The sequence below is a fragment of the Flavobacterium zepuense genome, assembly GCF_007097145.1.
GTDB lineage: Bacteria > Bacteroidota > Bacteroidia > Flavobacteriales > Flavobacteriaceae > Flavobacterium > Flavobacterium zepuense.
The window spans coordinates 461372-519042 of the sequence record NZ_VJVZ01000001.1 but is presented as its reverse complement, the minus strand read 5'-3'; the positions used below and the strand labels follow the sequence as shown (position 1 = coordinate 519042).

The window sequence follows — 57671 nt, the reverse complement described above, 5'->3', positions numbered from 1 at the left end:
GCCGCATTAAAAAGCCCTGGTTTACGTTCTCAAAATGGGCAATAAAGTCTTCCCATTCGTTATCGCTGCGCAGGTGGTTTTTTAGCGATTGTATGTGAGTTGACAAAACAGGGTCTTTAGAAAATTTTGGTTTTTTAGAAAGGTATTCCAAAATGTCTTCTATAAGCTCGTTCCTGCTGGAAAGGTACAATGCCTTGGATGACAGTTTCCTGTTGCCCGATTCTACCTCACCCTGAAGCTGTTCTTTTTCAAACCGGGAGGCTGTTATTTGTTTTTCTAAAAGCAGTTTATCACTTTTTTCCTTTTCCAGTTGCAACACCGCTATATGCTGGTTCTTTTCGGCAATAGCCTTCTTTTGCCTTAGCATTAATATTACAATTATTACTATGGCTATAACAATAAGCAGTACCGATAGAAATATTTTACGCTCTGCACTTATTTTCTCCTGGTTATGGGCAATCTGGTTTTGGTAATTAAGTATTTCAAACTTTACTTTGCTGTTCTCAAAAATGCGGGTATTCCTTATTTTAGTCAGGGTGCTGTCTAACGTTATTACCAAGTCTTTGTACCTGATAGCCGTTTCATAAGATTGTTGTTTGTAGTATATTTTAGAAAGCAGGCGGTAAAGATCGGCCTTGGTTTCTACATCCGGGTTAAGGTTAAATACCTTCTGCACCGTAGTTATGGCCTCATTATAGTTTTGTTCTTTAGTATAGGTTTTTGCAATAAGCACTAACAGCCACATACGGTCATTTTTAAACTCAGGTTTATCCAGTTGTTTATATATATCCTGGGCTTCGCTGCGCGCCTGTACTGTTTTACCCAACAATAAGTCATTTTCTGCAAGCGATATGTTTGCCTGCATTAAAAAATGTGTTTCTTTATTATCTTTTAAGTATCCTATCCCCTCTAAAATATATTTCCTTGCTTTTACGGGGTCATTGGTTTGGTTAGCAACATTACCCAGATTAAGCGCGTATAACCCTAAATTTTTATAGTCCTTAATTTCTTTTGCGGTATTGTAGGCTTTTTCAAAATACATTTTTGCCTTATCATAATTCTTTTCTTCAGAATATAATACGGCTATATTGTTAAGCACCAACATTTCGTATTTAGGCTCAAGGTTTTTTACTGCATTTTTATAGCCCTCCATGTAATAATTAAGGGCCTCGCCATAATCATGCATGGCGTAATAATTAGAGCCAATATTAATGGTAGCCTTATACAATTCTTTGTGCCAATGGTTCTTTTCAGCCTTGGTGCGGGCCTGGGTAAGCAGCTCTAACGATTTTGCATGCTCTTTTTTCCACAGGGCATCTATGCCTTTCTCAATTATGGTATCGCATTGCGACCTTGTTTGAGAAATAGCCTTGCTGCTTATTGCTACTAATGCAATAAGCAACACACCAACATTAAAAAAGCGTAGTTTTTTAGCAAGCATGGTATTTCAGGAATGTTTAATGGGAGATAATGCAAAGCAAATGTAAGATTTTTATTGTATAATAATAGATACTACTGAATATGTATAATTTAAGATGAAAATAGTTTATAAACACTTTATTAAATAACATACTGTATACACAGGTATAAAAATATAAGTGATACGTATTGAGCATTTTACAAATTTATTTAGATATAATTCTTAATTCAAAATTTTATATCTTTGTCAACATGATTTATTTTTTGCATTTAAATTGCAACAATCATAATTTAACCTATCAAAAATACAGGATAAATAAAAATGTCGGATATAAAGAGTTTTGATGAATCCCTTCTTATCAGTGAACTAAAAAATCACAATGAGAAAGCATTCCGTAAACTTTTTGATAATTATTATCAGGATATCTATGGTTATAGCCTTAGCCTTTTAAAATCTAAAGACTTTGCCGAAGAGAATGTTCAGGATGTTTTTTTAAAGGTATGGCTTAACCGAGAAAATTTAGACGCCAGTAAGTCATTCAAATCCTATTTAACAACCATTGCCAGGAACCAGGCTTTTAACACGCTTAATGTTGCCGCAAATGATGTACTTCTTAAAGAGGAAATTTTTAAAAGCAGCGCTACATCTCACGAGCAGGGAGACTATCATATTCGTGAGGACGATTGCAAAAAACTAAAAAAACTTGCCATAAAAGAATTGCCTCCCAAACGCAAGAAGATATTTAAAATGTCCCGTAAGGGTAAAACATACGAAGAAATTAGTGCAGAACTTGGCATATCCGTAAATACGGTAAAAAGCCAAATGAGTAAAGCACTGGAGTCTATGCGGCTATTTTTTCAAGCTCACGACGAGATTTTGCTACTACTATTATCCTTACTTCTGCAAATCACTCTTTAGAGTGATTTTTTTTTATTTAATTTATGTTTTTAAATTGCTTAAAATCAATATTTTAAATTTTATTTTAAAAAAATATTAAAAAATTATATCGTTTGAGTAGTAGTCTAAGGGCTTTCAACTGTATAATAGGTATACAGATACTAAAACAATTGCGTAATGAGCAACAGCCCTTATATAAAGATATTATTACAGAAGTTTATTTTAAACCAGTGCAACGCTGAAGAAATTAAGGAAGTTGCCGAATACTTTAAAAAAAATCAACTTACTGATGATTTTCCTACGGTAGATGAAGTAAAAGAATTGCTTGGTAATATGCCCCTTATGGATACTGCAACTGCCCACAGCATATTTACAAATATAACTGTACAAAATAAACGTCCAATTTCAATTAACAGGAAAAGGGGTAGCTATAAAAAATACATTAGTATAGCAGCCTCTGTTGTTGTATTGCTTACAGTTGGGCTGGTTTACCAAATACGATCTAACAATCATAAAGAAAGCCTGCCACTCTTAAAAGGCAATGAAATTACAATACAATTAGAAAACGGCGACATACAGGTGTTAACCGAAACCGGGCAGGCAGCACTAACCGATGCCAATGGCAATGTGGTAGGCAACCAAAAGGGAAGTAAAATTAAGTACGATACCAACACATCTATAGAAAACCTTGTATACAATACAATTAAAATACCTTACGGTAAACGTTTTCAGCTACAGCTTTCAGATGGTACTATCGTGCACTTAAATGCGGGAACTACACTACGCTATCCTGTTCGTTTTATTGCCGGGCAGGAAAGGCTGGTGTTTTTAGATGGTGAAGCCTATTTTGATGTGGCAAAAGATAAAAAACACCCTTTTGTGGTAAATGCCGGTAATTTAAATGTACGCGCCTTAGGTACTCATTTTAATGTGAGCAGCTATGATGATGATGACCTTACCGATGTAGTGCTGGAAGAAGGATCTGTAGCGCTTTACACAAAAAACCAAAAATTTGATGCTTTAAAAAATACAGTACTTAAACCAGGTTACAAAGGCAGTTTTGCAAAAAAAGACAGTAGTATAGATGTTAAATCGGTAAGTACAGATGTATATACATCATGGATATATGGCGAACTATATTTTAGGAACATGAGCTTTAAAAATATAGCAAAAAAACTGGAGCGCCATTACAATGTTACTATTCATAACCAAAACCAAAAGTTAGCTAACGAGAAATTTAATGCCTCGTTTAAACAGCAGCCTATAGGTGTTGTTTTAAGCTACTTTAACGACATTCAGCGAATTAATTATACTATTAAAGATGATACTATAACCATTAAATAACCTTAAATCCCAGTAAAATGAATGTATGAAAATTACGATGTAAAAAAAAATCGGAAAAAGCCTGAGAACAATTTCCGATTAGATAATTGATTATAACCCAAGGTAGAATTACAACCATTAACAAATTTATGAAAATAAACCCAAAAAGCATAGGGTTAAAATACCCGTTGCTTAAAATTAACCTGAAAGTGAAACTAACCACCCTACTTCTGTTGGTCGTTATGTTTAGTGGCAGGGCTAATACTTATGCCCAAACTAAAGTTAGCCTTAAATTAAACAATAAAACTGTTGAGAAGGTTATAGAGACGATTGAACGGCAAACCGACTTCCGTTTTATTTATAATATTGATGATATAGACGTTAACCGCCTTGTATCTATCCGTGTAAAAGATGAAAGTATCGATGCGGTTTTAAACACCCTGTTTAAGGATACCGGTACTTCTTTTAAGGTAAGGGATACACAGATAATCTTAAAAAAAGCTCCAGTAACAATTCCTAAATCTGTCAACATTCAGCAAACTGTTAAGGGAAAAGTTGTAGACGAGAATGGCATGCCACTTCCGGGCGCCTCTATAGTTGAAGAAAATACTACAAATGGTGTATCAACAGATGTTGACGGAAATTTCTCAATTTCTGTTTCCGGCCCCAATGCTGTACTGGTTGTAACTTACATAGGCTATCAGGCAAAAAAAATAAGTGCAGCACAGGATAACAGTACTATACAAATGGCACCTGAAGTGAGCGAACTACAGGAAGTTGTCGTGGTAGGTTACGGTACTACTACAAGGCGGGATGTAACGGGTGCCGTAGGCTCTGTTTTGGAAAAAGACATGAACCAGGGCGCACTTGTTAACCCTTTACAGCTTATATCTGGTAAACTTGCGGGTGTAAACATTGCACAAACAGGCAGTGAGCCCGGCTCAGCGCCTTATGTAAGGATACGAGGTATATCGTCGCTTATTGGCGGTAACGATCCTTTGGTAGTTGTAGATGGTATACAAGGTAATATGGACCTCTTAAACCAGATACCGCCCAGCGAAGTTGCCAGTGTAGACGTGCTGAAAGATGCATCGGCTACAGCAATATACGGTACAAGGGGTGCTGCAGGTGTAATTATTGTAACAACTAAAAGAAATAAAGCGGGGAGTACATCCATAGAGTTTTCATCATCTACATCATACGATTACATACCTAAAAAATTAGATATGCTAAGTGCCGATGAATGGTGGGCGGAAGCTCAGAAAATTGGCGTACCGGCATCGGCTAACCATGGTGCCAATACCGACTGGTATGATATCCTTACCAAAAGCGGCGCTACACAAAACTACACACTTTCCTTTGGCGGAGGTACAGATACGTTTACGTACAGGGCATCTCTTGCAGCTGTTTTGCAGGAAGGTGTGGTACAAAACTCGGATAATAAAAAATACATTGGCCGTGTACAGGCAACCCAAACTGCGCTTGATGGAAAATTAAAACTGAACTTTAACCTTAACAGCGGTATAAACAATACTCAAAGTATGGTGCAAAGTATAGGCAGGGAGTCGTTTACGTCTAACCTTATTAGTAATGCGTACCTAATGCGGCCAACTGACCCGGTGTTTAATACAGATGGTACCTATTTTACAGACCCTAATATCTTTAAATACCTAAACCCATATGCAGTTAGCCAGACGGTAACTAATGAATCGCAAAATGATAATCTTTTTGGGAGCCTGAAAGCTGATCTTGATGTTTATGACGGAATTTCGATAGGAGGTTTTGGAAGCTGGAGAAAGACAAGTGCCATGACAGGCTTTTATATTCCTGTAGCCTCTACCGATGCGAATGCCATTAACCAAAATGGATTTGCAAACATTAACAACAACAGGCAAAACGAAAAGCTTTTAAACATAAGCCTTAGCTACAAAAAAATATTTGGCGACCATAGCGTTAATGCACTAGCCCTATACGAATGGCAAAACCAGGAGTACCAGGGCAACTACGCCCAGGCAAGGGGCTTTATTAATGATAAGACCACCTACAACGCCCTACAGTTAGGAGACATATCAAAAGTACTTTCCGGAGATTTTTCATCATACAAAAACGACCGTACCCTGGTTTCATTCCTTGGTCGTGTAAACTACTCATATTTAGGTAAATATTTGCTAACCGCCAGTTTAAGGCGAGATGGTTCATCAGTATTTGGGGCCAACAACAAATGGGGTAACTTCCCATCGGCATCGGTTGCATGGCAAGTAGACCAGGAAGGTTTTATGGCAAACCAGGCAGTAGTAAGCGCTTTAAAACTACGCGTAGGTTATGGTGTTACAGGTAATCAGGGCTTATCTCCTTACAACTCAATATCGTTAGTAGGAGCAAGCGGTGTAACATATTTTGGCGGCCAGCAAATTACAAATTATGCTATTACCCAAAATGCTAATGCCGATCTTAAATGGGAAACTAAAAAGCAAACTAACGTAGGTATTGATTTTGCACTCCTTAAAAACAGGCTGCGTGGTACATTTGATATTTTTACTGCAAAAACCGATAACCTTCTTTTTGATTATACAGTACCACAGCCACCCTTCCCGTTCTCTACGATCAGGGCTAATGTGGGCAACATAAGGAACGAGGGTATAGAGGCATCACTAAGCTATGACCTTATAGATACTAACGACCTAACATTAACGCTTAACGGTAACGCCACATTTTTAAGGAATGAAGTGCTAAACCTTAGTGGGAGCATTAACGGCGTACCGCTTAACACCGATTATGTATCGTGGGGGCCAAATAATTTCTTAATTAAGGGCCAGCCAATTGGCACATTCAATATACTTCACCATACCGGTAAAAACGATGCTAATGCAGAAACGGTGCAGGATGTTAACGGCGACGGAGTAATAGACCAGGGCAACAGGAGTGAAGACCGTATTCAGCGAGGATCTGCATTGCCTAAATATACTTTTGCGTTTAATCCTACTTTAAGGTATAAAAACCTTGATGCTTCTATGTTGTGGAAAGGATCTGGCGGAAACAAGATTTACAACAGTATAAAATCAAGCCTTAGTTATGAGGAGAACATTGGTAAATCAAACCTGTTAGCGAGTGCTGTTCCGCTTGGTTTATATACAAGCCAGTATGGCTCTGACCTTTGGCTGGAAAAAGGCGATTTTATAAGGCTTGAAAATGCAACCGTAGGCTACAGCTTTAATTTTAAAGAAGTTAAGTACATTGAGTCTTTAAGGGTTTCATTTACAGGTACTAACCTGCTGCTGATTACAGATTATAGCGGACTCGACCCTGAATTGAATTTTTCGGGTGGTAACGGAGCCGGTGGAGACAACGGTATCTATCCGCGTACAAGGACTTTCACTGTTGGACTTAATGTAAAATTTAAATAAAAATGCAAACGGGAATGAAAACGAAATTAAAAAATTTAGTCATATTATTTAGCTTTAGCTTTGTACTGCTTGCCGCATGTACCGATGTAGACGAAACAGTATATGATCGATACACAACAGATGATTTCTACGGATCGGCCGAAGGGTCTGATGTTGCCCTTGCCGGTGTTTATGCACAGGTAAGCGGTAACTGGAATGGTGTAGGTTATGCCGGTGCCGATATGGGCTGGTACGACCTAAACTCTATGAGTGCCGATGAGCAGGTAATACCACACCGTACCGATGGAAACTGGTCTATAGAATTTGCACGCATTTACAAACATGAGTGGCTGCCTACAGACACTATGATAGACAATACCTGGAACTGGCTGTATAAATCGATCTTTAATGCCAACTTAGCGGTATCACTGCTTGAAACTTCTAACGCAGACCCTTCTAAAATTGCCGAGGCAAAAGTACTCAGGGCGTTCTTTTATTACCTGCTTATTGATGATTTTGGTGATGTACCGTTTTACACCGAAAATAATATAACGGTAGACCAGATACCACAAAAAAGCCGCGAAGAAGTTTATAACTTTATAGTAACAGAACTTACCCAAAATGTAGAGAATTTATCGGCTACTAAAGGTGGTAACTACTATGGCAGGTTTAATAAATGGGCAGGCTATACGCTTTTGGCTAAAGTATATTTAAATGCTGAAGTATATACAGGAATCCCTAAATGGAGTGAGTGCCTTGCAGCCTGCCAAAAGGTTAGTGAGGGTGGTTTTTCACTGCATCCTGGCGGAGTGAATGCAGCGAGCCCGCTTGGCTACCATTTTTACGAGCTATTTGGCGATACAAATCCGGAGGATGAAACCATATTATCTATGTTTGCTACCGCAAATGTGGTGTCAAGAAATGTATATGGCATCCGAAGCCTTTATGGCGTTCACGCACTTTCACTAATAGGATTTAGCGGCTGGAATGGTACCATTGTACCAAGGGATTTCTTTGAGAAATTTGATGATAACGACATAAGGAAAAAACAATTTTTATTTGGCGACCAGGGCGGTGGTGTAAACTATACTCTTGATGTAGCTTCCCTTGATAATCCGGGTGCTGCACCACTGGCAGGTATCCGCGGGCTTAAATTTTATCCCGCCGGTACAATGGATGGGGGTGGAGCATCTAATGATTTCCCTATTTACAGGTATGCCGATGTATTGTTAATGATGGCTGAATGTAATGTACACCTTGGCGATGCCGGGGTAGCAAAACAATATGTAGATATGACAAGACAGCGTGCCGGGCTTAACGCATTGTCTGGCAATCCAAGCCTGGATGATATTTATGATGAGCGTGGTTTTGAGTTAAACTGGGAAGGCCACAGGAGGCAGGACATGATACGTTTTGGCAAATTCCTGTTACCTAAAACTTTAAAAAGCGGCACATCGCCAGAATTCAGGAAATTATACCCTATCCCAACATCAGCTTTAAATGCTAACGCCGGGCTTGTACAAAATCCGGGTTACTAAAAATTTAGAAAATCATGAAAAAACATATAAATAAACTGTTTGCTGTTTTTGCCGTTGCCCTGCTTGGCGCATCGTGTACCGATGATGGCGACCTTACTACTTTAAGTACAGTAAATTTTGCGGGCGGCATCGAAGCGTCTTCAACTACCATTGTAATTGATGCCGATAACAATTTTCAAACGGTAACTACGCTGTCATGGCAGGATGTGGCATTTCCTGTAAATGCTCCGGTTACCTATGCTTTAGAAATCGACATCCCAACAGATACCCTTGGCGCTAACGCATGGGCTAATGCCCAACGCATTGAGGTAGGCGAGGCTGTTCTAAGTAAATCATTTTTAGGCAAAGACCTTAATACTATAGCATTAGCATTAGGCTTGCAATACGATACACCGGGCCAACTGGCGGTTCGTGCAATAGCAACGCTTGATCGTGCTGTGTATTCTAAATCAATTGTTTTAAATGTAACACCTTTTGAACTGATGATGTATATGCCGGGCCAGTACCAGGGTTGGAACCCCGAAACTGCTGCAAGGCTAAGGGGTATAGAGGAAGGTATTTTTCAGGGGTATGCCACTTTTCCTGAAGGGCAGCTTGAATTTAAGTTTACCCCTAAGAAAAATTGGGATACATTTTATGGTTCTACCGGCGGCGACGGCATTGCAGAGAATGATGATGATAATTTATCAGTCCCTGCTGCGGGAACCTACCAAATAACAGTAAACCTAAATACATTAACCTACAGTGCAGTACCTTACGCTTACGGCATAATTGGTACAGCTACCCCGGGTGGTTGGGATGCCGATACCAATATGAGCTACGACCATGTTGCAGAACGATGGACGTATACCGGAGACTTAACACCGGGAGCATTAAAATTCAGGCTAAACGATGCATGGACAATTAACTACGGCTCTGCTAATGGAGAAAGTGGGGAACTTGCTAACGGTACAGTTGTACTGGACAATTCCGGAGCGCATACGATAGAAGAAAGTGGTAACTATACCGTAACCTTTGCAGTTGACACTCCTCCTGCAACCGCAACATATACTGTTATTAAAAATTAAGTATTAAGAATAAATTTGGTTCAGTTGATTATTTCTGGTAAGCATTTCTCCTGCTTTCATACTGGCAGGAGGATGCATTACTTAATCATACCCATATTAAGATCAAAAAACATGAAATTAAAAATGAATATACTACATGCAGTTGTGTTTGCACTTGCATTACTATCCTGCAGCAATGATGATGACAAGGCCGCTGCCCCTTATGAGCAATACGGCAGTACTTTTACAGCTATGCCTAAAGCCGAAGATGCCATAATATACCAGGTAAACATCCGCGCGTTTAGTCAGGAGGGTACGCTTAACGGAGTACGCGCTAAACTTGACGACATTAAAGCCTTGGGCGCTAATGTGGTTTACCTTATGCCCATTTACCCTGTTGGGCAATTAAATTCTGCCGGTGGTCAGGGTTCTCCCTATGCTGTAAAAGATTACAAGGCTGTAAATCCCGATTTTGGTTCGCTGGAAGACCTTCGTACCCTTGTAAATGAAGCACATTCAAAAAATATGGCTGTGATTTTAGACTGGGTGGCTAACCATACCGCATGGGATAATGCATGGATTACTGATCATCCTGACTGGTACCAAAAAGATGAAGAGGGCAATATTATTATACCTCCGGGAACTAATTATAATGATGTAGCACAGTTAGACTTTGACAATAAAGAAATGAGGGCTGCCATGATAGATGCTATGCAATATTGGGTTTATACTGCCAATATAGATGGTTTTAGATGTGATTACGCTGATTTTGTTGGGCAGGGTTTCTGGACGGAAGCTATTGCCAAAGTACGTTCGGTTAAAAGCCAGGAACTGTTAATGCTTGCCGAGGGTACAAGGGTAAACCATTTTCAGGCGGGCTTTAATTTTACCTTTGGCTTCAACTTTTTTAGCGCTTTAGAGCAGGTGTTCAACGGCAGCAAACCTGCCACTTACCTTCAGGATTCAAATGCTACTGAGTATGCTAATAACTATACTGAGTCGCAACGTGTGGTTAGATATACAACCAACCATGATGTAAACCTATCTGATGGTACTCCTTACGAGTTATTTAACGGCCGTGATGGCTCTCTTGCAGCATTTGTAGTTGCCGCGTATATGAAATCGGTACCGATGATATATAACGGACAGGAAATTGGCTATAATCAGCGTATAGACTATTTTAACCAAACACCTATAGACTGGAACACTGCCGATGCAGGTGTTTTGGCTGAATATAAAAAGATAATTGCTTTCAGGAGTACAAGCAACGCAATAAAATCAGGTAGCTATACGGGTTATAGCAGCAATGCGGTAAGTGTATTTACTATGAAAAAAGATAGCGAGACAGTATTAGTGCTTTCTAATCTTACTAATGTACCGGTAAGCTATATTGTACCTACTGCTTTAGGCGCCACATCCTGGAAAGATGCTTTTTCTAATGCACCTTTTACTATAGGCACGCAGGTAACATTACAGGCACACCAATACCTTGTACTTAAAAACTAATTGTGCGTTATTAATCCTTACTATAATCCAATGAATTTAAAATATATAGCCTTTGTGGCCATGCTCTTTAGTGTGTTTAACACTTTTGTAATGCAGGCACAAAACCTTTCTTCCCCGGATAAAAATTTTTCACTTCAGTTTAAACTGGAGCAAAACGGCGTGCCGTCTTACCAGTTAACCTATAAAGGCAAAGCTGTTATTAAGCCAAGTACTTTAGGTATTGAGGTTAAAAATGCCGCCTCATTTACAGACGGCTTTACGGTATCTAAAACCGAGCAGGCAACTGTAAACACTACATGGGAACCTGTAATGGGCGAGGAAAAAACAATTCGTAACAATTATAATGAATTGCTTGTTACCTTAACACAGCCAAAAAATAACAACAGGTACATTGGCATCAGGTTCCGTTTGTTTAATGATGGCCTGGGCTTTAGGTATGAATTCCCCAAACAGGACGGACTAAGCTATTTTATTATTAAAGATGAGCACACTCAATTTAACCTTGCAGGCGACCATAAAATATTTTGGATTCCGGGCGATTATGATACTAATGAGTATGCATATACAACATCTAAACTATCCGAAATACCTGCATTGCAAAAAAAGGCAACTATAGAAATAAGTGCACAGCAGCCTATTGCCAACCCATCGGTTCAAACCCCATCTATGATGAAATCGTCGGATGGGTTGTTTATCAACATTCATGAGGCAGCGCTTATTAATTATCCGGCGATGTCCTTAAATGTAGATTCTGGTTTTAAACTAAGCTCGCATCTAACGCCCGATGCTGTGGGTAATAATGGCTATATGCAAACCGATGCACAAACCCCATGGAGAACTATCATAGTGAGCGATAAAGCTACCGATATTTTAGCTTCTAAACTTATTTTAAACCTTAACGAACCTACTAAATACAAAGACGTATCATGGATAAAGCCTACCAAATATATTGGCGTATGGTGGGAATATTTTGTTGCAGGTAAAAGTACCTGGGCCTATGGTAAAGAGAATAACGTAAAGCTTACGGATGATTTTACCAAACTTACTCCTAACGGAAAGCACGGCGCTACTAATGAGCGTGTAATGCATTATATAGATTTTGCGGCTAAGCATGGTTTTGATGCTGTACTTGTAGAAGGCTGGAATATAGGTTGGGAAGACTGGATAGGCAACTGGAAAGAAGAGGTGTTTGATTTTGTTACGCCATACCCGGATTTTGATGTAAAAAAGCTGCGTGATTATGCAGCATCTAAAGGGGTAAAGATTATTATGCACCATGAAACATCAGGATCGGCCACAAATTATGAGCGCAGGTTAGACAGGGCTTTCCAGTTTATGAAAGACAACAACTATAGTGCTGTAAAAACAGGTTATGTGGGTAGCATAATACCACGTGGCGAGCACCACGATGGGCAATGGATGGTAAACCACTATATACATGTTGCCGAAAGGGCGGCTGATTACCAAATAATGATAGACAGCCATGAAGCCGTGCGCCCTACGGGATTAAACAGGACATACCCTAACTGGATAGCACAGGAATCGGCTCGTGGAACTGAGTTTGAAGCTATGGGCGGATTAGCTCCCGAGCATACAACAATATTACCGTTTACGCGCCTTATGGGTGGGCCTATGGATTATACCCCGGGTATCTTTCAAACCGATCTTACTTATTACAAAACCGGTGGTAACCAACGCGTAAACACTACACTTACCAAACAGCTGGCTTATTATATTACTATGTACAGCCCATTACAAATGGCAGCTGACATTCCTGAAAACTATGAGCGCTTTCCTGATGCATTTCAGTTCATAAAAGATGTGGCTGTAGATTGGGATAACACTTATGTGCAGGAGGCAGAGCCAGGCGATTATATAACCATAGCCCGTAAAGCTAAAGGTAAGAACGAGTGGTTTGTAGGCGGCGTTACCGATGAGAATTCAAGGACTGCTATAGTACCTTTTAGCTACCTTCCGGCAGGCAAAAAATATGTTGCCACTATTTATGCCGATGCTAAAGATGCCAACTGGAACCAAAAGCCACAAAACTATGTTATTACGAAAGTAATTGTTACTTCTAAAAGTACTTTAAAACAATTTGTTGCACCGGGCGGAGGTTTTGCTATCAGCATTAAAGAAGCAACCGATGCCGATATTAAAGCCTTCAAAAAACTATGATTTTGCGTTAGCAATTTTCATTGCATAATTTAATATTACGCTTATTATATATAACCTGAACTTAGGATAAGTTGTCGGGCAGGGTATTGCTTGCTGTATTTACATAAATTTCATGCTTGGAATTTATCCTAAGAGTCGGTTATTCAATTAATTAATATCTTAAAAAACAAACATTATGAACAAAAAATTACGTTATCTAGTTATGTGTCTTTTTGCATTTTGTTTTGCAAACGCACAATTTACTTCAATAGCAATTGTAGGTGATGGTACAGGCCCAAATGGATGGCCAGGCGAATCAGCAAATCCGGGTCCGGTAGATGCCAAACAGATGCTTACAGCCGATGGTGGTATTACATGGACTTATGATAACCTGGTTACGTTTCAGGGATCTGTTAAGTTCCGTGCAGACAACTCCTGGACTAACAATTGGGGCGGAGCTACTTTTCCGGATGGTACCGGGCTGTTTGACAGCCAAACTAACAACATTCCTACAATAGCGGGTGTGTATGATGTTACTTTTAATTCCACAACGTTGGCTTATAGCTTTGTAGCACAAAACCTTTATCCGGTTGTTAGCCTTGTAGGCCCCGGTGTTGTAGGTGGAAGCTGGGATTTAGATACGGATATGGCTACTACAGATGGTATTCATTACAGTGTAAGCCAGGTAGCCCTTTCGGGTGCTGTAAAATTCAGGCAGGACCATGGTTGGGCAACTAACTGGGGAGCCAGTGCATTTCCTTCCGGAACAGCCGTATTTGATGATGAGTCGGCCATAGATGTGCCCACGGGAACCTACAATGTAACGTTTAATAAAAATACGTTAGAGTACAATATTTACTTTTCTACAATTGCCATTGTAGGTGATGCCACGCCAAACGGATGGCCATTAAACACGCCTGGCGAAATAGATCCGCATACGCTTTCTACAACCGATGGTGTAAATTATTTTTTAAACAGTATTACCCTTATGGATGGAGTTGCTAAATTTCGGGCTAATAACGCGTGGATACAGGAATGGAGCGCTAATACGTTTCCTGACGGGACAGGGACACAAAGCGGTGGCGGAATCCCTGCTACGGCCGGTACTTACAGCATAACATTAAATACTTCAACAGGTGCCTATAGCTTTGCCGATCCGGTAGCTGGTACAGCAAACTTTAGTAAAGTTAGTATAATGGTATATCCTAATCCAACGCAGTCAGTTTGGAATTTTACTTCTGAAAACGATATTCAAAGCATAGAAATTACAGATGTTTCAGGAAAAAACATATTAACAGTCAATCCAAAAAATAAAGAAGCTAACATTAATGTTTCAGGTTTGAGTAGTGGCCTGTATTTTGCGAAAATTATTATAGATAATTCGTATTCTACAATCAAGCTGCTTAAAAATTAAGTTTTAGTTTACAGCTTGTTTAAATTATAGAGAGGGTATATTAAAGTAATTTAATATACCCTCTGCTTTTATAAAGTAACCTTATCTAAAAAGCCTGCAATCCCTTGGTTTTGCAGGGCTTTTATAAGCTTTTGAAAATAAGTTAGCTATTTTTTAAATACCTAAACGTGATTGCTTAAGGTAGAATTATACCGTGCTAAAAATGAATTTGTAAACCTACTTAATTTGTTAATTTATAAATGATTATTTGGTGCTTTGTAAAAAAATTGAGTAGAATTTTGCCACAAAAAACTTTGGGCTTCTTTATAAACTTTGATGAGGTGCTTAAAAATTAAAAAACCTGCAAATCCTTGAATTTGCAGGTTATAATAAAAAGTGGGGAGAGAAGGATTCGAACCTTCGAAGGTTTCCCAACGGATTTACAGTCCGTCCTCGTTGGCCGCTTGAGTATCTCCCCATTGCCTTTGCGAGATTAAGTGTTTCCCTTATTGCGGTGCAAATATAGCGTTGTTTTTTAACTATACAAACATATTATACGCTAATTTAATCACTATTTTTTAACGGACTGGCAGTTAGTAAAATAAAAAAATCTCCATAAGGAGATTTTCTACTTTGTATGTGTTTTAGCCTTACGATTTAGCTAAAAGTTCCTGCACTTTAGCTTTAAGTTCAGGACCTCTTAAGTCTTTTGCAACTATCGTACCATTTGCATCTAGCACAAAAGTGGCAGGTATGCTTGCTACACCATATTGTTTTGCAATAGGCTCATCCCAAAATTTAAGGTTAGAAACATGGTTCCATGTAAGTTTATCGGCTGTAATAGCTTCTGTCCATTTATCGGCAGTTCTGTCTAAAGAAACACCAATAATATTAAGACCTTTGCTATGTAACTCATTATAAAGAGCTACTACGTTAGGATTTTCTGCCCTGCATGGCTTACACCAAGAAGCCCAAAAATCTACAATGGTAACCTTGCCTAAAGCTTGTTTAAGAGCTAATTGTTTACCATCCGGCGTTGGTGCACTAAATTGTGGTGCAAGATCACCTACTTTAGCACCGGCAGCCTCAGCGCCTTCCGCAGTAGGGGCGGGCTGGCCATTTTTCTCAGCTTCAAGCTTTGCAAAATAATCAGATATTTGTTTTCCCTCTTTAGTTTTCTTTAAAGAAGGGTCAAGGCCATCAAATAATTTCTTAACCTCATCCATGCTGCTAATCCTCATTTGGGCAACCTGGCCAAGCACCATTAGGTTACAATAAGCCTTAGGGTTCTTTTTAACGAAATCCACAAGCTGGCCATTCCATTTTTTAACGGTGCTCTCTTTGTCTTTGCGAAGCTTATTTAATGTAACGGTATCGTTTGTTTTCATGGCTTCCTGGCCTTTAGCCATATTAGCAGCCTCTGTCTTTTTGTTTTCCTGGTAAATTTTGTAGCTTATACCTTTAAATTCTTCAAGTTTTTCATTGTTAAAAGTACCACCGGTAACTGATTTGTACAGGGTGTCTTTGTCTACTTTTATCTCAATTTCGCCCGGTTCAAGTATAAAATTAATCCTGCCATCGGTTTTTCCTTCTACATTAATCATTACCATTTCAGGATCTGTAGCTGTTCCTTTAATTACAAATTTGTCGCCTTCAACTTTTACGGTGTCAATAGGGGTAAGCCCCATCATGCCGCCTTGTTTTTCAAGGATTATGGTTTTGCCATCAAAAGTGTTATCGGCAAAAGTTCCTGTAACTTCGTATTCATTTTCTGCCAGTTGTTTGCAAGATACAACCATTGCCGCGGCTGCCAGAAATAAAATTGCTTTTTTCATTGTTGTTTTTTCTTGTTTGTTTGATTATTGCGCAAAAGTATTACAAAAATACCTGCACTTTTTGTGCTAAACGTTAATTTTATATAGTTATAAATGTAATTATGCCGGTTGGTTAAGTGTAATGGGTGCAGCTGTATTTTTAATACCTCCAAATCCTTTAAGTACATTGACCATGTTGTGATAGCCTCTTGATTTTAATATAGAAGCCATAATAATAGAGCGATAGCCACCGGCACAGTGAATATAAAACGGCTGGTTTTGCGGTACTTTCTCAAACTGCTCATTAATAAAATCAAGCGGAATGTTTAACGCATTTACCACGTGGCCACCATCAAATTCGCTTGGCTTGCGCGAATCTACCACAAGGGTATTTTCATCAAAAGCAGCAGCAAATTCTTCCGGAGAGACCGATTTTATACTGTCGGTCTCAAAACCGGCCTCTTTCCAGGCAGCAATACCACCACCTAAAATACCCAGTGTGTTATCAAACCCTACACGGGCCAGGCGGGTAATGGCTTCGGTCTCTAAACCTTCGGGAGTAACCAGTAAAAGGGGCTGGTTAACATCCATAATAAGAGCGCCTACCCACGGTGCAAAATTTCCGTTAAGGCCAATAGATATAGAGCCGGGTATGTGTTCTTCGGCAAAATCGTTCTCATTCCTTACATCAAGCACTAAAGCACCCGATGCATTGGCAGTAGCTTCAAAACCTGCGGGGGTAAGTATACGCCCACCGTTTTTAATAACGGTATCAAGGCTTTGGTATCCCTGAATATTCATCATCACGTTTTGAGGGAAATAAGCCGGTGGTTTACCAAGGCCATCAAGCAATTCAGCAATAAATTCGGCACGGGTCATATCAGCACGCAGCGCGTAATTTACTTTCTTCTGGTTGCCAAGGGTATCGGTAGTTTCCTTGCTCATGTTCTTGCCGCAAGAGCTGCCGGCACCATGGCTTGGGTATACAATAATATCGTCTGGCAGCGGCATAACCTTGTTGCGAAGAGAGTCGAACAGGTGCGATGCTAATACCTCTTGCGTTAAATCGCTGCTTAGTGCCTGTGCCAGGTCTGGCCTGCCTACATCGCCAATAAATAGCGTATCGCCGGTAATAATACCGTGTATCTTGTTGTTGTCGTTTAGTAGCAAATAGCAAGTGCTCTCCAGCGTATGGCCGGGTGTGTGCATTGCTAAAATGGTATAATCGCCCACTTTAAATTCCTGTCCGTCAAAAGCTATGGTAGCTTTAAACTCAGGCTGGGCAGTAGGGCCGTAAACAATTTGTGCGCCTGTTTTTTGAGCCAGGTCGATATGCCCTGATACAAAATCGGCGTGAAAATGCGTTTCAAAAATGTACTTTATGGTAGCGTTATCTTTTTTTGCCTTTTCAATATAAGGCTGTACTTCCCTAAGGGGGTCAAAAATGGCAGCTTCGCCATTGCTTTCCAGGTAATAGGCGGCCTGCGCAATGCAGCCCGTATATATTTGTTCTATTTTCATGATTGGTAAAGTTTTTATACCGCCTGATACGCAGGTAGTAAGCCCGGTACTTTTATAAGTAAAAGGCTAAGGGCAAATATACCAAAATAGCTTAAATAATTTATACATTTTATAACATGTGTGCAAGGCGCTTTTAATGATATTTGTACGTTGTATACTGTATTGTATATTAACGATTTGCGAAGCATTTTGATGATTTGATAATTATGATATATGTATTTTTAATCGTATAACATTTTGATTAATTATTGCAATCATAATTTTATTGTATATTTTTTGTAAAATTATCAGCGCAATCGATTTAAGTTATTATATTTGTAATGCTTTTAAGCAACAAACTTTTTAAAAGAAACCAGTCGTATCAAATAAATTATGGCAACATCTGCAAAATCCCGCAGGACGGGAATGTACGAAAACGTAAAGAACCAGTTTGAAAAGGCCGCTGAGGTTATGGGACTTGACGAAAGCGTAAAGAAAATCTTATCTATAACAAACAACGAAATAGTAGTTCACTTCCCTGTAAAAATGGATAGTGGCGAGGTACAGGTATTTACAGGCTACCGCGTGCAGCATAACAATGCACTGGGCCCGTACAAAGGCGGACTGCGCTACCACGAAACGGTAGATCTTGATGCTGCAAGGGCACTTGCTACCTGGATGACCTGGAAAACATCTTTAGCCGGGCTTCCTTACGGAGGTGGTAAAGGTGGTATACAGCTTGACCCTAAAAAATACTCTCAGGGCGAACTTGAAAGGATTACACGCCGATTTACATTTGCACTTGGCGATAACATAGGCCCGGAGCATGATATACCAGCTCCCGATGTTAATACCAATGCCCAAATGATGGCCTGGATTGCCGACACGTACATGAGTACAAAATCGCCGGCAGAGCGCTCTAAAAACCAACATGTTGTTACCGGTAAGCCGGTAGGTAGCGGCGGATTAGAAGGCCGCGACAGGGCTACGGGTTTTGGTGTTGTTGTAACGCTTGAGGCTTGGGCTAAACATAAAGGCACAACACTTGAAGGTAAAAGATATATTGTACAGGGTTTTGGTAACGTAGGTTACTGGAGCGCACACTTTATGAACAAAAACGGTGCTATACTTGTTGGAGTTCAGGATGCTACAGGTACTATTTATAATCCGGATGGTATGGATCCTGAGGATTTGCTTAAGTACCAAACCGAAAATGCTACCATTCATGGGTATACCGACCATGATTTTGATGGAGCGAAATTCTTTGCTATCGATTGTGATATCATAATCCCGGCTGCACTTGGTAACCAGATTACAGAGGATAATGCTAATGATATTAAAGCTGTTGTTGTTGCCGAAGGCGCTAACGGCCCTACTGATACAGAAGGCGAAGCTATTTTGCTTGCCAATGGTGTAGAAATTATTCCTGATATTTTATGTAACTCAGGCGGTGTGATTGGTAGCTACTATGAGTGGCTTCAAAACCGTAATGGTGAAATTTGGTATATGGATGATGTTATAGGCAAACTAAGAAAAAAGCTTGAAGAGGCTTTTGGAAAAGTACTTGCAGCATCTGACGAGTATAAAACAGACTGGAGGACTGCTGCTTATATTGTAGCCCTTACCAGGATAGAAATGGCTTACAAACAAAGGGGTATATTTCCTTAATATTTGGAAATATCTTTATTTATATACAAAAGGCACCGTTATGGTGCCTTTTTTGTTTAAAGTACTTAGCGACTGAGAAACTAAGTGACTTAGTTTCTCAGAAATTTTCTTAACTTGGTAATCTCCTAAATACCTGCATTATGAAAAGCTCCCTAATTATTGCTTACTTAATTGTCACTGGTTTTTGTAATGCCCAACAGGTGCCGCAATTTTTACAGGCCGCTGTTAATGAAAGCAGGATAGATGAGGGCATTTTAAAACCAATGTTTAGTCCGCAATTGTCGTTTTATTCTAAAAACTACACACGGGTTTTTGGCAGGTTTAACTATACTTTTGATGCGCAAACGTCCGGACAGCGCAATGTGTATGTGTCGTCTGATAATAAATTATACTTTGGCAATATTAATTTTATTACAGAAATGCCAATCGCGGGACAACTTAGCACTTACAATTTTAATGATGCCGACCTTATTACTGCTGTGCTATCAACCATTTCGGGCGATGACCTGTATAAAGGCTTAAAGTTTAAGCTGTATAGCAAAAAGTAGTTTTACTTTATTACTGTATATAATATCAAAAAAAAACCGCGTGAAAGTTAAACTTCCACGCGGCATTGCATATAATCGAACAAGTAAATTAACCTCCCATGTATTCGCCTTCGCCGCCATCCTGGCCGCGTTGCTGTTGTTCTTTTTGCCTGTCGCTCTTGTTCATATTAAACCTGTAAGTAAACGATAAGGTTACCTGCCTAACCCTCCATTGCATCTCGCTGTAAGAGCTTACCTGGTTAGGAATATAAGTTTCAACCCTCATTTTCCTTGAGTTAAATATATCCTGAACGTTAAGTGCTACAGTGGCTTTATCTTTAAGTAAGTCTTTACTTAAGGCGGTATTTAAGCCAAACTGCCCACGGCGCCTGCCCTGTGCATTGTTTTGAGGGCCTTCATAGTTTCCGTTTAACTGCCAGTCTATTTTATATGGCAGGGTAATTTTAGAGTTTACACGTGCCGTCCAGCTATAAGCGGTGTTGTTAAAATCCTGGAAATCATTAACCGTTGCACCGGTATCATCAACATAGCTAAATGTGTAATCACCTTTAGTTTCGTTGCGGTAAAAGTTAAAGTTATTGTTTATCCTCCACCATTTAAACGGATTGTAGTTTACGTTAAACTCAAAGCCAAAACGGTATTCTTTAGCAAGGTTAATAGGTGTTGTTAGGGTAATAGGCACACCGTTAGATGTTTGTCCTGATTGCTGCCTTACAAACTGGAATGTATCATCGGTAATGTTCATATAGGCCGATGTGTTTAGCGTTACTTTGCTCCATTTTTTAAGGTAGCCAAGATCTATAGCGTGGGTTTTAGACGGGTTGATGTCCGGGTTACCCCTAAAGATGTTGATGTTACTTGAAAGGCCTGAGAACGGATTTAAGAACCTGCCACGCGGACGGTTAATGCGCCTGCTGTAGCTTAAACTAATATTGCTGCTTTGCGAAAATTCGTAGCTAAACACACCGCTTGGGAAAAAGTTATTATATCTTTTTTTATTGTAATCTCCGGTGGTAAGCAGGTTAACATCTATATTAGAGTCTTCCCAGCGTAAGCCCATAAAATAGGAGAACTTACCTACTTTAGATCCATACTGTGCATAAAGCGCATTTACTTTTTCCTTGTATTGAAGGTAGTTTGTATAATTAGGATTGTTTACATAAGCACCATCGGTAAGGGTTTCTGCACGGGCATCGGTTTCCAGTTCAGAGAAACTACCGCGATAACCGGCCTCAAAACGGCTTTTTTCGCCAATCGGCAAAACATAATCGGCTTGTATAAGTCCGCGTGTTTCGTCCTGGTCGTTAAAAGTCCGCTCATACGTATTATTAGAGGTATCGGCAGTATTTAAGATCTGGTCGCTGATGTATGCATCTTCATCATCAATATTTTTAGACACCGATGCATCTAATTTAAGTTCGTGCCCTTTATCATTAAACTTTTTAGTAAAGCTTGTAGAGTAGTTTACATTACTCTCTTTACTATCTTCATCGTTAAACCTAAAACGCGTGTTTAAAAAGTTATAACCGGCATCATAGTTATCATAATAGGTTTTAGCAGGATTGCTGCCTGTATTGCGCCTAAAGTTAACCGAGTTAGTCCATGTAAACGTTTTGCTTAAAAACCATTCAAGGCCAAAACTGGCGTTAAAACCTTTACGAAGCCTGTCGTTAGTACGGCGTTCATTTGTAAAGCTTGTGGTTTCGTTAGTATCCTGGTCTAAATACTCGCTATTTGTAAACGAGTTGCCCGGATTGTTACGGTAGTTATACCCCAGGTTGCTAAAAATATTAAAATTTTCGCTCCTGTAATTAAGGTTAGTGCTAAGCCCGTGGTTTTCCGGGTCACCGGTATTTGCAATAACCGACCCGTTAAAACCATTGGCCTTACCTTTTTTAAGGATGATATTTACTATACCACCACCACCTTCGGCATCATATCGGGCAGATGGGTTTGTGATAACCTCAACCTTATCAACAGAATCTGCCGGTAGCAAACGAAGCACCTCTGCAACATTACTACCCGCAAGGTTAGATGGGCGGCCATCTATAAGTATAGTAACGCTCTGGTTACCCCTTAAGGCCACATTACCCTCGGCATCAACCGATAGTGACGGTACATTATCAAGCACATCGCTCACGGTGCCACCCCTCACCATCATATCGTTGCCAACGGTATATACACGTTTATCAAGTTTAATTTCAACGGTGCTGCGCTCGGCTGTTATCTCAACGGCATCAAGAACGGTGGCGTCGGGCGCCATAGCCGTTGTGCCTAAATTAGTATCGCCTGTAATTTGCTTTGCAGAAATAGCGGTAGATTTAAACGATATAAAATCGAATTTTATATTATAAGTGCCGGGAGCTACCTGTAGGTTATACGATCCGTCAGCCCCGGTAAGGCCTCCTGTAACAGTTGTGTTGTCTAATCGTTGTATAGTAACCGTTGCAAATTCTAACGGCTGTTTGCTTTCCTGCTCTATAAGTTTACCGGTAACCTTAACTGCGTTTGCCGGTGCAGGTGGGTTTTGGGCAAAGGCCGTAAAAGCCACAAGTAAAAATGTGAATAAGATGGTTTTTTGGAAATTTTTCATCAAATAAGTATATAGTAAGTTCTTGTAAGTTCACGGTTAGACGCAATAAATGCACCATGGTTTAATGGGTAATTCTTAAAGATATGTTAAAATTTTTATAGGATTTTTTTTATCTTTTCTGCCGGGCGGGCAATAACGGCTTTATTCCCGTTAACAACAATAGGGCGTTCTATTAGCGTAGGGTGCAATAACATAGCGTCAATTATCTCGCTGTCAGATAATTGTTTGCCTTTGTAATCTTTAATCCAGATGGATTCTTTTTGGCGAACCAGCTCAATCGGAGTAATGTTGAGTTTGGCAATCAGGGCAGTCAGTTCTTTTTTAGTAAGGGGTTCGTTAAGGTACTTAACCGTGGTAAAAAGTTTGCCTTCTAATTCAAGCAATTGCAGGCCCTCGCGCGATTTACTGCAGCGTGGGTTATGGTATATGGTAATCATTAAATTCTTTTTGCAAAGTTCGCCATAATAATTGGAAATTTGGACTAAATTAGTACTATCAAATAGTAAAAATTAAGCTGTACACACATGTTTATACTCCAGGTTTTTAAGCCACAAAACAAGTTTTGGAAATACTTAGTTGGTTCTCTTATCATTTTCATCATTTCATCGTTAGGACAGTTGCCATTTGGGATTGCTGTTGCAATAAAAGTGCTTTCTTCTGGCGGAACCATGCCTACAACCGAGGCGGAAATGTTAAGGGTACTCGACCTTAATCTCGGATTCTTTTTGTTGTTACTTTCGTTTGTGGCAGCATTTTTTGGGATATGGCTTGTAGTAAAAAGCATGCACCATCAAACATTAAAAGAGATAATAACCTCGCGCCCTAAGGTCGACTGGAAACGGTTTTTCTTTGCGTTTATCATTTGGGGATTATTCTCTGTCGCTACCACTTTAATAGCCTATTTTGCCGAACCGGAAAACTATATTGTGCAATTTAACCTGCCCAAATTTTTAATATTGTGCCTTATTGCCATACCGTTAATACCGGTACAAACCACTGTTGAAGAGCTCGTATTCAGGGGTTATCTTATGCAGGGTTTTGGATTGCTTGCAAAGAACAGGTGGTTCCCGCTGGTGTTAACTTCTCTTATTTTTGGAGGGCTGCATTTAATGAACCCTGAAGTTGATAAAATGGGTTACATAATATCGCTATATTATATTGGTACCGGCCTGCTTTTAGGTGTCATGACACTTATGGATGAGGGTACCGAACTGAGCATGGGCTTTCATGCCGCCAATAACCTTGTAGGGGCGCTGCTTGTAACCGCCGACTGGACGGTGCTGCAAACCCCTTCGGTTTTAAAAGACATGTCGGAGCCTTCTGCCGGATTAGATATGATACTCCCTATTCTTATTATTTACCCTGTCCTGCTGTTTATTATGGCTAAAAAATATAAATGGACCAACTGGAAAGAAAAGTTAACAGGAGCTGTTGTTCCTCCAAAAGAAGAGACTACAATTGATTACATAAGCAATGAGTAATACCGTTACCCCTGATTTTGTTCATCCTAAATTCAAGATGAACGGTTTTCATTTTACTGCCGATGACCTTGGCCGTGTGGCATATAGTTTTATAAAAGAAGGGTCAGGGTATGAAAAATCCATCGGCGATTTTATACTCGACTGGTTTGATACCAAAGATTTTATCGAAATGCGCACATCGGGCACAACAGGCACGCCAAAAATTATTAGGGTATCTAAACAGGCAATGGTGTATAGCGCCCTTGCTACCGGCGATTTTTTTGAGGTGCACGAGGGTACTAAAGCATTGCATTGCCTGCCTACGCAGTTTGTAGCTGGTAAAATGATGCTGGTACGTGCTCTTATATTGGGTTGGGATTTAGACTTGGCCGAACCGTCGTCTAACCCATTGGAGCGTAATGATAACCTCTACGATTTTTGCGCGATGGTGCCGCTACAGGCACAGCATTCGCTGGATAAACTCAATAATATAAAGAAGATAATTTTAGGCGGGGCAAAGGTAAACAGTGCGCTTTCGGCAGCATTGCAGGGCTTGCAGACCGATGTGTACGAAACTTATGGCATGACCGAAACGATTACCCATATTGCTGCTAAAAAAATAGGGGAGGAAGCTTTTACCGTGCTGCCCAACGTGGCAATTAGCACTGATGACAGACATTGCCTTATTATAAATAACCTTACAAATGAACCCGTTGTTACTAACGATGTGGTTGAAATTATAGATGAAACCCATTTTATATGGCTGGGCCGCTATGACAATGTGATAAACAGCGGTGGCGTTAAATTATTCCCGGAACAGATAGAGGAGAAACTGTCCCACAACATTAAGCAACGCTTTTTTGTGGCGGGTGTAACCGATGCTACCTTGGGCGATAAGCTGGTTCTGGTTATTGAGGGCAAGCCGTTCACTTTAGATGAAGCAGTTTATGCCGCCTTAAGCAAATTTGAAAAACCCAAAGCCGTTTTATTTACCGATGCATTTTTAGAAACCGGGTCGGGTAAGGTGCAACGTGCTGCGATATTGAAGAGCTTTAGTTTGTAGCTTTCAGTCTCAGTCGCAGTCACAGTTTTCAGTGATTGTAATTGCGAACGCAGCGCAGCGGAGTACGGCAATCTCACACCCAATTTGGCCATTTTCAGAGCTATGTTTAATGCCGCTTACAAATTCTCCACCTTTACGTAAAATTTATTGGTGGCGACTTTAACATCGTCCAAACTCTTTATTGTTGCTTTATCCTTTTGCCATTTATTAGTGGCTTTAACGTGTATAGGTTTTCCGTTAATGGTTATCTCTACAGGCATTTCAAAATTAGGTTCATCAGTTTGAAAACGGTATGAAAGGTTTTTGCCATCTAACTTTAATTGCAGCACCGGTATTGTGGTGTGGCGCAGGTACTGGTTAAAAATAGGGGTAAGTTCCATACTTGTTTGCTTGTTGAAAAAAGCAACAACCGTCTCAGTATCTATAACCTGTTTTTTATAGGCGTTAGAGTAATCCAGTATCAATTTCCACCATTTAGCATCATCATTAACTATGTGGCGCAGCGTGTTTAGCATAAGCGCACCTTTGTAATACATATCGCCGCTGCCTTCTTTATTCACGCCAAAAATACCTATTACAGGTTTGCGGTTCTCTACATTATTGCTTTGGCCGTTAATGTATTGCATGGCTTTGTCGTAGCCAAAGCGGCACTCTACATACACCGTTTCGCTGTAGGTAGTAAAGCCCTCGTGAATCCACATATCGGCAATGTCTTTACTGGTAATGCTGTTGCCAAACCACTCATGGCCGCTTTCGTGCACTATAATGTAATCAAATTCCTGGCCTATGCCTGTTCCGGTCATGTCCATCCCTAAATAGCCTTTACGGTACTTATTGCCATACGCTACAGCGCTTTGGTGTTCCATACCCAGGTAAGATGTTTCTACGAGTTTGTAGCCGTCTTCATAAAAAGGATATTTGCCGAATTTACTCTCAAAACATTCCAGCATGGGTTTTACTTCGGCGAATTGCCTAAGGGCTTTCTTTTCATTGTAAGTCAGCACATAATAATCAAGGTCGAGGCCGTTGGATGTGTCATGAATGTGAGCGTAATCGGCAATGTTAAGAGTAATATCGTAATTATTAATAGGGTTTTTAACTTCCCAGTCCCAGCGGGTATAACCATTTTTAAGGTCTTCGTTGCCAATGAAACGCCCGTTACTAACATTCATCAGCCCATTAGGCACGGCAACTTTGATGGATGCCCCGTGATCGGGTTCATCGGTCTGGTGGTCTTTAACAGGAAACCACAGGCTCGCCCCCGTACCCTGAACCGCAACTCCCACCCAGGGTTTGCCGTTGCCGTCTTTCGCAAAGGTAAAACCGCCATCCCAAGGGGCATTTTTAGCTACTTTAGGATTACCCGAATAGTAAAACCGTATCTTTTCTTCGCTGCCTTTTGATATTGCTTTAGGGAAGGTTATAAATACTGCATCGTTATCGCGCTTGTAGGCCAGTTTGGTTTTGTTGTACACAATACTGTCTACCTTCATGTTATCAAAAAGATCTACCTGAATTTTGCTAACATCGCTTACCGCTTTAAACGTAATGTCGTTGTAGCCAAATATGTAACGTTTATCAGGGTCTACCGTAATATTAAGGTCGTAGCGCTGCACATCATAATTGGTACGCTCCGGCCTCAGGCCACCCTGCAGGCTGTCGCGGCGTGTAAACTTTTGTGCCGAAGCAGCAAGGCTAAAAAGCATCAGTCCAAAAAGTAAGGTCTTTTTCATAACGGGGAGGGTTTGCAGTATTGGTAGCGAAATGTAAGAAATTGTTACCTTATAACGAAATATATTATAATCGTGTTGCCGTGATGATAACAAATTCCCGTTCTATTTGCTCGCCGCTGTTGCTTGTTACAAATTCGGTATCTAAAATGGTATTGGTTATGGTAAACCCGGCAGAGCTAAGCAAGTTGCCTACAGTCTCTGCATCATATAGTGTGAACCCAAATTTAGCAAACGGAATATGCTGCATGGTAATTTTGGGAATAAAAGCAATGGCAATGCAGCCACCGGGTTGCAACACCCTTGCAATCTCGTTGGCGTACTCCTGTGGTTGCTGCCAAAAGTAAATGGTATTGGCTGTAAAGATCTTGTTGAATTGCCTGTCGCCGAAGGGAATACTGTTGCCGTCAGTCAGTAGAAAGCTAACGTTAGCTAAACCCGCATTAAGCTTTAGGGCTTCGGCGATCATGGTAGGGGAGATGTCTATACCCAAATATTTAGCACCCTCGGCTATAGCCGGAACAGTTTTGAGGTGACCGGCATTGCCGGGGCCAATTTCTAAAATGCTGTCGGTTGTGTTGAGTTTAAGGCTCGCTATGGTTTTATTTATGATGTTGGCGTTGGTAGCCGTCATCATTTCGGCAACTTTAAGTCCGACTTCGCCGTCAGGGCAGCGGAGCTGGGCAGCAAGTTGTTGCAGTTGGGTTTCGGTTAGTTTCATGGTTTTAAGTACTGCCTAAAAATACAAAAAGTACCGAAGCTGTGCCTCAATACTTTTCATTATTCTCTCACATCGGTACCTCCGACATTTAACTTTATAAACTTTCAACTTTGAACAGTTAAACCTGAATAACACCTAAATTAAATTTTTTCTCAATAGGAGCGTGGTTGGCCGCCTCAATACCAATAGATATCCATTTACGGGTATCCAGCGGGTCGATAACGCCATCTGTCCAAATGCGGGAGGCCGCGTAATACGGCGACACCTGCGCATCGTATTTAGCCTTGATTTTGTCAAACATTTCAGCCTCTTTCTCGGGCGTAATTTCTTCGCCACGGGCTTTAAGCGATGAAGCTTCAATCTGCATTAATACTTTTGCTGCCTGCGTGCCACCCATTACAGCAAGCTCGGCACTTGGCCAGGCTGCAATAAGGCGCGGATCATAAGCTTTGCCGCACATGGCATAATTACCTGCACCATAGGAGTTGCCAATTACAATGGTAAATTTAGGCACAACCGAATTACTTACTGCATTTACCATTTTGGCGCCATCTTTTATAATACCGCCGTGTTCTGACTTAGAGCCTACCATAAAACCGGTAACGTCCTGCAGGAATACAAGCGGAATTTTCTTTTGGTTGCAGTTGGCAATAAAACGGGTAGCCTTATCGGCACTGTCAGAATATATTACGCCGCCAAACTGCATTTCGCCTTTTTTAGATTTTACCACCTTGCGCTGGTTGGCTACAATGCCCACAGCCCAACCGTCTATACGGGCATAGCCGGTAATAATGGTTTGGCCGTAGCCTGCCTTATACTCCTCAAAATCAGAATTATCAACCAGGCGCTTTACAATTTCCATCATATCGTACTGCTCGTTGCGCAGCTTAGGCAAAATGCCGTAAATATCTTCCTGTGGCAGGGCGGGTTTTTCTGCTTTAATGCGATTATAGCCGGCCTTATCATAATCGCCAATTTTGCTTACTATATTTTTAATCCGGTCTAAAGCATCTTTATCATCTTTGGCCTTATAATCGGTTACGCCCGATATTTCGCAGTGTGTGGTAGCGCCGCCAAGGGTTTCGTTATCAATATTTTCGCCAATTGCAGCTTTAACAAGGTAACTGCCTGCCAAGAAAATACTGCCTGTTTTGTCTACGATCAGGGCTTCATCGCTCATAATAGGCAGGTAAGCACCACCGGCAACACAGCTGCCCATAACGGCGGCTATCTGGGTAATACCCATGCTGCTCATAATGGCGTTGTTGCGAAAAATGCGCCCAAAATGCTCCTTATCAGGAAAAATTTCATCCTGCATGGGCAGGTACACCCCGGCACTGTCTACCAGATAAATGATAGGCAGGCGGTTTTCCATGGCAATTTCCTGAGCGCGCAGGTTTTTCTTACCGGTAATAGGAAACCACGCCCCGGCTTTAACCGTAGCATCATTAGCTACTACAATACACTGCTTACCTTTTACATAGCCTATCTTTACCACTACGCCACCACTGGGGCAGCCGCCGTGTTCGGCATACATGCCATCGCCTGCAAAGGCAGCAATTTCAATGCTTTTTGCACCGGTATCAAGCAGGTAATCTATACGTTCGCGGGCAGTCATTTTACCTTCGCCGTGCAGTTTTTCTATGCGCTTTTCGCCGCCGCCCAGTTTAACTTTATTAAATCGTTGTTTAAGGTCGGATAACAAAAGCTTATTATGGTCTTCGTTTTTATTGAAGTTTAAGTCCATTATTTTGTATATGTTTAAATAATTGTAAATTTGGCTCTGCTAAAATACGAAAACGATTGTAATTATAACATTTTTTTAAAATACCCTTAATTTTAAGGAACTTCGATTTCTGTCTATTAATAACTTGAAGTTTATAATTACTTAATGATTTCTTAACATTGCAAACTTACATTTGCGGCATCAAATTAAACGTAAATGTCTATAAACAGCATCTTTCAGTTTCTTGTACCAAAAGATAAGAAATTCTTCCCTTTATTCGAGCAGGCAACCATAAATCTTGTATTACTTGCCGAAACTTTACACGAAGCAGTAAATGCCCCTAAAGCCGAGAGGGAGCCGTATTACAGGAAAATTGAAGAGTTAGAAGCTATAATAGAGGAGATTGCACATACTACAAACCTGGAGTTGAGCAGGAACTTTATTACCCCGTTTGACCGTGAAGATATACACGCACTAATATCTGCGATAGATAACGTGGCCGATTACCTTTATGGCGCAGCCAACCGTATGAGGCTGTACCAGGTAGAGAAGATTACAAAATCTATCAGGAAGATGACCGAGATCACTTTAGAAAGCTGCCAGTTGATAAACGTAGCTGTAGGAGATCTTAAAGATATGAAAAACCTTAAAGGCATTGCCGATGCGTGTGTAAGGATACACAAACTTGAAAATAAATCAGATAACGTTTTTGATAAGGCCGTTGCCGATATCTTTGAAAACGAAACTGATGCAAAAAATATAATCAAATACAAAGAAGTATTATCTGCGCTGGAATCGGCTTCAGATAAATGTAAGGGTGTTGCGAATGTGTTAGAGTCTATCGTAGTAAAACATTCATAAACAAACTTCTTAAAGTATATTATGACACTACTTATAATAATTATTGTTTTAGCATTAATATTTGATTACATAAACGGTTTTCACGATGCCGCCAATGCTATAGCAACTGTTGTTGCCACAAAGGTGCTTACGCCATTTCAGGCGGTGCTTTGGGCAGCTTTCTTTAATTTTCTTGCCTATTGGGTTTTTGGTTTTGGCGTTGCCGATACGGTGGCAAAAACCGCCCACACGATGGATATTAACCTTGTGGTTATTCTTGCCGGGGTTATTGCTGCAATTTGCTGGAACCTCCTTACATGGTGGCTGGGGATACCATCCAGCTCATCGCATACGCTTATAGGCGGTTTTGCAGGAGCGGCTATTGCCCATGCCGGTTTTGATGTAGTATCATGGTACAACCCAGGTAAAGACGGAGGGATGCCATCTGGTGTTCTTATTATTATTGCCTTTATTGTTTTAGCGCCATTATTAGGGGCTATAGTATCATATCTTATATCTATCTGGCTTTTAAACTCTTCTAAAAAGAGTATAGGGCCTAAAATATTTACAGGGGCGTTGATGCTTGCTACCATTGTGTTTGTATATTTTGAAATGAAGGGCTACGATGAAATTTCTAAACCTCGTTTTGAATCGCATTTTTGGAGCGTTGCTTTTGAGCCTCATAATATTAAATGGCTTTTAGTTGCTTTTATAATATTATCTATAAGTACTTTTTGCCTTTTATTCAGCAGGCTTACGCATAGTAAAGCCGAATCATGGCTTAAAAGGATGCAGTTATTATCGTCGGCATCGTTTAGCCTTGGCCACGGTGGTAACGACTCGCAGAAAGTAATGGGTATTATTGCTGCTGCGGTTGCGGTTTACATACATACATCGGGCGTGGCACAGGAAAGTTTACCTGACTGGTTAGATGTGGTATTGCCTAAAGATGACGTGGAAGGTAAAATGCCTGCATGGATACCGCTTGCATGTTACTCTGCAATTGCTATGGGTACATTAAGTGGTGGTTGGAAAATTGTAAAAACAATGGGATCTAAAATTACCAAAGTAACATCTTTTGAAGGTGTTGCTGCCGAAACTGCCGGAGCCCTTACACTATATTTTACAGAGCACTTAAAAATACCGGTAAGTACTACGCATACCATTACAGGATCTATTATTGGTGTGGGCCTTACCAAACGTGTATCTGCGGTGCGTTGGGGTGTTACCGTAAGCCTTGTTTGGGCATGGATACTTACAATACCGGTATCGGCACTGCTTGCGGCCATAGTATATTATATTTTAAGCTTATTCTTGTAACGAGTTACTTAGGTTCTGAGACCCTTAGAAGCTCAGAAACTAAGCACCTTTTTGATAAAACTTTATAGCCGTTTTAACAAACGGCTATATTTTTTTGGTAATTGTATGTAGTACCTTTGGTAGTATAACACTTACAGCCCATGTTGCTATTTACAAAGAGGTTTACAGGAATATTTATATTATTTGCAACAATGGCAACTGCTACAGCGCAGGTTAGCTCTTTATTTAATAACAGCAGGCCAAAATCTATGAGCCAGCGCTGGGAGCTTGATACGTTAACATCGGCAGGTACGTTTGTTATTACGCCTTACAAGCCCATTTATATACTGCCCTTTAGATGGAGCAGCCAGCCTAATGACAGCCCTTACAGCGGTAACCCAAGCGATGATTATACGGTTGACGAACCATCTGACTTTAACCATCTGGAGGCTAAATTCCAGATCAGCTTTAAGGTTAAAGTATTGCAGACTATTTTTGGCCGGTACGGCGACCTTTGGGTTGCGTACACTCAAAAATCGCACTGGCAGGTGTATAATCAAAGCCTTTCACGCCCTTTTAGGGAAACCAATTATGAGCCGGAGGTTATTCTTAACTTTCATACCAATGTAAATATGTTCGGCTTTAAGAACCGTATGGCGGGAGTTAGCTTTAACCACCAGTCTAACGGGCGCGACATGCCGCTATCCCGAAGCTGGAACCGTATTATCTTCCACGCCGGTTTTGAAAGGGACAACTGGCAGGTATACTTAAGGCCCTGGATACGCATACCCGATGACGATGATGATAACCCCGACATCGTGCAGCGTATTGGCTATGGCGATGCTACGGTTATCTATACGATGGGTAAAAGTGTGATATCGTTTACGGGTAGTACCAACTTTGCCTTTAACGATCATTTTAGCGGATATGCAGAGGCTTCATGGTCGTACCAGTTGTTTGGTAACCTTAAAGGATACCTTCAAATTACGCACGGCTATGGCGAGACACTTATCGACTATAATAACCGGCAAACAACTGTTGGGTTAGGAGTGTCGCTTGTGGAGTGGAATTAAACGGTCAAAAAACGCGAAAGCCAAAGTCCAAAAGTGAAATTTTTTTGGGCTCAGTATGCTTAGAATTTCAGTTTCGTTTTAGAAGTTTAAACTTAGGAGTTATATTCTGACACCTCTTCTAATTCTTCTGTCTTTTTATGTTTAAACGGAATAGAGACTATAAAGGTAGTTCCCTTGTCTTTACCTGGGCTCATGGCATAAATGTTACCGTTATGCAGCTCTATGAACGATTTGGTTATGGAAAGGCCTAAACCGTTGCTTGTTTCTTTGCCTGTAGGCTTGGAACTTAGTTTGGCAAACTTGGTAAATAGCTTTTGCATATCGCTAAAGTTAAGGCCCTGGCCTTCATCTTTAACTTCTATGTGTACATAATTACCGGCCTCGCGGGCAGAAAGCTTAATAACAGTACCGGGATAAGAGTATTTAATGGCGTTACTTAACAGATTGTGCAGCACATCAGATATTTTAGTCCTGTCGGCTTCGAGCACCGGTAAGTCTTCATCACAGTAAAATTCAATGGTTTGGTCTTTACGTTGTGCCAAAAGTTCAAAATTATAAAGCAGTCGGGCAAACATCTCGTTAAGGTCTACTTCCTCAACGTTAAGCATCATATCTTTTTCTTCAAGCTCTGATTGTTTTAATAAATCAGACAACTTGGCCTGTATCCTGGTAACTGCCGATTTTATATTCTCGGTCATACGTTCTACCGAGTTTACAGGGCTTTTTATTATTATTTCGTTGGCCAATTTTATTGATGCCAGCGGATTTTTAATTTCGTGTAGGGCAATGTTCATCAGGTTAACCTGAGATTCTATCGATTTACGGTAGCGCAGCCTGTTTTCCAGTTTATCTATTATGATACTGGAAAGCGTTTTAAGCATGGTAAGTTGTGCATCGGTAGCATCGCGCGGTACATAATCAACCACACAAATGGTACCCATAATAAAGCCCTCAGGTGTTTTTAACGGTGCCGATGCGTAAAATCGTATACCACCGTCAGCTGCAACGTGTGGATTTTCTAATAATTCAGGATAATGGTGTGTATCATTAAAAATACTGGCGCTGTCTTTTAAAATAGCCCTTGAGCAAAGGCTATCCTCACGTGGTACCTCATTAATAGGCTCTTCATACCCAATGCTTGATTTGATGAATACCCTGTCGGCATCTACAAAATTTATAAAGGCGCTGGGAGTGTTAAATATTTGTGCAGCAAGAAGCGCGATCTTATCAAATGTGTCTTCAGAATGTGTATCCAATATTTGGTAGTCCCTAAGTTTTTCAAGTCTAAGGGCTTCATTATCAGGTATTGAATAGGGTCTTCTGGTACTCATATGCTTTGGTAAGGAATTTTACGATTAATTTTTACAAAAATCCGATAGCTTCGAAATTACAAAAAAAATCCTAAATCAAGCACATCCAGTACAATATTATAACAGAAGTTACATGATTTTGTAATCGATGCTTGCAATAATAATGCCGCTATGCAGTTTATGGTAAATTAAAATCCCGTAAGTAAGAAGTTACTCACGGGATTTTGATATATGTAAATCTAAAAACTTTAAAATCTATTCTTCCGTTCTTTGACCCATCATCATAAGATACGCTTTTAAAAACTCATCTATCTCACCATTCATAACACCGTCTACATCGCTGGTTTCGTGCTGTGTGCGCACGTCTTTAACCAGTTTGTACGGGTGCATAACGTAGTTGCGAATCTGCGAACCCCACTCAATTTTCATCTTGTTGGCCTCAATTTCATCACGCATTGCCTGGCGTTTCTTAAGCTCAATTTCATATAGCTGCGATTTAAGCAACTGCATGGCCTTTAGTTTGTTATCAAGCTGCGAGCGCGTTTCGGAATTTTCGATAATAATCCCGGTAGGGTGGTGGCGAAGCCTTACGGCGGTTTCTACCTTATTAACGTTTTGTCCACCGGCTCCGCTGCTTCGCATGGTTTCCCACGAAATATCAGTCGGGCTAATGTCTATCTCAATGGTATCGTCGGCAAGTGGGTATACGTATACCGATGCGAATGATGTATGGCGCTTACCATTACTGTCAAACGGTGAAATACGCACCAAGCGGTGCACACCGTTCTCACCTTTAAGGTAGCCAAAGCTGTAATCGCCCTCAAACTCAAGGGTAACAGTTTTAATACCTGCAACCTCACCGGCCTGAAAGTTAAGCTCCTTAATCTTGTAGCCTTCTTTTTCGCCCCACATCATATACATACGCATAAGCATTGCAGCCCAGTCGCAACTCTCAGTACCACCGGCACCGGCAGTAATTTGCACTACAGCGCTAAGGCTGTCGCCCTCGTCGCTAAGCATATTCCTGAATTCCAGGTTCTCAATATGCGCAAGTGTAAGCTTAAGCTGTTCGTTAAGCTCCTCTTCGGTAGCATCGCCTTCTTTATAAAACTCGTACAATACCTGCAGCTCTTCGGCCATGGTATTGCCCTTATTGTAGTCGTCTACCCATTTTTTCTGGCTGCGAAGTGCCTTCACTAAAATTTCGGCCTCTTTGGCATTGTTCCAAAAATCGGGCGCGAAAGTTTTTTCTTCTTCGTTGGCAATTTCAATTAACTTCCTGTCAATGTCAAAGATACCTCCTCAGCGCACCAAGGCGCTCCATAATACCTTTTATTTGTTCGGTATTTGTCATAAATAATGTAGTTTTGTATTAGCTTACGCAAAAATAGGCTATCTTTTTAATAATATGGAAATTAATTTAGTTAGTGATACGGTAACAAGGCCATCGCACGAAATGCTTCAGCAAATGTTCAGGGCGAAAGTAGGCGACGATGTATATAAACAAGACCCTACAGTAATAGAGCTGGAGGAAACAGTGGCAAATTTATTCGGGATGGAAGAGGCCCTTTTCTTTCCCAGCGGCACCATGGCAAACCAAACCGCCATTAAACTGCATACCCAGCCGGGCGAGGAGCTTATTTGCGATAAATGGGCGCATGTATATAATTATGAGGGCGGTGGGGCTGCATTCAATAGTGGCGCATCGTGTAAACTGGTAGATGGTAACCGCGGTATGATGACCGCTGCACAGGTAACCGAAGCTATCAATCCGCCGGATTTTTACCATAGCCCGCTAAGCAGCCTGGTTTGTATAGAAAATACTACCAACAAAGGTGGTGGCGCCTGTTACGAATTACAAACATTGCATGATATTAAGGAAGTCTGCAACCAAAATAACCTTAAATACCATCTTGACGGTGCCCGTTTATGGAATGCCCTTGTTGCTAAAAAACAGCACCCTACACAGTTTGGGCAGTTGTTTGATACTATTTCGGTTTGTTTAAGCAAAGGTTTAGGTGCACCGGTAGGATCTGTGCTGCTTGGTAGCCATGGCACTATTAAAAGGGCATTGCGCGTACGTAAAATGCTGGGTGGCGGTATGCGCCAGGCAGGTTATCTTGCCGCAGCCGGACTTTACGCCCTGCAAAATAACGTAGGCCGGTTAGAAGAAGACCATCGCCGTGCCAAAGAATTAGCTGCTATATTACAGCAACAACCTTATGTAGATACGGTTGAACCTGTAGAAACCAACATACTGATATTCTCTCTTAAGCCGCAATATAACGAAGCCGCTTTTGTTGAAAAACTAAAACAAAAAAGTATTTTTATAAGCTCTTTAGGTAAAGGCAAACTGCGTATTGTTACTCATTTAGACTATAAAGAGGTAATGCACCAGTACGTGCTGGAGGCTTTCTCTAAAATGGTTTAATATTTAGTCGAAAGTCATAAGGTCAAAAGGTCAAAAGTCACAGGTCATAAAGTATTAAAGGAAATCCTTAGACTTATGACTTGCGACTTTATAAACTTTCCGACTAAAACAATCCGTCCATTCCCGGTATATTCGGCATGCCGTCTTTAGCAACAGCGGCCAGCTCGGCTTCGTTAACGGCCGTGGCTTTTTCTATGGCTTTGTTTAAAACCAATACCAGGTAGTCTTCCAGTTGTTCTTTATCTTCTAAAAGGGAGTCATCTATTGTAACAGATTTTATGGCCCTGTTAGCGGTTAGGGTTACTTTTAAAAGTCCATCGCTGCTTTGCTCATCTACCAAAACCGTATCGAGCCTTTTTTTGGTATCTTCAATCTTTTGTTGGGTTTCTTTAATTTTACCCATCATTCCCATGATATCTCCAAACATAATTATATTTTATTATAGTGTTTATAAATACAAATGTATTAAATTGCAGGGTTATATTCCAATTCATAAAAGAATGAAAAAACACTTACTTTTAAGTTGTGTTTGTGTTATTTTTGCAGGCAATGCCCAAACAAGCAAAAAACTAATGACTGAGACCCTTAAACCGCCCGTAGCAGCAGTAAAGCCTAAAAAGCTTGAAAAGCACGGCGATATACGTACTGATAATTATTACTGGCTAAACGAAAGGGAAAACCCCGAAGTTATAGACTATCTTAACAAGGAAAACGATTATTACAAACAATCTACCGCACATACAAAGCAATTTCGCGACGACCTTTACACGGAAATGAAGGCGAGGATTAAGGAAGACGATGCATCTGTACCTTACTTTTACAACGGTTATTTTTATATAACCCGCTATGAAAAAGGAAAAGATTATCCTATATATGCCCGTAAAAAAGGCAAGCTTACCGCTAAAGAAGAAATTTTGTTTGATTGTAATCAAATGGCCGAGGGACACAGTTACTTTCAGCTTGGCGGCCTTAATATTAGCGAAGATAATAAATGGGCAGCCTTTGGTATTGATACCGTATCGCGCAGGCAGTACACCATCCAGGTTAAAAACCTTGAAACTAACGAGGTGCTTCCATTTAAAATAGAAAATACTACAGGCGGCTCTACCTGGGCCGGCGATAATAAAACACTTTTTTACACTCGTAAAGATGCCGTAACGTTACGATCAGATAAAATTTACAAGCACAAGCTTGGCGCCGATGTTAAAGATGACGCGCTTATCTTTCATGAAAAAGACGCTACTTACAATACCTTTATATACAAAGAGAAATCTAAAAAATATCTTGTTATAGGGTCAAGCAGTACGCTTACATCTGAATTCAGGATACTGGATGCTAAAAAGCCCGATGGCGAGTTTACCATTTTCCAGAAACGTACACGTGGGCTGGAATATGATATTGCCCATTACGGCGACAAGTGGTACATTGTTACCAATAAGGATAAGGCTACCAACTTTAAACTTATGACCACGCCTGAAAAGGCTACGGGCAAAGAAAACTGGACCGACCTTATTGCCCACCGTAAAGATGTGCTTTTAGAGGATATAGACATTTTTAAAAACTACCTTGTAATCAGCGAGCGCAGCAATGGGCTTAACACCATTCGCATTCGCCCGTGGAAAGGGGAGGAGTACTACCTGCCTTTTGAAATTGAAACCTACACGGCTGCTACAAGCACCAACCCTGACTTTGATACCGATATTTTACGCTACAGCTACCAGTCGTTAGCGGTTCCGTCAAGTGTTATCGACTTTAATATGAAAACCAAAGAGAAGATCGTGCTTAAAGAGCAGGAAGTACTTGGCGGTAAATTCGATAAAAATAATTATGTAGAAGAGCGCATTTGGGCTACCGTGGCAGATGGCGTTAAAGTGCCAATTTCTATGGTGTACCGCAAGGGTATTACCAAAAATGGCAATAATCCATTCCTGTTGTATGCCTACGGCTCATACGGAGCCTCTATGGATCCGTATTTCTCTTCTATAAGGCTTAGCCTGCTCGATCGTGGTTTTATCTTTGCCATCGCCCATATAAGGGGTGGGGAAGACCTGGGCCGCGACTGGTACGAAACCGGCAAGCTGCTTACCAAAAAGAATACCTTTACAGATTTTGTTGACTGCTCTAAATATGTAATCGACCAAAAATATACTTCGCCGGAGCATTTATATGCCGAGGGCGGATCGGCAGGAGGGTTGTTAATGGGTGCTGTTGTAAACATGGCTCCGCAATTGTACCACGGGGTTATTGCCCAGGTACCGTTTGTAGATGTGGTTACTACAATGCTGGATGATAGTATACCGCTTACCACAGGAGAGTATGATGAATGGGGCAACCCTAATGACAAAGAATACTACGATTACATGAAATCGTACTCGCCGTATGACAATGTAACTGCCCAAACCTACCCAAATATGCTTGTAACTACAGGTTTGCATGACTCTCAGGTGCAATATTGGGAACCTGCCAAGTGGGTTGCAAAACTTCGTGTTTTAAAAACAGGAAATAACCAGTTGTATCTGGATACCAACATGGAAGCTGGCCACGGAGGCGCATCCGGGCGCTTTGAAGCGCTTAAGGAAGTTGCCAAAGAATATAGTTTTTTATTAGATTTGGAAGGAATTAAAAAGTAATTAAATTTTTTTTGTTAGATTTGCAGGGTTTTGAGGTCATTAAACTTTATACACAGTTTACCTTGCTAACTTATTTTTTTTATGAAAGAAGAAATAAAAGCCTATAATAATGTATTGGAATTGATTGGGAATACACCCCTGATTAAGATCAATAAGGTTACAGAAGGATTATTAGGAAATTTTTATGCTAAAGTAGAAGCTTTTAATCCGGGCCACTCCACTAAAGACAGGATAGCACTATATATCATTGAAGAAGCCGAGAAAAAAGGCATCCTTAAACCGGGAGATACCATTATTGAAACCACATCAGGCAATACAGGCTTTAGCATTGCTATGGTTAGTATTATTAAAGGTTATGATTGTGTTCTTGCAGTAAGCTCTAAGTCATCTAAAGATAAAATAGATATGCTTCGTGCCATGGGCGCTAAAGTATATGTTTGCCCTGCAAACGTATCTGCCGATGATCCGCGTTCGTACTACAGCGTTGCCAAAAGGCTGCACGAAGAGACTAAAGGATCTGTTTATATTAACCAGTACTTTAACGACCTTAATGTAGATGCGCATTATAACACTACCGGCCCAGAGATATGGGAGCAAACCGGTGGCCAGATAACCCACCTTATTGCTTGTAGCGGTACCGGCGGAACGATATCGGGCACTGCACGTTTCTTAAAAGAAAAAAATCCAAATATCAGGATACTTGGCGTAGATGCTTTTGGTTCGGTACTTAAAAAATACCACGAAACAAGAGAGTTTGACAGCGAAGAGATCTATCCTTACCGTATAGAGGGCCTTGGTAAAAACCTCATACCTACGGCCACCGACTTTGATGCTATTGATAAGTTTATTAAAGTATCAGATGAAGATAGTGCCCACGCAGCACGTTATATTGCCAAAACCGAAGGTTTGTTTGTAGGCTACACCAGCGGTGCTACGTTACAGGCAGCAAGGCAGTACAGCGAAGCAGGCGAATTTACAAAAGACAGCAATGTTGTATTGATATTCCCCGATCATGGTTCGCGCTATATGAGCAAAGTATTTAGCGATGAATGGATGAACGAACAAGGATTTTTTGACAGCGTTAACCTCGAAGAAGCTCAAAAAATTGAATTTATAAAATAATCAGTTTTTAGATTTATATACAAAACTCCGGATGAACAGTCCGGAGTTTTTTGTTTCAATTACATTCCCAACAACCTGCAAGGTTTGCAAAACCTGTAGGTTTAGTTTTTAGTGTCAAAAAACAAAAGCCACCCCTTTCAGGATGGCTTAGCTTTAAACAACGAGTATGAAGTGACGTTTAAAATGCTTTAAAATCGCCGGTGCCTGTTTTCATCAGGTCGGTTTGTGCTGGCTCGCCGGTAAAGGCAATAGTGCCGGAGCCGCTTATTCTGCCCTTAATTGCTTTATTACACAATACTTTTAAATTGCCTGAACCCTTTACAGCAGCGTTTACATTATTAGAGTCCAGTTCTTTTGCATTAATGGAGCCCGAACCCGTTACAAAGCAGGTAAAGTTGTCAGACGAGCCTGTAAGCTCAATATGGCCTGCACCGGTAACGATCGCTTCGGTTTTAGGGGAATGTAGCCTGAGGTTTATGTTGCCCGATCCGTTAAGGAATATCTTTACGTTAGAAGCCAGCGTTTTCTCTGAAATAATGCTGCCCGAACCGGAAAGGCTTATTTCGTTGAGAGCTTTAAAAGGTACATGTACAATTACCTTGTTTTTATTGGAAGGCTTAAAGATAAGGCCTTCTTTGATGGAAATATCGAGTGTATTATTAGTAACGGCAGTGATAATATAATCGGTTATGTTTTCCGGCGCTTCAATGATAATTTTACCTGAGATGCCTTCTTTGAGGATAATTTCAAAAGGGCCGTTGGTAGATAAATTTTCAAATTCGGCTACCTGCCTGGTAGTTTTTACGGTTTTACCCGATGCCTCAATTTGCTGCTGGGCCGTAGCAGTAAGCATGGCAAAGCATGCCACGGTAATGGTTAATAAATTTTTCATGGTATGATTGATTTGATGATTGAACTCCTTAGCTGTATTGCCTGATGAGGGCCAGCTTATTATAACTTATCTCTTTTTAAAACTGCCCGATCCGTTTACTTTAACGTCATTTACAGCCGGGTCGCCTGCATAAGTAACATCGCCCGAGCCGGCAATAGAACCCGTTAATTCTTTTTTACTGTATACGTGTGCCGAACCCGATCCTGCCACTTCTACACTAACATTATCACAAATAAAGTCGGCTGCCTTAAGTGAACCTGATCCTGCCACGTGGCATTTAAGGCTTGTAGCGCTTCCTTTTAGGGTTACAGAGCCTGAACCCGTAACATTTGCTTTAGCATCGCTGGCCTTAACGTTCAGATTTACTTTACCCGATCCTGTTACCGATGTTTTAAAGTCGCCCGTAAAAACAACATCACTTGTTATTGAACCCGACCCTGTTATATCAGCCTCCTCTAACTGGTTAACCGGAACGATTACTGTAAGCTTTTTATATGATTTGGACTTAAAGTTCCTTTTCATTTCAATTTTAAGTTCTCCTCCGCTTACTTCTATGAGCGTATTTGATACTGCGTCCTGGTCGCCGCTAATGGTTAGAGTATTGCCTCCGGTTTTTACAAGTTCTACTGCATACGAGCCAGTTACATTAATTTTTGTAAAGGCGGAAATGTCCCTTTTTTCTGTTACCTGCGCAACCGCGGCAACGCTAAATAAAAATGATACTAATAGGATAAGATTTTTCATATTTATAATTTAATTGATGATTGTAATTTAATTGATTGCCTGTTGTTATTGTTGAATTAACGTAAGGTTTCCATAATCTGACGAGAAGAATATTTTATTACTTCCGTTGCTCTTATAATAGCCTTTATAATTGCTGTGGAAATCTTTTACCCTTTTCTCAGTAAACTGAAAACCATTCATACCCTTCACATTGCCGTATTCCAGGTCAAATTCAAAATTAAAAGAGTAGCCGGCATTGTATTTAATATCTACATTAGTGTAGTCGCCATTAACAACGGTATTTTTAGCGGTATTGGCTATGCCAAATTTAATGTTGCTGTAATCTCCGCTAAGGTTAATTTGAGATTCTACGGTGCTTACACGTACGTTAAGGTAGTCACCGGAACCGGTAACTGTTTCGGCAGTGCCTATAGTTACATCGCCATACTCGGCACGGTAGGTAACGCTTTTTGCATCGCCAATTTTAAGTCCGGTATATTCGCATTTGGCAGTGATCTTATCGGTACGTGATATATTTACCCCAGAGTACTGCGCGTTAATAGTACCCCCTTTAATATATCCTAATTTAGAATTATCGCAGTATTGCAACACTATATTATTGTTATCGCTGTTAAGCGATTCAATATCAAGGTTACCATACTGGCAGTTGATGTTTACACCGCCGTTAATTACACCCAGCTTAATGCCGCCATACTGGTTAGCAAGCCCAAGCGTACCGCGTTTAGGTATTTTTATAGTATAGTTAATCTCCATATTGATGTTGCGCCCCCTGGAATTTTCTATAATTGTTTTAGCACCTACCAGAGCTGCCGTGGCATTAAATTCTACATCTATACCGTTAATGCGTTTTACAACGTCGTCTTCGTCGTTTCCATTCACGGTAATAACCACATCTATAGCTGTTTTATCCTCATCCCAGGTGGTTATATAAATATTGCCGTATTTGTTAGAAACCGTTAGCCCGGCGGTACTGTTAACCGCAAAAGCCCTGCTTATTTTTTTCTCCCTTGTGTATTTGCCCTTTTTTATGCCGTGTGCCAGGGCTATTCCCGGTAAGAGGAATAACAGGAAGATTATCTGTTTAAGCCTGATTGTTCTCATTGTAGTTTTCTTTAATTTTTTTGATGTTTTCTATTTTGGTAAGCACCTCTTCCAGGAACGAGATGCGGGTTTGCAGGTTGGTTATCATCGCGTGGATAATTTTTTTATTCTCGCCTTTTTCCTGCAGTTCTTTAGTAAGGTTGTTGTAATCGTCTTCCAGCTTATTCATGCGGTACAGGGCATCCTTAATAAGCTGTTTGGTCTCGGGGCTGTTTTGTTTCTCAACCTTTGCCATTTCCTTTTGTATGATGCCGGCAAAATACATTTGGGTTTCCTGTGCCTTCGGCGACATTTTATTGGCAGCCGTGTTGCCATCCTTATGTGGGCCAAACGTTATAAACAAGCCTATAAAAAGAGCAATGGCTGCCGCTATAGGCCCTGCTATCTTTATATTGAAGCGTTGTTGCTTTTTACCGCCAAGCCTGTTTAAAAAGCGCTCCTGGTGGCCAAGGGAAGGGCTTTCGGTATCCCATTGCCCGTCAAAATGATCAAATAAATTGTCTAAACTGTCTTTTTCGTTTTTCATTACGCATTTAGTTTTTTCAGCAGGCTTTCTTTAGCCCTGCTTATGGTGGTGCGGCAATTTCCCGGGGTTATTGCCAAAATATCACAAATCTCTTCCTGGTCAAAGCCTTCTATGTACAGCAGTGTAAGTATAATACGGTAGCTTTCTTTTAACGATTGTATCGCTGCCATAACCTCCTGCACTTTTACCGACTGAAAATCCAGCTTTGCCTCCTCTGGACTGCCGGTGTCTTCTACCTTATACAAAACATCATCAAGCGAATCCATGGCATTCTTGTTGATCTTTTTGTAATTATCCAGGCTGTGGTTTACCACAATTTTTTTAAGCCATGCCCCAAAAGTAACTTCACCCTTAAACGAATCCAGTTTGGTAAACGCCTTTAAAAAGGCTTCCTGCATAATATCCTCTGCCCAGTGGCTGTCTTTAACAATGCGCAGCGCAGTATTGTACATAGGCTTATAATAGCGGTTATATACCTCAAACTGCGCATTGCGGTTGCCCGCTTTGCATAGGGTTATTAATTCGTTACTATCCGGATTCGCGTTTGTCAACTTTAGTGGCTTGGTTTATTATAATGACTGCACGTTTTTTAAATTGTTACAGTTGCCCGAAAAAATGTTTAAATTTTTTAATGTACTAATGTAACGATTTGGTGGGTGGGGTGGGAGAGAAGGTTATTGATTCTTATGAAAAACAGGTGATTATTAAATATGCACAAAAAAAGGCCACCTTGCGGCAGCCTTTAAAAATATCATATAGCGGGAAACTATTCCTGCATGGTGTGGTACACGTTCATAACGTCGTCGTCTTCCTCAATTTTTTCAAGAAGTTTCTCAACGTCGGCTACCTGGTCTTCGGTAAGTTCTTTAGTAACCTGTGGAATCCTCTCAAAGCCGGAAGATAATATCTCGATACCTCTGTGCTCCAGTTCTTTTTGTATCGAACCAAAGCTTTCAAAAGGGGCGTACATTACAATACCGCCATCCTCATCAGCAAAAATCTCCTCAACACCAAAATCGATCATTTCAAGTTCAAGCTCTTCAACATCGCGGCCTTCAGCTGGTATGCGGAAGTTACACGTATGATCGAACATAAACTCTACCGATCCCTGCGTGCCCATAGCGCCGTTGCACTTATTAAAGTAGCTGCGTATGTTTGCCACGGTACGATTGTTATTATCGGTAGCGGTTTCTATAAGTATTGCAATGCCGTGTGGTGCATAGCCTTCAAACAATACCTCTTTAAAGTTAGCGGTATCCTTGTCTGATGCTTTTTTAATAGCCCTTTCAACATTGTCTTTCGGCATGTTTGCCGCTTTGGCATTTTGTATTACTGCCCTTAGCCTGGAGTTGGTCTCTGCGTTTGGCCCGCCTTCTTTAACGGCCATTACTATATCTTTACCAATCCTTGTAAACGTTTTGGCCATCGCCGACCAACGTTTCATTTTCCTGGCTTTTCTAAATTCAAATGCTCTTCCCATAGTTTTTATGTATTTGCAGCACAAAAATAGAATTATTCGCTGTTATTGCAAAAACAAAATTAATTCTAACGCGATTTATAATTATTTAGGTCTTTAAGTATGTTTAACCCCTCAAAAATATAAGGGTCGGTTTTAATCGATTTTACTTTAAATTCGTTTACACTCTTGTAAAAATCATCATCAGTACCTGATTTACCCACTGCATTGGTAATGGTTATTTTATTCTCTTTTTCAAGCTCTGTAGTAATTTCTTTCCAAAGCTTATCCATAGAGTGGGTATCGGCATACACGGCGTCAAAAGTTATGGGTAGCGGAGCTTTGTCTGCCTTGTAAAGTTCCCCCACGCGCTTATTTATGGAAATAATGTTACTAAGCATAGGGTTAGCGCCTACGCGTTGTTTGCTGACAATTACAGCCTTTTTAAGGCCATCGGCCGGCATTTTGCTGTAGCGCACGTTAATGGGTATGCTATCGTTTTTTATGGCGGTAGGCATGGTTTTTTCGCGCGGAAGCATGTCGTTAAAAACATACGGCAGCTCTACATCGGGTAGTATGCCTACATACTGGCTACTTTTACCCGACACTCGGTAAAACTTATCGATGGTAACCTTTACAAAGTCGGTTTGGTTGGCTTCGTCAAGCGGGGTAATGGTTTGCATGGTAGCCTTGCCCACAGTAGGGCTGCCCACTATAACGGCACGGTTATAATCCTGCATTACACCGGCAAAAAATTCGCTGGCCGATGCCGTAAACCCGTTAACCAATACCACCATAGGGCCGTTAAATATCATACCGCGGTTGTAATCGCGAACGGTATTATAGGTTTGGTTCTTATCGGTAACAATACTCACCGGGCCGTAATTAATGAACATACCGGCGAGGCGAATAACCTCGTCCATACTGCCACCGCCGTTGTATTGCAGGTCGATGATAAGGCCTTTAACATCGCTTTTTTTAAGTTTAGAAACCTCTTTAGCCACATCATCGGCACAACCAGAACCCACGCCGCTATCAAAAGGGGAGTAGAAGCTTGGTATCTTAATATAGCCCATTTTTTCGTTGCCATCGCCCAGTATGTAACTAAACACGCTGTGGTCGTCGGCCTTCATAACCTGTTTTTTTAGGCTCACGGTATACAAGGTGCCGTCCTGCTTGCGCAGGGTAAGATCTACATCTTTATACGTATCGCTCGATACGATATCGTTAATCGTTTGCATTGATGCGCAGGATACTATATATTCGGTGTCATTTGCGGCAAGCTTAACAATCTTGTCGCCTTTGTCTACCTTTTTAGATGCGTATGCCGGGCCGCCGGGCACTACTTCTTCTACAACTATCTCTTCTTTATTATTCTGGCTTACGTACAGTCCCAGCGAGTAATTTTCAGTTGAAATAGACGACACGAACGATGCCTTTTCGTTATAATTGAAATAGGTGGAATGCGGATCGAAATAGGAGCAGAATACAGAGAAAAACTTATTGTAAACGCTGTTGTCAAAACCTTCGTTTGGAGACAACAGGCTGTTTACTCGGCATAAATATGTTTCTATAACTTTTGTTTTAGATAGCGGGAAAAGCTTGTCCAGGTGCTGCTTAAGCGAATCTTTATTCTTGCTAAGCATAGATATGTCTTCCAATATATCAAACGTAATTTTTTTGCGGATGAAATTTTTTACCTTATCCGTATTGCTATGAAACGGAAAGTTCTTTTTAGAGTAAAAAATAGTATCCTTAGTATTGTAAGTAAGCGGTTCTTTAGCAATTTCTTCTACAAACTTTTTATTGCGTTCTAAAGCGCTTTTATAGGTAGTGATAAAATCGGTAAAAAAGGAACAGTCGTTGCCTTTAAGGTAATCGTCTATCTTGTATTTGTGTTTTTCCAGCTGGTCCTGCTCGGCTTTAATGAAAAGTGTGCGGTTGTTGTCCAGCTGCTCCATTACGGTAGTATACACGTAGGCCGAAAGGCTGTCATCTACCGGTTTTGGCTGGTAATGCCTGGTTTGCATTACGCTGGCAATAGTATTGAAAACGCTGCATGCCTTTTCATTATTCTGGGCGGTTACCTGCAGGGTAAATAAAAAGGCAAATGCAGCTAATATTTTCATTGTAAGAGTATTATTTTTTATAAAAAGGCAGCTTAACCACCTTTGCAGGGACGTCGTTTTTACGTATCCTGATGAATATTTCGCTATCTTCGGCAGCAAAAGCGACAGGAACGTAACCCATGCCAATACCTTTATTTAATGATGGCGCCATAGTACCCGATGTTACTACACCTATTACAGTACCCTGTGCATCAACAATTTCGTAATCCTGGCGTGGCACACCACGGTCTAAAAGTTCAAAACCTACCAGTTTGCGGGTAACACCGGCTTCTTTTTGCTGCTTAAGCGCATCTGAATTTACGAAATTTTTATTAAACTTGGTAATCCAGCCTAAGCCTGCTTCAAGCGGAGAGGTAGTATCGTTAATATCGTTACCGTAAAGGCAAAAGCCCATTTCAAGTCGAAGGGTATCACGGGCAGCAAGGCCTATTGGCTTAATATCATAAGCAGCGCCTGCCTCAAATACTTTGTTCCAAATCTGCTCTATCTCGCTGTTTTTAGCGTAAATCTCAAAACCACCACTACCGGTATAACCTGTAGCCGAAATAATAACGTGCTCTATACCTGCAAAATCGGCTACTTCAAAATGGTAGTATTTAATAGCAGCAAGGTCTATAGAGGTTAATGCCTGCATGGCTTCCATAGCCATAGGGCCCTGTATGGCAAGCAACGAGTAGTCATCGCTTAGGTTGCGCATAGTAACACCAAGGTCGTTATGTGCAGAGATCCACTCCCAGTCTTTATCAATATTAGAGGCATTTACCACAAGTAAATACTCTTCTTCTTTCATTTTATAAACTATAAGGTCGTCTACTATACCGCCGGTAGCGTTAGGCAGGCACGAGTATTGCGCACGGCCAATGATTAGGGTAGAGGCATCATTGCTAGTTACTTTCTGGATAAGGTCTAACGCGTGTGGACCCGAAAGTAAAAATTCGCCCATGTGCGAAACATCAAAAACACCTACACCGTTTCTCACAGTATCGTGTTCGGCATTAACTCCTTCATACAAAACAGGCATATTAAAGCCTGCAAACGGAACCATTTTAGCACCCAGTGCTTCGTGAACGTGCGTAAGCGCAGTATTTTTCATTTATGTTTGAAATAAAGTTTGAATGCGCTAAATTATTGAAAATTATGCAACCGTAAAGCCTAAAATTAACAATTATGATTTATTAACGAATTAAAGTTGATTTGTGGATTTGGTTATTTGAGAGTTGTGGATTTGATAATTTGAGGATTTGGTTATCTGTGATTGGTTTCGATGAAAGCAAGGGCGTACCTAACCGCAATACTTTTCTAATAACTTTTTATCGATACCCAGTTTTACGGCACGTTTATAAAACAATAGTACCAATGGCGAAAATAACCTAAACAGCGGATTGGTCAAGTGGGTATCGCCCCAAACAAATACTACAGCTATGTGGTAAATGTTTTTAGGTATTTGGTTCTTAGTAATGGTTTTGCCATCGTTTACCAGGCCGAACATTACTTTTAAAAAGTTCTCAAAATTGGGCTGGCCGGGTGTTAGTTTGACCCTGAAGGTAATAGGCTCAGTGTTATCGTTAAAAAACCGGTGCGGACTCCTAACAGGTACCAACAGTCTTTCGCCCGGCTCTAAATAAACAGTTTTGGTTCCTTTTTGCAGTCCAAGCTTTCCTGCAACAGCAGTAAACGCTTCGGTAAATTTGGTATGGTAATGCACAGGGTTGCCGCCACCCGCCTGTAAGGTAACCTCAAAATGGGTATACGCACCGTTAGTAGCTTCAGAACTTTCTAAAATAGTGGTGTACTCGCCATTAATGGGATTATGGTAGGTTTTGGGCTGCATTTATTCGCAGGAAAAGCTGTATTGTATAGACGATAAATTACCCGCAGTAAAATGGAACTCCCATTCACCATCCGCTTGAGTTTCCGATACTACAAGTATACTATATGTACCATCTGGCCGGGTTTCTATTTCACGTATTTTTTTTGAATCAGGAAATATTTTTCTGAATGCTTCAATAGTTGTGTGTTGGTCGTAGCGGATACCTTTCAAGGTAAAAAAATTAGTTGTTTTTTTATCAAATACTACGCGCCTAAAGTTGAGCATATTGTTGTCTAATTCAAAAACTACACCTTTGTAATAAAGCATTTTTACGTTAGCCTCATCAGCGGTGCCGCAGGTTTCATCATCCGTAGGAGATCGCACTATGTAATCCTTTTTGTAAACAGCCTCAAAATCCCTTTTAGAAATGGTAAGGGTAAGCTTGTTGTTTATGGTGGCCTCGTCCCAGTTGATCGATTGGTTTTCCTGAGCCAATGCCGTTAGGCTTATCAAAAATAAAATGTAAGGTAATAGTTTCATCATAAAGTACAATCTACGGTTAATCGCAGGTAAACAGGCATTCTATAATTACAAGCTTGCCATCGTTAAAATAAAAAAGCCATTCAAAGTTATCGGGTTCGCCCTGTGGCAAAAGGCTTACCATATCAAACACATCGCCATCATCGGTAATAAAATCTTCCATAAATTCAGAGGCATTCGGATACGTTTTCTTAAAAGCCTTGAGGGTAGTGGTATGGTCAAACCAATCGTTTTTAAACGACAGGAACGTGTGGTTGTTTTTCCTGAAATCAATGCTCCTAAAACTTAGCATATCGTTAACCAACTCATATTTTGCCCCTTTGTGGTAAAGCATTTTTACATTGCCTGTTGTACAGCTTTCGCCGGCAAGGGGTGCCATAATACTATCGGGCTGTTTGTACAGTTTGTCGTATTCTTTTTTGGTAAGGGACAGGTCCAGCCGATTGTTTAGGCGGCCTTCTTTCCAGGAAAGCGATTCGATATCCTGGGCTATTGCTGTAAAACTTATAAGGAGTAGAAAGTAAAGTAATTTCATTTGTGTTGTTTATTTAAACCCGCGTTGCCTTTTGGCTTCAAAAATTAATATGGCGGCAGCCACGCTAACATTCATAGAATCTATTTCGCCCTGCATGGGGATGATGATGTTTTGTGTAGAGGCATCGCGCCACGGCTGGGTTAGGCCGGTAGCCTCAGTACCTACCACAAGCGCCGAGGCACCGGTGTAATCCTGCTCATGGTATAACGCAGAATCCTGCAATGTAGCGCAGTAAATGCTGATATTTTTTGATTTTAAATAGTCTATTACTTCTTGGGTATTACCGGTAGCAATTTGGTTAGTAAAAAGGCAGCCCACGCTGGATCGTACAATGTTAGGATTATACAGGTCGCCCTTTGGGTCGGCTATAATAACAGCATCCATTTTTGCGGCGTCGGCGGTGCGGAATATGGCCCCAATGTTGCCCGGTTTTTCGGTTGCTTCTGCTACTAAAATCAGCGGATTTTCGCCCAATTGCAAATCGTTTAAGCTAAGGCTTTTGCTTTTAGCTACGGCTATAACACCCTCGGTAGTATCGCGGTAGGCCAGTTTTTGGTATACCTCGCGGCTAATTTCTACCAGTTCGGTCTGCCGGCCGGCAAGGCTTTTAACTTCTGACTCTGAAATTAGTTCCGGGACAAAAAGTGCCGTTTCTATTTCGTATCCGCCTTTGCGGGCAAGCTGCAATTCGCGCTGGCCTTCTATTAAAAAAGTACCGCTTTGCCTGCGTGCTTTTGCTTTATCCTGCAAGAGGAGCAATTGTTTTATATACGGGTTTTGCGGACTTGTAATTTGTTTCATTTAATGAGTTAGCGCGTTAGGGGCTGCGGGTTCAAAGTTACAATTTGTGATAAAAATATCGCGGCTACTTTTGCAGTAAATATTTTTCCTGTTCGTTTGCTATTAGTGTACGCAGTTGGTCCCGGTTTAGGGTATTGTTGCCTAAAACAATTTTTGCCAGTTTAGTTGTAAAGCTGTCGGGGTATTTACTAATGAAGTTTCTAATTTCGGCTTCATTCTCAGGAAACAACTTAGTGGAATTGTCCTGCATAGTAGGTGTGTTGTCCTGCCCGAAAAGATAATCTGCCTGATAGCCGCTGTAAGTAGTTTTAGCGTCTTCAATCAGCTTACTATTGGGGTATTTAGCTATAAAATTTTCCCAGTTTACCACGCGCTGGCCTACCGCTTTAAACGATATGGCAATACCGGCATCGGCAGAATACAGGTCTTTATCGTCCTCAGCCACAATGGTTAGATAACTTTTATAATCAGCGGTAACATGGTCTTTAAAAATATCCAGGTAAAAATTGGGCTGGGTGCGGATCTCTACATAACCCTCGCCAATTTCCCAGAGTTCCAGCCCTGCACTTTTAAGCAGCTTCTCTTTTCTTGCAATCGAATCGGGCGGGGTTTTTGGGTTGCCCCTTTCATCAGTGAAATAGGTGTAAAAATTTTCGAGAAGGTGGCTTTCAATGCTGTCCATAGCAACAATAGCCTGGCCGTTTTCCACCACATACCTGTCAAAAAGGTTATTAGCCTGTTGCGGGTTTAGTTTGGTAAGCTCGGCCTTAGTGGCTTCCTTACGTTTTATAAAGGCAGCAATATGTTTTTGTAAAATAGGGTCTTTGTCGGATGCTACCGGGACCGGTTTTAGGGTATCGTTAACCACCTCTTGCGGAACAGCCTCAGCTTCAACGTCTTTTTTGCATGAAGTTACAAGCAGCATAACTGCAACAATAGCTATTAACTGTTTTAACTGCATATAGTTTTATTTTTTTGATGAAACTCTAAACCTGAAGCTCCAAACTATAAAATCCCCCTTGCCTTAATTTCCAGGTATTTGTTAATACTTTCAATAGTAAGATTCTCCGGCTTGGTTAATACCGAGTAGATTCCGTATTTCATCAGCTCGTTAACAATAAGCCTTTTCTCAAAAGCAAATTTCTCGGCAATAACCTGGTCGTAAATTTCCTGAATGTTGCCTGCGTTTTTATGGGTAAGCTCTTCCAGTTCGGTATTTTCAAAGAAAACCACCACCAAAAGGTGGTTTTTGGCAATACCCTTAAGGTAAGGCAACTGGCGTTTAAGGCCATCAAGCGTTTCAAAATTGGTATACAGTATTATAAGGCTGCGCTGGGTAATGTTCTTTTTAATATCGGCATACAGGCGGCCAAAATCACTCTCAAAAAAATCGGTTTTAACGTTGTAAAGGCTTTCCAGTATTTTTTGCATTTGCGATGATCGCCTTTCGGCAGCCACGCGGTTCTCTATTTTTTTAGAGAAGGCAAACATACCAGCCTTATCCTGCTTTTTAAGGATAACATTGCTAAGCACCAGGGTAGAGTTAATGGCATAATCCAGCAGGCTAAGGCCGTTAAAAGGCATTTTCATAACGCGGCCCTTATCTATAGCCATGTATACGTTTTGCGAGCGCTCGTCCTGAAACTGATTTACCATAAGCTGGTTTTTCTTGGCTGTGGCCTTCCAGTTTATGGTGCGGATGTCATCACCCGATACGTATTCTTTAATCTGCTCAAATTCCATGGTGTGCCCAATGCGGCGTATTTTTTTTAACCCGTACTGAAACAGCCTGTTAGAAAACGCCATTAGGTCGTACTTGCGCAACTGGATGAATGATGGGTAGGTGGGTACCATGTGGCCTTCGCCAAAGCTAAACCGCCTTGATACCAATCGTAATGGCGACGACACGTACACGTTGAGCTTACCAAAATAGTATTCGCCACGCTCTACAGGGCGCAGGTGGTACTCAAAGGCATCGGTGCCGCCTGCGGGCAGGTTGCGCTGTACCGTAAAATCGCGTATCTGGAACTGAATGGGAATTTCGTCTATTACCTTTAGGCCCGTTGCAAAACCATAGCCGCTCTCAATACGGATGATGATAGGGTTTTCGTCGCCGTTGCTTAGTTTTTCGGGTACTTCCCTAAAGGCGGCAAAGCGCTGGTTGCTGGCAAAAAGCAGCAAAAAGTCGATTACCACAAACCCAAGGAACAGGTACATGAGAAGCCAGGTGGCGTTGTACAGCACCGGGTAAATATAGGCCAGCACAAAACACACCAGTATGCCTAAAAAAACATAAAAGGTAAGGTTGTTGAGGTATATGCTTTTAAGCCACTTCATTAACGTGGAATTTCTACGGTGTCTATTATCTGTTTGATGATCTGCTCGCTGGTAAGGCCCTCCATTTCGCGCTCCGGTGCTACCATAACACGGTGGCGAAGTACCGGTATGGCACTATCCTTAATATCATCCGGCGTTACAAAGTCGCGGCCCCTAAGCGCAGCGTAGCCTTTAGCGGCATTTAATATGGCTATGGATGCACGCGGCGATGCCCCTAAATAAAGGAATGCATTTTCGCGGGTGTTGGTAACCAGTTTGGCAATATACTCTATAAGCTGCGGCTCTACCAGTATTTGTTTTACCATGCCCTGGTATTTAATAATATCAGCCTGCGATAGTACCTGCTTAATATTATCAAGCTTGGCGCGGTCCTGTAGTGCGTTTTCGCGTTGCAGGATAGCGATCTCTTCATCCAGTTTAGGATAATCTATGGTGATCTTGAAAAGAAAACGGTCTAACTGTGCTTCCGGCAGGCGGTAGGTACCTTCCTGCTCTATAGGGTTTTGGGTAGCGATAACTAAAAACGGAGCCTCCATTGCGTGTGTGGTGCCCTCTACGGTTATCTGGCGCTCTTCCATAACCTCAAAAAGGGCGGCCTGCGTTTTAGCAGGGGCGCGGTTTATCTCATCTATCAAAACAAAGTTAGAAAAGATAGGCCCTTTTTTGAACGTGAATTGCGACTTGGAAAGGTCGAACACCGAGGTACCCAAAATATCCGATGGCATTAAATCGGGCGTAAACTGTATACGGCTAAAATCGAGCGTAAGGGTTTTGCTCAGCAATTTTGCGGTAATGGTTTTAGCCACACCGGGAACGCCCTCTAACAATACGTGCCCGTTGCTAAGTATGGCCACCAAAAGCTGGTCTATCATTTTATGCTGGCCTACAATAACCGAGCTTAGTTCCTGCTTTACCTTATCAATCGTCTGGCGAAGGCCGTCAAGGTCTAAGCGCGCGCTAAAGTTAATGTTGTCGCTTTCCGGCTCGGGAGCGGTAACTGGTGTTATATCTTGCGGAGTGCTTTTTTCTAAATTGATGTTATCCGGCTGGTTCTCTTCCGGGTTGATGTTTTCAAATTCTGTCATAACCTTAATTTTTCGATGGCGTTATTAATGGCTGCCACATCGGCTTCCGAACTTTGGAAATCGTGGCGGTGTTTTTTTATTAAATTAATTGCTTTTTGTATATCCTCTACAGGCTTGCCTGTTTTTAGGTGCAGTTTTTCTATAAAGCTGTCGTCCAGCGTGTAGGTATCAATAAGATACTCCGTACGCACGTGCTCTAGGAAATAGATGATTTTCTTTTCAATAATAGTGTGGTGGTTGCCCTCCTGGTAGTATAGGTTGCCTATGGTCTTGGCAAAATCTACCGTGGTGTTGCGCAACGGCAATATCTGCGGCAGCACGCGCTGCTTTCTTTTTGCATTAAAGAAAATAAACACCAGCAGCCCTATAAGCCCCAGCTGCCACGCTGCCCTAAGTGCGGGTTGCGACATGATGTAACGCAAAGGAGAATCGGACACGCCCTGGCCTACGCGTTCGTTTTGCCAGTATACGGTGCCCTTAGGCAGGTACGAAAGCATATCCTGCGTATATGCGTAATGATCGCCTTTTAACAGGTGGAAATTAGTAAACACGGCAGGCTGTGTATGCAACAATATTTTACCGCTACCAAAGTGTGCCTCAACAAAATTGGGCTTTTTAATTTTTCCTGCCTGCTGGTAGCCCAGCACCCTGATACTGTCATTTTTAGGGAGCGTATCAAAAAAGGTAAGGCCGGCACCCTCGTTATACCAATAGCTTTTAGAGGGGTTATTGGCAAGGCTAATTTGCAGCGAATCGGCAAAATACTGGTCGCCACCCGGCACTATTTTAAGAGTATCAATAATGGTTTGCGGAAACTGTTTCATGCTCAGCAGCAAGGTGTTGCCATAATCTACAAAACTAAGCAGCTCTTTAACCGACTCTTCATCTATCGTATTAATCTCACTAATGGCTATAAAGGAGCCTTTAACTTTGTATTTGCTGTTATCATAATCGTATTGATGGTCAAAATACTCATAGGGTGTAATGCTGAATTTGTTAACGCTGTCGCCTTTAAAAAGGGTAGCGGCTTCGTGGTCAAAAACATACAATCCAAACGGAATCTTATCTTTTGCAAGGTAGCTGGGTTTCCAGTCTATGGGTTTGGGGCGTGCATAATCTATAAACATTATTATTCCTACAACTACAGCAACCAGTATTATGTAAACGGTGTATTTTCTGTTCATGGCTATAGCGTATTAAATGTTTTTTTAAACGCCTTTTCTGCTTTGGCAAAAGCGGGCCCGTCTACCGGGAAATCGCCATACCAGCTGTGGTCGTATACATAACTAAGGTACTCAAAGTCGGCCCGCAGGGCATTGTCTTTAATTTCATAGAGGTAATCCATATTGGTCTTGTCCCAGTGCCAGTCGATTATTTCGCGTGCCGAAAGCTTTTTAAGCAGCCATAAATAGTAGTAGCGCACTGCCAGCTTATAGTTGCCGTTAGCTTTTGTGTCTTCTATAAGGGCGTTAAAGTCCATTTCATGGATGTTCTCTACATCAGCATCCTGAACACCAATATTTTTGCGCGAACGACCAAAGATCCAAAGGCCTTCTTTATTCATTATTGAACGTACGATTATATATACCACAAAGCCGATAACTGCAAAGGCCAATACCCTTATAAGCACTGCTACCCATCCTGAATTTTTAGTTTTTTCGCCGCCGCCAAAAATAGCATCTATAAGCCATGCCAGCCACTCTAAAAAGCGGTCCCACATGAATTTAGCTTTTGCCTTTACCACATAAGTAAACTCGGGGCCGTTGTATTTACTTTTAAAGCCATCCTTAAAACTGCGTTTTTGGGTAAGAGGCACAGGCGTAACAACTACTGTAGAAGCCTCCTGAGCAACAGGCTTAAAATTAACTACCTCTGTAACAACCGTGTCTTTAACGGCCGTTTCCTGCGGTTGTTGTGCCGTAAGAAGCAGGGGAGTGCAAAGGGTTATTATATGTAAGGTATGTTTATTCACTATCAGATCCTATTTGGTCAATTTCATAATACAAAGTCTTGTGCTCGTTATCTTCCTTGCACGAATAATATATCATACCGTGTGCTATAATAAGCACATTGCTAAAAATATAATTGATGAGCATTGAAATTATGAACACTATAACTCCTACAATGCTACTATTTTCAAGGTTGGATGTATCAGCCGCTACAAAAAACAGCTCAGATAATAATGACATTGCCAGCGTTAGTGCCATTTGCACCACAAACGAAAGGACGTAGAATATGGCTGTTGAGCCCATATGTGCCCAAAAGTTTTGAAACAGCATGCGGTAACCGCTGCCCATTGCGGTAAAAAAACCTTCATCGTTAAGTGTGTTATAAAACGTTAAGAACACCCAGCAGGTTAGGGCTGCCCACAAGGCTAACGCTACGGGTATGCCTATTATGGTTATAAAAAGGAAAACGCTAACGCCACCCAGCACCGCTGCTATAGGTAAAAAAGTTATGAGCGATGCCAATGCAAATACTATTATTTTGCCTGATTTTGCCTTAAGGCGGGCAAATATCATTTGGGCTGTTGGCTTTTCTACATGCTCTAATAGCGAAAGGTAAATAACCGGAAAGCTCATTGTGATAAGGCTTATTGCTATTAAAGTAAAGGCTGCAATAAGGCCACCGACTACAAAGAGGACTGCATTTTCATCAAAATACGTTGTCAGCATTTGCTGTGCTTCGGGCGAGCCAAAACCATTGAACATGTTTTCGAAAAATACGCGCATTACCACAAAGGTCAATACGGTTATAATGAGCAATAACCCGCCAATTACCTTAAAATAAGTACCGAAAAAGTTCTTGCCATCTTCTTTTAAAAAGACAAAGGTGTCGTTTATAAGGGCGTTAAAGTTGCGTTTTTTATAGAGTTGGAACACTGTGCTGTAATTTTTTGTTGACCCTGAACGGATAGATGAGGTAGTACCAGGCTATGGCCGTAAGGGTAAAAAGGATAATAAATAAGTTAAGTGCCAGTGGCATATCGGGCGAGTAACGCGTTACAAAGCCCTCTAAAAGCCCGGCGGCAATGGTAAACGGCATGGTGCTGAACCATATTTTAAGGCCGTCTTTAAAGCCTATTTTAAGCGAATCGATACGCGAGTAGGTTTTAGGGAAAAGCAGCGCTGCGCCAAAAATAAGCCCGGCGGCACCCTCTATAACCATAGCGAAAATTTCCATAGAGCCGTGTATCCAGATACCGCGCACGCTGGCGCCAAAAACACCGTGCTCGTAAAAAAAGTACTGAAAAGCCCCCAGCATTATTGCATTTTGCAGCAGCACATAAGCAGTTAATATTCCGCCCGATATGCCATAAACAAACTCCATAGCGCCTACACGCAGGTTGTTAAGGGTAATACCAAAGGCGCTGCCCCAGTTGCTGCCGCTTTTGTAAACGGCTACAGGGTTGCCTTTGTCTATATTTTCCAGCGTCATGTTTACATATTGGTCGCCCAAAATAAGTCGTACAAAGTTTTCATCGTGCATTGCAGAGAGTACGCCGATGGCCGTAAACACAAAAA

General features: G+C 41.0%; 48 protein-coding genes and 1 tRNA gene (2 of these 49 running past the window's edge). 18 read left to right on the top strand and 31 right to left on the bottom strand.

Annotated features, from left to right (window positions below; genetic code table 11):
- A protein-coding gene (locus tag FMM05_RS02225) for a tetratricopeptide repeat protein (RefSeq protein WP_143371706.1) crosses the window boundary here: on the bottom strand, positions 1–1441 show its 5' portion. It extends 197 nt beyond the left edge of the window; 1441 of the gene's 1638 nt are visible here — the first part of the coding sequence; the start codon lies at positions 1439–1441; its stop codon lies off the left edge, out of view.
- Between the two features lie 300 nt (positions 1442–1741).
- Here FMM05_RS02225 and FMM05_RS02220 point away from each other — a divergent pair, with 300 nt between their 5' ends.
- The 8 genes from FMM05_RS02220 to FMM05_RS02185 all read left to right on the top strand — a co-directional run bounded on the left by FMM05_RS02220 (position 1742) and on the right by FMM05_RS02185 (position 14684).
- On the top strand, positions 1742–2338 hold the full coding sequence (locus FMM05_RS02220; RefSeq protein ID WP_143371705.1) for an RNA polymerase sigma factor: 597 nt from the start codon (positions 1742–1744) through the stop codon (positions 2336–2338).
- Between the two features lie 156 nt (positions 2339–2494).
- A complete protein-coding gene (locus tag FMM05_RS02215; RefSeq protein ID WP_143371704.1) occupies positions 2495–3661 on the top strand; it encodes a FecR family protein in 1167 nt (388 codons plus the stop codon).
- Positions 3662–3789: 128 nt separating this feature from the next.
- Positions 3790–7044, top strand: a complete 3255-nt coding sequence (locus tag FMM05_RS02210; protein WP_143371703.1) for a TonB-dependent receptor — start codon at positions 3790–3792, stop codon at positions 7042–7044.
- A 14-nt stretch (positions 7045–7058) separates the two neighbouring features.
- Positions 7059–8561, top strand: coding sequence for a RagB/SusD family nutrient uptake outer membrane protein (locus tag FMM05_RS02205; protein WP_143371702.1), 1503 nt, complete (start codon positions 7059–7061; stop codon positions 8559–8561).
- 14 nt (positions 8562–8575) lie between these two features.
- Complete coding sequence (locus FMM05_RS02200) at positions 8576–9628, top strand: SusF/SusE family outer membrane protein (protein WP_143371701.1); 1053 nt, start codon at positions 8576–8578, stop codon at positions 9626–9628.
- Between the two features lie 123 nt (positions 9629–9751).
- Positions 9752–11113 (top strand): alpha-amylase family glycosyl hydrolase, encoded by a 1362-nt coding sequence (locus tag FMM05_RS02195; protein WP_235894340.1) that lies wholly within the window; start codon positions 9752–9754, stop codon positions 11111–11113.
- A 60-nt stretch (positions 11114–11173) separates the two neighbouring features.
- Positions 11174–13291, top strand: a complete 2118-nt coding sequence (locus FMM05_RS02190; protein ID WP_394345141.1) for a glycoside hydrolase family 97 protein — start codon at positions 11174–11176, stop codon at positions 13289–13291.
- A 175-nt stretch (positions 13292–13466) separates the two neighbouring features.
- Positions 13467–14684: a T9SS type A sorting domain-containing protein gene (locus FMM05_RS02185; RefSeq protein ID WP_143371698.1), complete on the top strand. Its 1218-nt coding sequence runs from the start codon at positions 13467–13469 to the stop codon at positions 14682–14684.
- Between the two features lie 376 nt (positions 14685–15060).
- Here the strand turns inward: FMM05_RS02185 and FMM05_RS02180 are convergent.
- From FMM05_RS02180 to FMM05_RS02170, 3 genes are all read right to left on the bottom strand, one after another.
- A tRNA-Tyr gene (locus FMM05_RS02180) sits at positions 15061–15141 on the bottom strand.
- Between the two features lie 172 nt (positions 15142–15313).
- Positions 15314–16498 (bottom strand): TlpA disulfide reductase family protein, encoded by a 1185-nt coding sequence (locus FMM05_RS02175; protein WP_143371697.1) that lies wholly within the window; start codon positions 16496–16498, stop codon positions 15314–15316.
- 99 nt (positions 16499–16597) lie between these two features.
- A complete protein-coding gene (locus tag FMM05_RS02170) occupies positions 16598–17998 on the bottom strand; it encodes an MBL fold metallo-hydrolase (RefSeq protein ID WP_143371696.1) in 1401 nt (466 codons plus the stop codon).
- Positions 17999–18370: 372 nt separating this feature from the next.
- On the opposite strand from FMM05_RS02170, the gene FMM05_RS02165 reads away from it, so the two are divergent.
- Both FMM05_RS02165 and FMM05_RS02160 read left to right on the top strand, forming a co-directional pair.
- Positions 18371–19645 (top strand): Glu/Leu/Phe/Val family dehydrogenase, encoded by a 1275-nt coding sequence (locus FMM05_RS02165; protein WP_143371695.1) that lies wholly within the window; start codon positions 18371–18373, stop codon positions 19643–19645.
- Between the two features lie 140 nt (positions 19646–19785).
- Positions 19786–20193 carry a hypothetical protein gene (locus tag FMM05_RS02160; protein ID WP_143371694.1) on the top strand — a complete coding sequence of 136 codons (408 nt, stop codon included), beginning with the start codon at positions 19786–19788 and terminating at the stop codon, positions 20191–20193.
- 88 nt (positions 20194–20281) lie between these two features.
- Here the strand turns inward: FMM05_RS02160 and FMM05_RS02155 are convergent, their stop codons facing one another.
- Both FMM05_RS02155 and arsC read right to left on the bottom strand, forming a co-directional pair.
- A complete protein-coding gene (locus tag FMM05_RS02155) occupies positions 20282–22786 on the bottom strand; it encodes a TonB-dependent receptor domain-containing protein (RefSeq protein ID WP_143371693.1) in 2505 nt (834 codons plus the stop codon).
- 95 nt (positions 22787–22881) lie between these two features.
- Positions 22882–23223, bottom strand: coding sequence for an arsenate reductase (glutaredoxin) (gene arsC / locus FMM05_RS02150; protein WP_143371692.1), 342 nt, complete (start codon positions 23221–23223; stop codon positions 22882–22884).
- Positions 23224–23310: 87 nt separating this feature from the next.
- Between arsC and FMM05_RS02145 the strand changes: the two genes are divergently transcribed.
- Together FMM05_RS02145 and FMM05_RS02140 are read left to right on the top strand one after the other, a co-directional pair.
- Positions 23311–24267: a CPBP family intramembrane glutamic endopeptidase gene (locus FMM05_RS02145; RefSeq protein ID WP_143371691.1), complete on the top strand. Its 957-nt coding sequence runs from the start codon at positions 23311–23313 to the stop codon at positions 24265–24267.
- Positions 24260–25309 (top strand): AMP-binding protein, encoded by a 1050-nt coding sequence (locus FMM05_RS02140; protein ID WP_143371690.1) that lies wholly within the window; start codon positions 24260–24262, stop codon positions 25307–25309. Before FMM05_RS02145 ends, FMM05_RS02140 begins: the two co-directional genes overlap by 8 nt.
- A 116-nt stretch (positions 25310–25425) precedes the next feature.
- On the opposite strand, the gene FMM05_RS02135 is transcribed toward FMM05_RS02140, so the two are convergent.
- The 3 genes from FMM05_RS02135 to FMM05_RS02125 form a co-directional block, all read right to left on the bottom strand.
- Positions 25426–27042: a M1 family metallopeptidase gene (locus FMM05_RS02135; RefSeq protein WP_143371689.1), complete on the bottom strand. Its 1617-nt coding sequence runs from the start codon at positions 27040–27042 to the stop codon at positions 25426–25428.
- 64 nt (positions 27043–27106) lie between these two features.
- Entirely contained in the window at positions 27107–27760 is a 654-nt protein-coding gene (locus FMM05_RS02130) for a class I SAM-dependent methyltransferase (protein WP_143371688.1), read from the bottom strand.
- 118 nt (positions 27761–27878) lie between these two features.
- On the bottom strand, positions 27879–29507 hold the full coding sequence (locus tag FMM05_RS02125; RefSeq protein ID WP_143371687.1) for an acyl-CoA carboxylase subunit beta: 1629 nt from the start codon (positions 29505–29507) through the stop codon (positions 27879–27881).
- A gap of 195 nt (positions 29508–29702) precedes the next feature.
- On the opposite strand from FMM05_RS02125, the gene FMM05_RS02120 reads away from it, so the two are divergent.
- The 3 genes from FMM05_RS02120 (at position 29703) to FMM05_RS02110 (ending at position 32698) form a co-directional block, all read left to right on the top strand.
- A complete protein-coding gene (locus tag FMM05_RS02120; RefSeq protein ID WP_143371686.1) occupies positions 29703–30347 on the top strand; it encodes a DUF47 domain-containing protein in 645 nt (214 codons plus the stop codon).
- Between the two features lie 21 nt (positions 30348–30368).
- Entirely contained in the window at positions 30369–31646 is a 1278-nt protein-coding gene (locus tag FMM05_RS02115; RefSeq protein WP_143371685.1) for an inorganic phosphate transporter, read from the top strand.
- 191 nt (positions 31647–31837) lie between these two features.
- Entirely contained in the window at positions 31838–32698 is an 861-nt protein-coding gene (locus tag FMM05_RS02110) for a phospholipase A (protein ID WP_235894339.1), read from the top strand.
- 92 nt (positions 32699–32790) lie between these two features.
- On the opposite strand, the gene FMM05_RS02105 is transcribed toward FMM05_RS02110, so the two are convergent.
- Together FMM05_RS02105 and prfB are read right to left on the bottom strand one after the other, a co-directional pair.
- Entirely contained in the window at positions 32791–34029 is a 1239-nt protein-coding gene (locus tag FMM05_RS02105; RefSeq protein WP_143371683.1) for a GAF domain-containing sensor histidine kinase, read from the bottom strand.
- Positions 34030–34263: 234 nt separating this feature from the next.
- A protein-coding gene (prfB, locus tag FMM05_RS02100) for a peptide chain release factor 2 (protein ID WP_143371682.1) occupies positions 34264–35362 on the bottom strand; the annotation gives its coding sequence in 2 pieces (ribosomal slippage) (positions 34264–35298 and positions 35300–35362; 1098 coding nt in all).
- Between the two features lie 54 nt (positions 35363–35416).
- On the opposite strand from prfB, the gene FMM05_RS02095 reads away from it, so the two are divergent.
- Complete coding sequence (locus tag FMM05_RS02095; RefSeq protein ID WP_143371681.1) at positions 35417–36439, top strand: threonine aldolase family protein; 1023 nt, start codon at positions 35417–35419, stop codon at positions 36437–36439.
- Between the two features lie 103 nt (positions 36440–36542).
- Here the strand turns inward: FMM05_RS02095 and FMM05_RS02090 are convergent, their stop codons facing one another.
- Positions 36543–36866 (bottom strand): YbaB/EbfC family nucleoid-associated protein, encoded by a 324-nt coding sequence (locus tag FMM05_RS02090; protein WP_143371680.1) that lies wholly within the window; start codon positions 36864–36866, stop codon positions 36543–36545.
- A gap of 73 nt (positions 36867–36939) precedes the next feature.
- Between FMM05_RS02090 and FMM05_RS02085 the strand changes: the two genes are divergently transcribed.
- Both FMM05_RS02085 and FMM05_RS02080 read left to right on the top strand, forming a co-directional pair.
- A complete protein-coding gene (locus FMM05_RS02085; protein WP_143371679.1) occupies positions 36940–39069 on the top strand; it encodes a S9 family peptidase in 2130 nt (709 codons plus the stop codon).
- An 81-nt stretch (positions 39070–39150) separates the two neighbouring features.
- Positions 39151–40191, top strand: a complete 1041-nt coding sequence (locus FMM05_RS02080; protein ID WP_143371678.1) for a PLP-dependent cysteine synthase family protein — start codon at positions 39151–39153, stop codon at positions 40189–40191.
- 178 nt (positions 40192–40369) lie between these two features.
- Here the strand turns inward: FMM05_RS02080 and FMM05_RS02075 are convergent, their stop codons facing one another.
- The 19 genes from FMM05_RS02075 to FMM05_RS01985 all read right to left on the bottom strand — a co-directional run.
- Positions 40370–41083 (bottom strand): head GIN domain-containing protein, encoded by a 714-nt coding sequence (locus FMM05_RS02075; protein ID WP_143371677.1) that lies wholly within the window; start codon positions 41081–41083, stop codon positions 40370–40372.
- A gap of 66 nt (positions 41084–41149) precedes the next feature.
- Positions 41150–41827, bottom strand: a complete 678-nt coding sequence (locus tag FMM05_RS02070) for a head GIN domain-containing protein (protein WP_143371676.1) — start codon at positions 41825–41827, stop codon at positions 41150–41152.
- A gap of 45 nt (positions 41828–41872) precedes the next feature.
- Entirely contained in the window at positions 41873–42928 is a 1056-nt protein-coding gene (locus tag FMM05_RS02065; RefSeq protein WP_143371675.1) for a hypothetical protein, read from the bottom strand.
- Positions 42909–43454, bottom strand: coding sequence for a hypothetical protein (locus tag FMM05_RS02060; RefSeq protein ID WP_143371674.1), 546 nt, complete (start codon positions 43452–43454; stop codon positions 42909–42911). Before FMM05_RS02060 ends, FMM05_RS02065 begins: the two co-directional genes overlap by 20 nt.
- Positions 43454–44005, bottom strand: a complete 552-nt coding sequence (locus FMM05_RS02055; protein ID WP_143371673.1) for an RNA polymerase sigma factor — start codon at positions 44003–44005, stop codon at positions 43454–43456. The genes FMM05_RS02060 and FMM05_RS02055 overlap by 1 nt, the downstream gene beginning before the upstream one ends.
- A 215-nt stretch (positions 44006–44220) precedes the next feature.
- Positions 44221–44934, bottom strand: a complete 714-nt coding sequence (locus tag FMM05_RS02050) for a YebC/PmpR family DNA-binding transcriptional regulator (protein ID WP_143371672.1) — start codon at positions 44932–44934, stop codon at positions 44221–44223.
- A 65-nt stretch (positions 44935–44999) separates the two neighbouring features.
- Positions 45000–47039 (bottom strand): S41 family peptidase, encoded by a 2040-nt coding sequence (locus FMM05_RS02045; RefSeq protein ID WP_143371671.1) that lies wholly within the window; start codon positions 47037–47039, stop codon positions 45000–45002.
- A 10-nt stretch (positions 47040–47049) separates the two neighbouring features.
- Positions 47050–48132, bottom strand: coding sequence for a glycine cleavage system aminomethyltransferase GcvT (gcvT, locus tag FMM05_RS02040; protein ID WP_143371670.1), 1083 nt, complete (start codon positions 48130–48132; stop codon positions 47050–47052).
- Positions 48133–48321: 189 nt separating this feature from the next.
- Positions 48322–48870, bottom strand: coding sequence for a cupin domain-containing protein (locus tag FMM05_RS02035; RefSeq protein ID WP_143371669.1), 549 nt, complete (start codon positions 48868–48870; stop codon positions 48322–48324).
- Positions 48871–49392 carry a hypothetical protein gene (locus tag FMM05_RS02030; RefSeq protein ID WP_143371668.1) on the bottom strand — a complete coding sequence of 174 codons (522 nt, stop codon included), beginning with the start codon at positions 49390–49392 and terminating at the stop codon, positions 48871–48873.
- 16 nt (positions 49393–49408) lie between these two features.
- On the bottom strand, positions 49409–49924 hold the full coding sequence (locus tag FMM05_RS02025; RefSeq protein WP_143371667.1) for a hypothetical protein: 516 nt from the start codon (positions 49922–49924) through the stop codon (positions 49409–49411).
- A 9-nt stretch (positions 49925–49933) separates the two neighbouring features.
- Complete coding sequence (locus tag FMM05_RS02020) at positions 49934–50725, bottom strand: TrmH family RNA methyltransferase (RefSeq protein WP_143371666.1); 792 nt, start codon at positions 50723–50725, stop codon at positions 49934–49936.
- A gap of 64 nt (positions 50726–50789) precedes the next feature.
- Entirely contained in the window at positions 50790–51686 is an 897-nt protein-coding gene (locus FMM05_RS02015; protein ID WP_143371665.1) for a hypothetical protein, read from the bottom strand.
- 44 nt (positions 51687–51730) lie between these two features.
- Positions 51731–53062 carry a DUF58 domain-containing protein gene (locus FMM05_RS02010; RefSeq protein WP_143371664.1) on the bottom strand — a complete coding sequence of 444 codons (1332 nt, stop codon included), beginning with the start codon at positions 53060–53062 and terminating at the stop codon, positions 51731–51733.
- Positions 53062–54147, bottom strand: coding sequence for an AAA family ATPase (locus tag FMM05_RS02005; RefSeq protein ID WP_143371663.1), 1086 nt, complete (start codon positions 54145–54147; stop codon positions 53062–53064). The genes FMM05_RS02010 and FMM05_RS02005 overlap by 1 nt, the downstream gene beginning before the upstream one ends.
- Positions 54144–55331, bottom strand: a complete 1188-nt coding sequence (locus FMM05_RS02000; protein WP_143371662.1) for a DUF4350 domain-containing protein — start codon at positions 55329–55331, stop codon at positions 54144–54146. Before FMM05_RS02000 ends, FMM05_RS02005 begins: the two co-directional genes overlap by 4 nt.
- A 2-nt stretch (positions 55332–55333) precedes the next feature.
- Complete coding sequence (locus FMM05_RS01995) at positions 55334–56119, bottom strand: DUF4129 domain-containing protein (RefSeq protein ID WP_143371660.1); 786 nt, start codon at positions 56117–56119, stop codon at positions 55334–55336.
- Positions 56112–57029 (bottom strand): hypothetical protein, encoded by a 918-nt coding sequence (locus FMM05_RS01990; RefSeq protein WP_143371659.1) that lies wholly within the window; start codon positions 57027–57029, stop codon positions 56112–56114. Before FMM05_RS01990 ends, FMM05_RS01995 begins: the two co-directional genes overlap by 8 nt.
- Positions 57013–57671 carry the 3' portion of a stage II sporulation protein M gene (locus tag FMM05_RS01985; protein ID WP_143371657.1) on the bottom strand. Its footprint extends 319 nt past the window's final position, so only the last 659 of its 978 coding nucleotides appear in the window; the start codon falls outside the window, past its right edge; it ends in the stop codon at positions 57013–57015. The genes FMM05_RS01990 and FMM05_RS01985 overlap by 17 nt, the downstream gene beginning before the upstream one ends.

What these genes read in the sequence shown, in the direction of transcription:
- FMM05_RS02220 (WP_143371705.1), top strand. Translation starts at nt 1,742, where the DNA reads ATGTCGGATATAAAGAGTTTTGATGAATCCCTTCTTATCAGTGAACTA.
- FMM05_RS02215 (WP_143371704.1), top strand. Translation starts at nt 2,495, where the DNA reads ATGAGCAACAGCCCTTATATAAAGATATTATTACAGAAGTTTATTTTA.
- FMM05_RS02210 (WP_143371703.1), top strand. Translation starts at nt 3,790, where the DNA reads ATGAAAATAAACCCAAAAAGCATAGGGTTAAAATACCCGTTGCTTAAA.
- FMM05_RS02205 (WP_143371702.1), top strand. Translation starts at nt 7,059, where the DNA reads ATGAAAACGAAATTAAAAAATTTAGTCATATTATTTAGCTTTAGCTTT.
- FMM05_RS02200 (WP_143371701.1), top strand. Translation starts at nt 8,576, where the DNA reads ATGAAAAAACATATAAATAAACTGTTTGCTGTTTTTGCCGTTGCCCTG.
- FMM05_RS02195 (WP_235894340.1), top strand. Translation starts at nt 9,752, where the DNA reads ATGAATATACTACATGCAGTTGTGTTTGCACTTGCATTACTATCCTGC.
- FMM05_RS02190 (WP_394345141.1), top strand. Translation starts at nt 11,174, where the DNA reads ATGCTCTTTAGTGTGTTTAACACTTTTGTAATGCAGGCACAAAACCTT.
- FMM05_RS02185 (WP_143371698.1), top strand. Translation starts at nt 13,467, where the DNA reads ATGAACAAAAAATTACGTTATCTAGTTATGTGTCTTTTTGCATTTTGT.
- FMM05_RS02175 (WP_143371697.1), bottom strand. Translation starts at nt 16,498, where the DNA reads ATGAAAAAAGCAATTTTATTTCTGGCAGCCGCGGCAATGGTTGTATCT.
- FMM05_RS02170 (WP_143371696.1), bottom strand. Translation starts at nt 17,998, where the DNA reads ATGAAAATAGAACAAATATATACGGGCTGCATTGCGCAGGCCGCCTAT.
- FMM05_RS02165 (WP_143371695.1), top strand. Translation starts at nt 18,371, where the DNA reads ATGGCAACATCTGCAAAATCCCGCAGGACGGGAATGTACGAAAACGTA.
- FMM05_RS02160 (WP_143371694.1), top strand. Translation starts at nt 19,786, where the DNA reads ATGAAAAGCTCCCTAATTATTGCTTACTTAATTGTCACTGGTTTTTGT.
- FMM05_RS02155 (WP_143371693.1), bottom strand. Translation starts at nt 22,786, where the DNA reads ATGAAAAATTTCCAAAAAACCATCTTATTCACATTTTTACTTGTGGCT.
- arsC (WP_143371692.1), bottom strand. Translation starts at nt 23,223, where the DNA reads ATGATTACCATATACCATAACCCACGCTGCAGTAAATCGCGCGAGGGC.
- FMM05_RS02145 (WP_143371691.1), top strand. Translation starts at nt 23,311, where the DNA reads ATGTTTATACTCCAGGTTTTTAAGCCACAAAACAAGTTTTGGAAATAC.
- FMM05_RS02140 (WP_143371690.1), top strand. Translation starts at nt 24,260, where the DNA reads ATGAGTAATACCGTTACCCCTGATTTTGTTCATCCTAAATTCAAGATG.
- FMM05_RS02135 (WP_143371689.1), bottom strand. Translation starts at nt 27,042, where the DNA reads ATGAAAAAGACCTTACTTTTTGGACTGATGCTTTTTAGCCTTGCTGCT.
- FMM05_RS02130 (WP_143371688.1), bottom strand. Translation starts at nt 27,760, where the DNA reads ATGAAACTAACCGAAACCCAACTGCAACAACTTGCTGCCCAGCTCCGC.
- FMM05_RS02125 (WP_143371687.1), bottom strand. Translation starts at nt 29,507, where the DNA reads ATGGACTTAAACTTCAATAAAAACGAAGACCATAATAAGCTTTTGTTA.
- FMM05_RS02120 (WP_143371686.1), top strand. Translation starts at nt 29,703, where the DNA reads ATGTCTATAAACAGCATCTTTCAGTTTCTTGTACCAAAAGATAAGAAA.
- FMM05_RS02115 (WP_143371685.1), top strand. Translation starts at nt 30,369, where the DNA reads ATGACACTACTTATAATAATTATTGTTTTAGCATTAATATTTGATTAC.
- FMM05_RS02110 (WP_235894339.1), top strand. Translation starts at nt 31,838, where the DNA reads ATGGCAACTGCTACAGCGCAGGTTAGCTCTTTATTTAATAACAGCAGG.
- FMM05_RS02105 (WP_143371683.1), bottom strand. Translation starts at nt 34,029, where the DNA reads ATGAGTACCAGAAGACCCTATTCAATACCTGATAATGAAGCCCTTAGA.
- FMM05_RS02095 (WP_143371681.1), top strand. Translation starts at nt 35,417, where the DNA reads ATGGAAATTAATTTAGTTAGTGATACGGTAACAAGGCCATCGCACGAA.
- FMM05_RS02090 (WP_143371680.1), bottom strand. Translation starts at nt 36,866, where the DNA reads ATGTTTGGAGATATCATGGGAATGATGGGTAAAATTAAAGAAACCCAA.
- FMM05_RS02085 (WP_143371679.1), top strand. Translation starts at nt 36,940, where the DNA reads ATGAAAAAACACTTACTTTTAAGTTGTGTTTGTGTTATTTTTGCAGGC.
- FMM05_RS02080 (WP_143371678.1), top strand. Translation starts at nt 39,151, where the DNA reads ATGAAAGAAGAAATAAAAGCCTATAATAATGTATTGGAATTGATTGGG.
- FMM05_RS02075 (WP_143371677.1), bottom strand. Translation starts at nt 41,083, where the DNA reads ATGAAAAATTTATTAACCATTACCGTGGCATGCTTTGCCATGCTTACT.
- FMM05_RS02070 (WP_143371676.1), bottom strand. Translation starts at nt 41,827, where the DNA reads ATGAAAAATCTTATCCTATTAGTATCATTTTTATTTAGCGTTGCCGCG.
- FMM05_RS02065 (WP_143371675.1), bottom strand. Translation starts at nt 42,928, where the DNA reads ATGAGAACAATCAGGCTTAAACAGATAATCTTCCTGTTATTCCTCTTA.
- FMM05_RS02060 (WP_143371674.1), bottom strand. Translation starts at nt 43,454, where the DNA reads ATGAAAAACGAAAAAGACAGTTTAGACAATTTATTTGATCATTTTGAC.
- FMM05_RS02050 (WP_143371672.1), bottom strand. Translation starts at nt 44,934, where the DNA reads ATGGGAAGAGCATTTGAATTTAGAAAAGCCAGGAAAATGAAACGTTGG.
- FMM05_RS02045 (WP_143371671.1), bottom strand. Translation starts at nt 47,039, where the DNA reads ATGAAAATATTAGCTGCATTTGCCTTTTTATTTACCCTGCAGGTAACC.
- gcvT (WP_143371670.1), bottom strand. Translation starts at nt 48,132, where the DNA reads ATGAAAAATACTGCGCTTACGCACGTTCACGAAGCACTGGGTGCTAAA.
- FMM05_RS02035 (WP_143371669.1), bottom strand. Translation starts at nt 48,870, where the DNA reads ATGCAGCCCAAAACCTACCATAATCCCATTAATGGCGAGTACACCACT.
- FMM05_RS02030 (WP_143371668.1), bottom strand. Translation starts at nt 49,392, where the DNA reads ATGATGAAACTATTACCTTACATTTTATTTTTGATAAGCCTAACGGCA.
- FMM05_RS02025 (WP_143371667.1), bottom strand. Translation starts at nt 49,924, where the DNA reads ATGAAATTACTTTACTTTCTACTCCTTATAAGTTTTACAGCAATAGCC.
- FMM05_RS02020 (WP_143371666.1), bottom strand. Translation starts at nt 50,725, where the DNA reads ATGAAACAAATTACAAGTCCGCAAAACCCGTATATAAAACAATTGCTC.
- FMM05_RS02015 (WP_143371665.1), bottom strand. Translation starts at nt 51,686, where the DNA reads ATGCAGTTAAAACAGTTAATAGCTATTGTTGCAGTTATGCTGCTTGTA.
- FMM05_RS02010 (WP_143371664.1), bottom strand. Translation starts at nt 53,062, where the DNA reads ATGAAGTGGCTTAAAAGCATATACCTCAACAACCTTACCTTTTATGTT.
- FMM05_RS02005 (WP_143371663.1), bottom strand. Translation starts at nt 54,147, where the DNA reads ATGACAGAATTTGAAAACATCAACCCGGAAGAGAACCAGCCGGATAAC.
- FMM05_RS02000 (WP_143371662.1), bottom strand. Translation starts at nt 55,331, where the DNA reads ATGAACAGAAAATACACCGTTTACATAATACTGGTTGCTGTAGTTGTA.